Below are 56,062 nucleotides of genomic sequence, written 5' to 3'. Positions count from 1 at the left end.
ACGAGGTGCTGTTCGCCTTCGCCGAGGCACGCGAACAGCCCGGGCTGCGGGCGTCGGCGCCGATGCGGCTGGCGGCGCTCACCGCCGCGCGCACGGTGTCGCTGGACCTGGACGGCTTCCGGCTGCCCGCGGAGGCGGTGGCCCTGCGCACACCGTACGACCGGTGGGCCGCCGGCGACCGGGTCAGGACCCTGACCACCAGCCCGGCGGTCTTCGGCGTGGCGGAGGCGGCGCTGTCCCTCCTGGACGACGCGACGGCCGCCCCGCTCCGCTCCCGCCTGACCGGCCTGCGCGAACGCGCCTACGCCCTGGCCGACGCTCCGGTCCCGCAGGCACGGGGCGGGGGGCCGGGCGCCGAGGGGGCCGGGCGCGGGCCGGCGCCACGAGGGGAGCTGGCCGGGGAAGACGCGGACGACTGGACCGGGGAACGGCTGGCCGTACGCGCGCAGGCGTACGAGGTGCTGCGCGCGGCCACCACCGCGGCGGTGGTGGCCGGCGGCGGCCGTGCGATGGCCCTGACGAGCCGCGCCCAGCGTCTGGCCCGGGAAGGACTGTTCCTGCTGGTGCAGGGCCAGACGGCGGAATCGCGCGCGGCACATCTGCGGACGCTGGGCGGTGCCCCCGCCGCCGGGGCGCAGGACCGATAGGAGCAGCGGCCGCCGCCCGGCGGCCTGTGCCCCGGTACTCTCCCCCGTCCCCGTCCCCCGGGCCGGCCGCCGTCGCTCGCTCAGCCCGCGAACGGCACCCGCGCCGAGGCGGCGGCCCTGGCCTCGGGGTGTGTCCACAGCCCTTGGGCGGCGAGCCGGGGCAGGACGCCCTCGCCGAACCAGTACGCCTCCTCCAGGTGCGGATAGCCGGACAGGACGAACTCGTCGATGCCGAGGGCGTGGTACTCCTTGACGCGCTCGGCGACCTCCTCGTGGCTGCCGACCAGCGCCGTGCCCGCGCCACCGCGCACCAGGCCGATGCCGGCCCATAGGTTGGGATGGATCTCCAGGCGGTCACGGCCGCCGCCGTGCAGGGCGAGCATCCGCTGCTGGCCCTCCGACTCGCTGCGCGCCAGGCCCGACTGGACGGCCCGTACGGTCTCCGGGTCGAAGCCCTGGAGCAGCCGGTCCGCCTCCGCCCACGCCTGCGCCGAGGTGTCCCGGGTGATGACGTGCAGCCGGATCCCGAAGCGGAGGCTACGGCCGTGCTCCGCGGCGAGCCTCCGGATCCAGTCGATCTTCCCGGCGACCTGCGCGGGCGGCTCGCCCCAGGTGAGGTACACGTCGGCGTGGCGGGCCGCGACCTCTCCGGCGGCGGGCGAGGAGCCTCCGAAGTACACCTCGGGGACCGGGTCGGGCAGCCGGGCGAGCCTCGCCTCCTCCACCCGCAGGTGCTCCCCGCGCAGGTCGACCGTCCCGCCCTCCCACAGCCCTCGGACGATCTGAAGGAACTCACCGGTACGGCGGTAGCGGGCGTCCTTGTCCAGGAAGTCGCCGTAAGCGCGCTGTTCGTGGCTCTCGCCGCCGGTGACGACGTTGAGCAGCAGCCGTCCGCCGCTCTGCCGCTGGAAGGTGGACGCCATCTGGGCGGCGAGGGTGGGCGAGACGAAACCGGGCCGGAAGGCGACCAGGAACTTCAGCCGCTCGGTGTGCCGGCTGACCATCGCGGTGGTCAGCCACGCGTCCTCGCACCAGGCGCCGGTCGGCGTCAGCGCACCGGCGAAGCCCAGGTCCTCGGCGGCCCGGGCGATCTGGCTCAGGTAGGCGACCGTCGGCGGCCGGTCGCGCCCGGACTCCGTGGCCGGGGTGCCGTGGCCGCCGCCCACGACATGGCGGCTGTCCCCGTTGGTGGGCAGGAACCAGTGGAAGGTGAGGGACACGCGGGGGTCTCCGATCAGGGCGGGCCGTGCCGGGGCGGCCGGGTGGAGCGGTGCGGCGCGGCGCGCCTCGCCGGGGGTGCGGGATGTGGGGTGGGTGCGGGCACCCGGCGGCCTGGACCGTCAGCTCGCCGCCGCCAGCAGCGGGGTGCGGTCCAGGGCCGCGGCGAACTGGTCCACCACGTGTCCCAGGGCCTCGGCGGTCGTGGGCGGGAGCGTCACCGAGCCGTCCTCCCGCACGGTGATGTCCTTGTCGAGGGTGAACCAGCCCTGGACTATGTGCGAGGCACCCATGGAGTTCAGCACCGGACGCAGGGCGTAGTCGATGGCGAGAACATGGGCTGTGGAGCCGCCGGTGGCGAGCGGCAGCACGGTCTTGCCGGTGAGCGCGTACTGCGGGAGCAGGTCCAGGAGCGCCTTGAGGACGCCGGAGTACGACGCCTTGTAGACGGGGGTGCCGACCACCACGCCGTCGGCGCGGGAGAACAGTTCGGTGGCCTCGACGATGGCGGGGTGCCGGAAGTCCGCGCCGAGCAGGGCCTCGGCCGGGACGGTGCGGACGTCGAGCGGGATCACCTCGTGGCCCTGGGCGGTGAGCCGCTGGTCCAGGTGGCGCAGCAGACGGCCGGTGCGCGAGGAGGCGGAAGGGCTGCCGGAGACGGACAGGACGGTGGCCATGGGTGCCTCGTTTCTGGGGTGCTCCGGGCACGCGCGCACGGGAACGGGCGCCCGGTGAAGTCGGATGGAGCGGCTTCCGGCTCGGCGGTCATGGCGGGGAACCGGCAGGCGGATGACGCGGGCGTTCCGGGCGTGCGGAGTGCGGGGAACTCCACGAGCGCGCACACTCCGCGCACCCGCGAACTCCGCGAACCGAAGAACCCCGGAACCACGGGATCCGTGCCACGGAATCGCCCGGCGGGATTCCCGGATTTCCGGGCAGGCCGGATTCCGGCCCGGGCAGGGCGGAAAGAGCAGAGGGGTCAGGCACGCGGTGAGGCCCGACGGGACCGGCGGGAAAGCTCGGGTCAGACCGTGGGGCGACAGGAGGCACTGGAGACGCGCGCGAGGTCGACATGGCGTCGCCGCGTGAGGTCCAGTCGCATCGTCATGCCGTGATCGTCGCAGCACCCGGCGACGGCCGTCAAGGAATTCCCGGCCGGTCTCGTATGGCGGAACCGGACAAGGCAAGGGGGGCCGGCAGGAAACCGGGGGGCTCCCGCGCGACCGGACGGCTCAGACCCGGCCGTCGTCCTCCCGCGCCTCGACCACGACGAGGAACGCGTCCGACTGCAAGTCCATGACCACGGTCGCCGGTTCGCCCTCGGCACGTCGGGCGGCGGCGTACTCCTCAGCGGGCCACGACCCACGGGGAGACCCTGCGGGGAATCGCTCCAGCACCTTGGCACTCATGGCGGCGGACACCTCCTGCGTCGCTGACCGAACGGAATGTACAGCTTGTACCGGTCCGGCTGCCCCGGATCGGTGAGGACATGTCACCGCGTCCGGCGCTTCCGGCACCGCTCGCGAGGTGCGGTCGGCCGGTGGCGGCCGACCGGCCGTCGCGCGGACCGCCAGGAGGTCCGGCAGGGGGCCCGGAGGTTCGGCCGAGGGGAGGACACGCATCCGCCCGCCGGGCCCGGCGGGAAGTGATTGCCGGGAGACCACCGACGCGGAGGACCTGCACGGGATGAACCACGACGACTCGACGGACCGGTCCCGCTGCCTGGTGACGGGAGCCACGGGCTACATCGGCGGGCGGCTCGTGCCCGAACTGCTGGCCGCCGGGCACCGGGTGCGCTGTCTGGCCCGCTCCCCCGGGAAGCTGCGCGACCACCCGTGGTCGGGTGAGGCCGAGGTGGTGCGGGGGGACGTCACGGACGCGGACTCGGTCGCCCGGGCCATGCGGGACGTCGACGTGGCGTACTACCTGGTGCACTCGCTGAACAGCGGCAAGGGCTTCGAGGACACCGACCGCCGCGCGGCCCGCGTCTTCGGGGAACGGGCGAAGGCGGCCGGTGTGCGGCGCATCGTCTACCTCGGCGGTCTCACGCCGTCCGGGGTGCCCGCGGACCGGCTCTCCCCGCACCTGAGGTCCCGGGCGGAAGTGGGCCGCATCCTGCTGCGCTCCGGTGTGCCGACGGCGGTGCTGCGTGCCGCCGTGATCATCGGCTCGGGCTCGGCCTCCTTCGAGATGCTGCGCTACCTCACCGAACGGCTGCCGGTGATGGTCACGCCCAGCTGGGTGCGCACCCGCATCCAGCCCATCGCCGTACGGGACGTGCTGCGGCTGCTGGTCGGCAGCGCGGGCCTGCCGGAGGACGTGAACCGGGCCTTCGACATCGGCGGGCCGGACATCCTCACCTACCGGGACATGATGGTCCGCTACGCGCGTGTCGCGCGGCTTCCGCGGCGGCTGATCGTGTCCGTGCCGGTCCTCACCCCGGGCCTGTCGAGCCACTGGGTGGGACTCGTCACGCCCGTCCCGGCGTCCATCGCGCGTCCGCTGACGGAGTCGCTGCGCCACGAGGTGGTCTGCCGCGAACACGACATCACCCGGTACCTGCCCGACCCGCCGGGGCATCCGCTCGGCTTCGACCAGGCCGTACGGCTGGCCCTGCGCCGGGTGCGCGAGGCGCGCGTGACCACCCGCTGGTCCTCCGCCGCCGTACCCGGCGCGCCCAGCGATCCGCTGCCCACCGACCCCGACTGGGCCGGCGGCACCCTGTACACGGACCGGCGCGAGGCGGTGGTGGACGCCCCGGCGCACGCACTGTGGCGGGTGATCGAGGGCGTGGGCGGAAAGAACGGCTGGTACTCCTTCCCGTTGGCGTGGAGCCTGCGGGGATGGCTGGACCGGCTGGTCGGCGGGGTGGGCCTGCGCCGGGGCCGACGGGACGCGGAGCGCCTGCGGGCGGGCGACTCGCTGGACTTCTGGCGAGTGGAGGAGATCGAGCGCGGTCACCTGCTGCGGCTGCGGGCGGAGATGCGCCTCCCCGGGCTGGCCTGGCTGGAGATGTGCGCGGAACCGGCAGGCAGCGGTCGCAGCCGGTACCGGCAGCGGGCCCTATTCCACCCGCGCGGGCTGCTGGGCCACGCGTACTGGTGGAGCGTCTCGCCGTTCCACGCGGTGGTCTTCGGCGGGATGGCCCGCAACATCGCGCGGGCGGCGGCCCGGCAGAGCCCGGACGTCACCCGTTGAGGCCGCGTCCGCCGGCCCCGCCGGACCGGAAGTGTCCCCGGTCGTCCCCTCCTTCCCGGCCTTCCTCGTCCCCGCCCCTTCCTCCCCGCTCCTCCTCTGTCCTCCTCGTTCCGGAGCCGCGCCATGGATGTCTCGGTCGTCCTGTTCACCGCCGACCTGCGCCTGTACGACCACCCGCCGCTCCGGGCCGCGCTGGAGGGCCCCCGTCAGGTCGTCCCGCTGTTCGTCCGCGACCGGGGCGTGGCCGACGCGGGCTTCGCGGCGCCCAATCGGCTGGCGTTCCTCGCCGACTGCCTGCGGGACCTGGACACCGGGCTGCGCGAGCGCGGCGGGCGGCTGGTGGTGCGCTCCGGCGACGTCGTCGAGGAGGTCTGCCGGGTGGCCGCGGAGGCGGACGCCGACGAGGTGCACATGGCGGCCGACGCGAGTGCCTACGCCCGGTCGCGGGAGCGGCGGCTGCGGCGCGCCCTGGAGGCCGAAGGGCGGCGGCTGCACGTCCACGAGGCCGTGACCACGGTGGTGCCGCCCGGCGAGGTGACCCCCGCCTCCTCGGACCACTTCGCGGTGTTCACGCCGTACTTCCGGCAGTGGTCGCGACGGCGGCCGCGGGACGTCCTGGGTGCGCCCCGCTCGGTCCCCGTGCCGCCCGGCATCGGTTCCGAGGAACTGCCGTCCCGGGCCTCGCCGCCGGGGATCTCACCGAAGCTGGCGGAGGGCGGCGAGGCGGCCGGCCGCAGGCGGCTCGCCGCCTGGCTCCGCTCCGGCATGGCGGCCTACGCCGACCGCCACGACGACCTGGCCGGGGACGCGACCTCCCGGCTCTCCCCGCACCTGCACTTCGGCACGCTGTCCCCGGTCGAGCTGGTGCACCGGGCGCGCCGCGCGGACGGTCCGGGAGCGGAGGCCTTCGTACGGCAGCTCGCCTGGCGGGACTTCCACCGCCAGGTGCTGGCGGCCCGGCCCGGCGCGGCGGCGGCCGACTACCGTACCCGGCACGACCGCTGGCGCTCCGAGCGGACGGCCCGGGACGACATCGAGGCGTGGCGGGAGGGCCGTACCGGCTGGCCGGTGATCGACGCGGCGATGCGCCAGCTGCGCCACGAGGGCTGGATGCACAACCGGGCCCGGCTGCTGACGGCGAGCTTCCTGGCGAAGACGCTGTACGTCGACTGGCGCGTCGGGGCCCGGCACTTCCTGGAGTGGCTGGTCGACGGTGACCTGGCCAACAACCAGCTGAACTGGCAGTGGATCGCGGGCACCGGCACGGACACCCGCCCCAACCGGGTCCTCAACCCGCTGATCCAGGCCAAGCGGTACGACCCCGACGGGGCGTACGTCCGGCGGTGGGTGCCCGAGCTGAGGGAGGTGGCGGGCGCGGCGGCGCACGAGCCGTGGAAGCTGGCAGGCCGGGACCGCGGGCTCGCCGCCGCGTATCCCGAGCCGATCGTCGACCTCGCCGACGGGCTGGCCCGGTTCCGGCGGGCGCGGAGCCGCGGTTGAGCGGTCCGACCGGCCGGCCGGCGGGTGCCCTGCCCGTCCTCGTTCCCTCCCCCTGGGCAGGATCGAGCGGCACATCCGCCCCAGGCTCTACACATAAGGAAGAAATAAGGGCAAACTGGAGCATGCGGAGCTTGTCGCCTGCCGCACCAGACGCGGCCTGGCCTGCAAAGTCAAAGGAGACGACTCATGGCCAACTTGCACAGGGGTGACATATCGAGCCATCCCGATGTCTCCGAAATGCGGGACCGCTACGCCCGCATGCTCGGCGGTCGTGATGTGGCGCTCGTGGACGGACCGGTCTTCCTGCTCGGCCTGTACTGCGCCGCCTCCCCGTGGATCCTGCACTACACGGCCAGCCAGCCCGCCCTCATGACCCACAACCTGATCATGGGCATCGCGATAGGCTTGCTGGCACTGGGATTCACCCGGGCCCCCGAGCGCATGTACGGCCTCAGCTGGGCCATGTGCGCCCTGGGCATCTGGATGATCATCGCTCCGTGGATCGTGGGCAGGGCCCCGGACACGGGCGTCGTCATCAACAACATCGTCATCGGAGCCCTGGCCCTCGTCCTCGGACTTGTGTGCGCCGGTACGGCGGCGAAGAGCGCCCCCAGGCCGTAGAAGGCCGGAAGAGCCCTGGAAGAGCCGTCAAGAGCCTTTGAAGAGGAGACCGAGGAAAGGAAAGAAGAACGCGGGCCGGTCCGCCCCGGGCGGACCGGCTCCGCGTTGCCGGGTCCGCGCGGCGGACCGGCCGCGGGCGTCAGCGGGACGGCACCAGCCACGGCTCCTGCGGCAGGGTCCGGCCGGTCTCCAGCAGCGACTTCAGGTTGGACAGCACGGCCGGCCAGCCCGACGCGACGTCCGCGCGCTCGCCCTCGTCCGCCAGGTCCTCGTGGGTGACGGTCAGCCGGACGATGTCCTCGTGCGGACGGATCTCGAAGGTGACCCGGGAGTGCCGGTCCTCCTGCCCCTCCTGGCCGGGGGCGGCCCACGTGGTCACCAGCCGGGCCGGCGGCTCGCTCTCCACGACCCGGCCGACCACGTCGGCGATGCCGGAGCCGTCGGTGCGCACGTGCTCCCAGCGGGAGCCGGGCCGCCAGTCGGAGACGTTGCGGTGCCCCCAGTAGGCGGCCGTCAGGTCGGCGTCGGTGAGGGCCTCCCAGACCTTCTCGGGTGTGCTCGCGATGTAGGTGACGTACACGAAACGGGGCTTGTCGGTCATGGCTTCCTCGGCTCGTCGCTTCACGGCGCCGAGCGCGGCGAGGCGCGGGCGCTCGAACTTGTCGATCCACCGCTCCTGGATCTCCTGGAGCGGCACAGGGTTGAGGTAGTGCAGCTTCTCCCGCCCCCGCCGCACCGTGCTGATCAGGTTGGCGGACTCCAGGACGGCCAGGTGCTGGGTCACCGACTGGCGCGTCATGGCGATGCGCTCGCACAGCTCGCCCAGGGTCTGGCCGTTGTTCTCGTGGAGCCGGTCGAGCAGGCGCCGGCGGGTGTCGTCGGCCAGCGCCTTGAAGACCTTGTCCATCCGGGTGTCGTCCTCCGATCGCACACCCGACAATAGGCAGGCAATTACCTGCATGTCAACGAAGCCCCGGCGGTCCGGCGCGGTCAGCCTGCGACGGTGAGCGAGATCCACACGTCCGGGGGCAGGTCAGGCCGCCCCGGCACGGGCCGTGGCTCGCGGGTCCAGGCGCCGCCGGCCAGGTCCTCGGCGACGCGCGGCCAGAAGCCCGCCGCGGCCGGGTTGTCCTGCTGGAAGGCGATCTCCCACGGCCCCGGATGCCGGGTGAGCACCTCGCGCGCGGCCCGCAGCCCGATGCCCCGGCGCCGGGCGCCGCGCACCACGAAGAAGCTGTTCAGCACGCGGACCGGAGCGTCGAGCCCGCGGACGAAGGCGAACCCGGCGGGGCGTTCCTCGCAGGTCAGCAGATACGGCGCCCAGCCCGGCTCCGTGAAGGCGTACGTCACGCGTTCGCTGCGGAAGGCGCCGTCGGCGGCGGGCAGGAGGCCCGTGAACTCGGACAGATCGTGGCGGAACATCAGCCACAGCCGCTCCACGGCGGGCCGGTCCTCGGGGGTCGCGGGGCGGACGGTGACGTCCGCGGTCATGATGTCGGTCATGAACCGAAGCCTCCCCGGCGGACAGCGGTCCGGCCGGGGAGGTGCGCGTGTGTGCTGACTCTAGCTCACGCCAAGGGCGTTGCCGCGACCGCCCCCGCGGGTTCCGTACCGGTCTCCTCGCTGATCTCCTTCGGGCCGAACGGCCACACCTTCTCCGTCCGCGCCCAGATCAGGAAGGCCACACCGCCGAGGACCAGCCAGGCCAGGGACCACTCGAGGGGATGACGGCCCGGGGAGTTCTCGTCGGCGTAGCCGTAGATCACGCACCAGCCGACGAAGGCGACGACGCTCGGCAGCGGGTACAGCCACATCCGGTACGGGCGGGGCAGGTCCGGGCGGCGTCGGCGCAGGACCGTCAGCGCGACGATCTGGGCCAGTGCCTGCACGATGACCATCACCGTGGTGAGCAGCTGGATCAGGGTCGCGAGGTCGGTGTGGCGGCCGATGAGGAAGCCGACGGCGGTGATCACACCCATGGTGGCGAGGCCGAGCATCGGGAAGCGGTGCCGCGGGTGCAGCTTCGCGTACGGGCGGAAGAAGACCCGGTCCCGAGCGGCGTCGTAGGGCACCCGGGAGCCGCCGAGCAGGCCGGCGAAGACGGACGCGAACGCGGTGACCAGGATCAGCACCGTCACCGTGTCGGCCGCGCCCTTGCCCCAGGTCTCCTCCAGCACGGCGGAGGCCACCGAAGAGGAGGCGATGTCGTCCGGGTCGGTCATCCGGTGCCAGTCCACGACACCGAGCGTGCCGATCTGGAGCAGCAGGTAGATCGCCATGATGCCGAGGATCGAGAGGAGGATGGAGCGCGGCAGCGTACGTCCGGGCTCCTTGATCTCGGCGCCCATGTAGGCGGTGGTGTTGTAGCCGAGGTAGTCGTAGATGCCGATGGTCAGGCCCGCCGCGAAGCCGAGCCAGAAGTGGTTGCTCATCACGTTGAAGGCCCCCGCCGGGTAGGTGAAGGCCATGTGCGGGCTGAAGTGGGTGGCGGCGGCGACGATCACCAGCAGCACCGAGGCGATCATCACCGTCCACATCACGGCGGTGATCCGGGCGATGTGCTCGATGCCGCGCCAGAGCAGGACCACCACCAGGGCGATGACGCCGAGGCCGATCAGGTCACCGGCGGTCTGCCCGAGGCCGGGGGCGAGATAGCCCAGGTACTGGACGAAGCCGACCACGCCCGTGGACATGATCAGCGGGATGAAGAGCATCGCCGTCCACACGAACAGGAACGGCATCAGACGGCCGGTGCGGTACTGGAAGGCCTGGCGCAGATAGAGGTAACTGCCGCCGGAGCCGGGCAGGGAGGCGCCCAGCTCGGCCCAGACCAGGCCGTCGCACAGCGCCAGGACCGCGCCGGCGACGAACCCGATGACCGCCTGCGGGCCGCCGAACGCGGCGACCATCAGCGGGATCGTCACGAACGGGCCGATGCCGCACATCTGGCTCATGTTGATCGCCGTGGCCTGGAACAGGCCGACACGGCGGACGAAACCACCCGGGGGTGGCGGGCTACCGGACATGGGGGACTCCTGACGCGACGGGCGCGCGGCGCCCGGCGGAGGGTGACTGGCGGATAAAGTTAAGGAGCCTTACTAGAGGCGTCAAGTGTGCGACAGGAATGCACGAGAATGGTGCGATGCCCGCCAGCGACCTCGTAGAGCAGCCGGAACAACCCTGGAGCCGCCGGCGTCTGCGCAGTACCAACGAACGGCTGCTGCTGGACCGGCTGCGCGCGCTCGGCGCCGCCTCGCGCGCCCAACTGGCCCGCGAGACCGGCCTGTCCAAGCCGACGGTCTCCAGCGCGCTGGCCTCGCTGGCGGCGGCCGGCCTGGTGCACGAGGTCGGCACGCGGGCCCCGGAGCGCGGGCGCACCGCCGTGCTCTACGCCCCCGATCCGGCCGCCGGGTACGCGCTCGGTGTGGACATCGGCCGGGGCTGGCTGCGCGTGGCGGTGGTCGACCTGGACGGCACGGTCGTGGCGCGGGCCGACATACGCAACCGGGCGCGCGCCTCGGCCGCCCTCACCGACCTGGTCGTGCGCACCGCCCGCCAGGTGATCGCCAACTCGGGCGTGGACCCGGCGGAAGTGGTGCACGGGGTGGTGGGCACGCCGGGGGTGTACGACGAGAAGCAGCGGCGGGTGCGCTACGCGATGCACCTGCCGGGCTGGGGACGGGCCGGGCTGGTGGACGGCATGCGCACGGAGCTGGGCGTACCGCTGGAGGTGCACAACGACGCCAATCTGGCGGCGCTCGGCGAGTACACCTACGGCGTCGGCGCGGGCAGCCGGCTCTTCGCGTACATCCTGATCGGCACCGGGCTGGGGATGGGGGTGGTCAGCGAGGGACGGCTGTTCACGGGCGCGCGCGGGCTGGCCGGGGAGATCGGCTTCCTGCCGTGGCACGGCCGGCACAAGCAGGAGCGGCTGGAGGACGCGGTGTCGGGGGTGGCGGTGGTGGAGTCCGCCCGGGAGTTCGGGATGCGCGGGCAGCTCACGGCGAAGGCCGTGTTCGACGCGGCCCGGCAGGGGCATCCGGGCGCGGTGCGGGCGGTGGAGCTGGAGGGCGAGCGGATAGCGCACACCGTGGCTGCGGCCGCCGCCGTGCTGGACCCGGACCTCGTGGTGCTCGGCGGCGGTGTCGGGCACAGCGTCGACCTGCTGCTGCGGCCCGTGCGGGAGCGGCTGCGCGCGCTGACCCCGCTGCGGCCCCGGATCGCGCCGAGCCGGCTCGGTGAGGACGCCGTGCTGCTGGGCGCGGTGGCGACGGCCCTGGACACGGCCCGCGACCTGGTGTTCGAACGCCGTACGGCCGGAACCTGACCCGTTCAACGGCCACCACGGCGGGGGTCGTTGACACGGTCCGTGGCGCGCCCTAGCGTGGCCCGAGTTAGTAAAGTTTCCTAACTTTACGAGGCTGGAGACCGCCGTGTTCCCTCGCCCCGCCCGCCGGCTCCCCATGACCGCCGCGCTCATCGCCCTGGTCGGCTCCCTGACCACCGGCGCCTGGGCCGGCTCCCCGGACGCGGCGGAGCCCCACCGGCCCGCCCCGATCACCCCTGTGCCCTCCGCCGCCGGCACCAGCACCCCGCTGTCCGGCTACGCCGTCCAGTCCACGGCGAAGGTGGCCGACTCGGCGGCGGACGTGTCCTCCCCCGGTTATCCGGCGCGGGACTGGTATCCGGCGGGACCGCGCTCCACGGTACTGGCCGCACTGCTGGCGAACGGCGTCTACGCAGACCCGTTCCACTCCACCGACCAGCAGAAGATCCCCCGGGCCGACTTCGAGGTGCCCTGGTGGTACCGCGCCGACTTCACCGTCCGGGACACCCGGCAGCGCACCTCCCTCGACTTCAGCGGGGTCGTCTCGGCGGCGGACGTCTACGTGAACGGCCGGCAGGTGGCGAAGGCCGCCGACGTGACCGGCGCCTACACCCACCACGAGCTCGACATCACCCCGCTGGTCAGGTCCGGCACCAACACGGTCGCCTTCCGCATCCGGCCCAACGACCCGCTCAAGGACCTGACCATGGGCTGGATCGACTGGATCCAGCCGCCGCCCGACCAGAACATGGGAATCGTCCGGGACGTCCTGATCCGCAGGGGCGGCCCGGTCGCCCTGCGCGACGCGCACGTGGTCACGAAGCTGGCGGTGCCGAAGCTCGACACGGCGGACCTGACCGTCAAGGCGCAGGCCCGCAACGACACGGACGCGCCGGTCACGGCGGAGGTCGGCGGCAGCGTCGACGGGACCGCGTTCCGCACGACGGTGTCGCTCGCCGCGCACGAGACGAAGACCGTCACCTTCTCCCCCGCCGACACCCCCGGCCTGCACCTGACGAACCCCAAGGTGTGGTGGCCGGCGGGCATGGGCGGGCAGCCGCTGTACGACCTCGACCTCACCGCCACCGTCGCCGGCACCACGTCGGACACCGCGCACGAGACCTTCGGCATCCGGGACGTGAAGGCCCCGCTGGACTCCCACGGCGCCCGGCAGTACCGGATCAACGGCCGCAGGCTGCTGATCAAGGGCGGCGGCTGGTCCCCGGACGAGTTCCTGCGCTGGGACCCCGCCTATGTCGAGGACCGCCTGAAGTACGCCCTGGACCTGGGCCTGAACACCCTCCGTCTGGAAGGCCACCTGGAACCGGACGAGTTCTTCGGCCTGGCCGACCGCTACGGCCTGCTCACCCTGCCGGGCTGGGAGTGCTGCGACAAATGGGAGGGCCAGGTCAACGGCAGCGAGAAGGGCGACCCGTGGACCGACGCCGACTACCCGGTCGCCCGGGCGTCCATGGCCGCCGAGGCCGCGCGGCTGCGTGACCACCCGAGCGTCGTCTCCTTCCTGATCGGCAGCGACTTCGCCCCCGACGCGAAGATCGAGAAGACCTACCTGGACGCCCTGGAGTCCGCCGACTGGCCCACCCCCGTGGTCTCCTCGGCCTCCGACCGGTCCTCCCCCCGGCTGGGCGGCTCGGGCATGAAGATGACCGGCCCCTACGACTGGGTGCCGCCCGGTTACTGGTACGCCAAGCGGGAGGGCGGGGCGACCGGCTTCAACTCCGAGACCAGCGCGGGCCCCAGCATCCCCACCCTCGACACCCTGCGCCGCATGATGACGCCCGCCGAACTCGACACCCTGTGGAAGGACCCGGACGCCAGGCAGTACCACCGCTCGCCGTCCCCCGTCTTCGGCACGCTGAAGATCTACGACGACGCCCTCGCCGGCCGCTACGGCGCCCCGACCGGTCTCACCGACTACGTCCGCAAGGCCCAGCTGGCCCAGTACGAGAACGTCCGCGCCCAGTTCGAGGCGTACGGACGCAACGCGACCGACCAGGACCGGCCCGCCACCGGGGTGATCCACTGGATGTTCAACAGCGGCTGGACGTCCCTGCACTGGCAGCTGACCGACCGCTACCTCGACCAGAACGGCTCCTACTACGGCGCGAAGAAGGCGAACGAGCCGCTGCACATCCAGTACTCCTACGACGACCGCTCGGTCGTGGTGGTGAACAACCGGCCCGGCGCCGCCGAGGGCCTCACCGCGCGGGCCACGCTGTTCGATCCCGACGGCACGCAGAGGTACGACAGGACCGTCACCAGTGTCGCGGTGGACGGCGGCGGGGCGCACGGCACACCGCTGACCCTGCCGTCCTCGGTGAGCGGGCTGGCGCGGACGTACCTGCTCCGGCTGGTGCTGACGGACGCGGACGGCACGGAGGTGAGCCGGAACGTGTACTGGCTCTCCACCCGGCCCGACACCCTCAACTGGAACGGCACCACCTGGTACCACACGCCGACCACGAGCTACGCCGACCTGAAAGGGCTCGCCTCGATGGCGCGGGTGCCGGTGACGGCGACGGCGACCACGCGGGCCTCGGACGGCACGGCGACCACGACGGTGACCCTGCGCCACGGCGGAAGCGGTACGACCCCGGCGCTGCTGACGGACGTGCACCTCGTGGACGAGCACGGCAAGCCCGTGCTGCCGGTGCGCTGGTCCGACAACGAGGTGAGCCTGTGGCCGGGCGAGTCGGTGACGCTGACCGCCACCTACCGGACGGCCGGCCTGCGCGGCTCGGCACCGGCCGTGCGGATCTCCGGGTGGAACACGCCGGAGCGGACGGTGCCGGCGGCCTGACGCCACAGGGGGGTGGACCTTCGCGGCCCACCCCCCTGTCCCGGTTCAGCTCACGGTGAGCGCGGTGTCGTCGAGGACGAACGACGTCTGGAGGGTGGAGCCCTCGGTGCCGGTGAACTTGATCGTCACGGTCTGGCCGGCGTAGCTCGCGAGGTTGAAGACGCGCTGGGTGTAGCCGCTCCCCGCGTTGAGGTTCGAGTAGGTCGCGAGGGTGGACAGCACCGTTCCGCCGCTGCCCAGGACCTGCGCCTTGAGGGTGTCGTAGGCCGTGGAGGTGGTCGTCTCGGCGGTGTCGACGTGGAGGTAGAAGCTCAGGGTGGCACTCGCGCAGCCGGCGGGGATGGTCACCGACTGCGCGAGGGTGTCGGTGCGGGCCGAGCCGTAGCCGTCCAGCCAGGCCTTGTAGGAGCCGGTGCGCGCGGCCTCGCCGGTGTCGTTGGTGATCACACCGCTGGAGGCGGTCCAGGAGGTGGCGCCGGACTCGAAGCCGGGGTTGGCCAGGAGCTGGGCGGACGTGCAGGTGCCGCCACCGCCTCCGCCTCCGCTGCCGGTGCCGCTCGCGCCGGACAGCCACTCGGTGGCGTTGAGGGCGAGGGCCGCGTCGGTGGCGGAGGAGTCGTTCCAGCCGTCGTAGAGGGTGTTGCCGGACTGGCCGGTGCCGTCGTCGATCGGGGAGCTGTCGCCCCAGAACGCCACCCGGCCGCTGCCGAAGGTGCTGGTGGCGAAGAAGACGCCGGTGTTGCCGGAGTAACCGGTGCGGTGGAGCAGGCCCTTGACCGACGGGTTGTCGGCGGGCTTGAGGGTGGCAGTCGTACCGCTGGCGATCAGGCTCTTGGTGACGGTGCCGAAGGAGCCGTGCAGCACCGGGTCGGTGCTGTCGCTGATCGCGGCCGGGTGGTCGGAGCTGATGCTCAGCGAGTCGACGGAGAAACCGAACGGGTCGGTGGAGTCGACGCTGTTGTTCGTCATCAGGTCGTTGAGGATCTCGACCGCGTCGTAGCCGTCGTTGTTGCGGTCGGCGCCCGTGTGGTCGGAGATCATGAACAGGCCGCCGCCGTTCTTCACGAAGTTCATGATCGCCGTCTTCTCGGCGCTCGTGAACGGCGTGTTGGGTTCCGGCAGGACCAGCGTGTCGAAGTTCGACAGGTCGGTCGCGGACGTGCCGCCGTAGGCGAGGCTGGAGCCCGACGGCAGCGTCTTCAGGCTGTAGCCGCCGGTCTTCTGCAGCGCCACGCCCCACGACGACAGGGCGCCGGTCCAGTCCGTCTCCGCGGACGGGGTGGAGTCCTGGCCGAGCGGGTCGGGCTGGCTGGTGGAGATGATCCAGTCGGCGTTGCCGGCCGTCTCGGCATGGGCGTTGTCGAACAGGACGCGGTGCGTGGTCGCCGCGTGGGCGGGGGTGCCGGTCTGGAGGGCGGCTGCGGAGACCAGCAGGCCGAGGCCGGCCAGGGCGGTGGTGAATCTGCGGCGGGATCTCCCGGATCCGGGCATCCGTCGAACCTCCGTGAAGGGGCGGGGAAGAGGGCGGTGGGGGCGCCAAGTCTGCGCGCGTAGAGCCCGCTTGAGGTTTCTACACGCGTCGAACGGTTGAAAGGTACATGGCATGAAGCGGTGGTGAACAGAGGCTTCCGGAGGCAACCGGGGCGGAGTGGCTGCGTTCACAGCGGGCACATGCCACGTCAACGGGGGCCGTCAACAAGACCGTCAAGGAGGGTCGGCCATGGAGATCTCGGGCATCATCAGCGCCGTCGTCATCGGCCTCGTCATCGGTGTGCTGGGGCGGCTGGTCGTCCCCGGGCGGCAGCACATCGGGATCCTGTGGACCATCGTCGTCGGCATCGTGGCCGCACTGCTGGGCTCGGCGATCGCCGCCGGGCTGGGGGTCGCCGACACGAAGGGGCCCGACTGGATCGAGTGGCTCATCCAGATAGCCCTGGCGGCCGTCGGAGTGGCAGCGCTGGACCGGAGCCAGGCCCGGCGCTGAGTCAGCTCTCGTGGAGGTAGGGCGTCGTCGTGCTCAGCGCGTGGAAGCCGAGCCGGCCCAGGATCGGGCGGCTCATGGACGAGGCGTCGACGTGGACGTAGCGGTAGCCCCGGGCGGCGGCGACGCGGACGCGGTGGGCGATCAGGGCGCGGTAGATGCCCCTGCCCCGCCAGGCCGATACCGTGCCGCCGCCCCACAGCCCGGCGAACCGGGTGCCGGGCACCAGCTCCATGCGGGCGGCGGCGACCGGCTCGCCGCCGGCGAGGGCGGCCACGGCGACGACCGTGCCGGGGTCGGTGGCCAGGCGGGTGAGCAACCGGTGCCGCAGCCCGCCGCCGTCGGTCCCGAAGACCCTCTCGTGCACGTCCACGACGAGGTCGACGCCGGCCGGATCGGTGGCCTCGACGAAACGGACGCCTGCCGGTGGCGCGGTGTCCAGCGGCAGCTCGGTCACCTCGGCCACCATCAGTGTCTCCGCGGGCTCGGGCCGGAATCCGGCGGCGAGCAGCCGGTCGCCGAGATCGGCCGGCTCGTCGTGGGCGTAGAGCTTCCACTCGAAGTCCAGTCCCAGACCGCCGAAGTAGGCGATCTGGTCGCGGACGGCCCGGTCCGCGTCCGCCGCGTCCAGGCCGGACCAGAGCACACCGTTCCAGCCGTGCGCGTCCGCGACCTGGCGCACCACCCCGCCGGCCCGCTCGATCCGGGCCCCGGGTCCGTCGGGCCGGGCACCCTCGCGCAGGTCCCGGTCGTACACAGCGAGCACTGAGGCGTGATCCATGGCCTCACTCCAGCACGGCGGCCGGGCGGAGACAAAGCATTTACCGGGCGGCCCGCAGGAAACCGACAGGACGTCAGCGGCCGTCAGGCCGTACCGCCGCCAGGTACGCGGTGAGGCGGTCGCGGTTGCGGGCCAGGCAGTCGATGCGGGACTGGATGCGGTCGATGTGCTCCCGCAGCAGGGCGGCCGTCTCCGCCGGCACGTCCTCGGGAGCCGGCACGAGATGCTCCGGGCCGCACAGGTACGGCAGGATCGCGCGGATCATCTCGGTGGTCAGGCCGGAGTCCAGCAGGCCGCGGATCTGCCCCACCCGCGCGACCGCGGACTCCGGATAGCTGCGGTAGCCGTTGCCGGTGCGTTCCGGATGGAGCAGGTGCTGCTCCTCGTAGTACCGCAGCAGCCGGGCGGGGACGCCCGTACGGCGGGACAGCTCACCGATCCGCATGCCGGCCTCCCCGAGCCACGCTTGACCTTCACACTGATGTGAGGCTTCGACCATGGTGGCATGACCCTGTCCTCCCAGGTCAAGGGCGGCCGCCTGCCGTGGTCGGGGCTGCTCGCCCTGTCCTGCGCCGCGTTCACCGCCGTACTGACCGAACTCCTCCCGGCGGGCCTGCTGCCCGCGATGGCGCCCCCGCTGGGGGTGGCCGAGTCCCGGATCGGTTTCCTCGTCACCGCCTACGCCGCGGCCTCGTTCGTGGCCGCCGTCCCGCTGACCGCGGCCCTGCGCGGGCTCCCCCGGCGGCCGGTGCTGTGCGGCACGCTGCTGGCGTTCGCCGCGGCCGACGCGCTGGTCGCGGTGTCGTCGTCGTATCCGCTCACCGTCGCGGCCCGGCTGCTGGCCGGGGCGGCGGGCGGCACGCTGTGGGCGATGCTCGCCGGGTACGCGGCCCGGATGGCGCCGGCCGAGCGGCGCGGCCGGGCCGTCGCGGTGGTGCTCGCCGGGATCACGCTGGCCCTGGCGCTGGGCGTGCCCGCCGGCACCGCGCTCGCCGAGGCGGTGGGCTGGCGGGCCGCGTTCGGCACGCTCGCCGTGGCCGCCGTGCTGCTCGTGGGCTGGGTACGGCTGCGGGTGCCCGGCTTCCCGGGCGAACCCCCGCACGCGCGCCTGCCCCTGGCCCGGGTCGCCGTACGCCCCGGGATCCGCCCGGTGCTGTCCGTCACGCTGTTCCTGCTGCTGGGGCACCAGATGATGTACACGTACATCGCCCCGTTCGCCGCGCACGCGGGGTACGGCCGGACGGACGTGCTGCTCGCGGTGTTCGGCTCCGCCACGGTGGCCGGCGTCTGGCTCACCGGCCTGCTGGTCGACCGGAAGCCGCGCCTCACCCTGCTCACGGCGCTCGCCCTGGTCGCGGCCGTGCTGCTGGTACTGGGCCTGGGCGCCCGGGTGCCCTGGCTGCCGGTCGGCGCGATGGCGCTGTGGGGTGTGGCCTTCGGCGGGGCGCCCACGCTGATCCAGACGGCGCTCGTCGGCGTGTCGGGGCCGGCCGACGCCGATGTGGCGACCTCCTTGCAGACCACCGTGTACAACGCGGGCATCGCCGCCGGGTCGCTCAGCGGCGGTCTGGCGCTGGACGCCGCGGGCGCCGGGGCCCTGCCGTGGACCGCGCTGCCGCCGGTGCTGCTGGCGCTCGTGACGGTCGCGGCCGGGCGCCGGTACGCCTTCCCGGCGCGGCGGCCGGCCGTCGCCGCCGGGACGAACGCGCCGGCCGGGGTGGCCGTGACCTGCCCCGCCGGAGATCATGCCGTGAGGAGGTGGGCCGATGGTACGGGACAGTGAGCTGCGGTACCTGCGCCGCTGTGTGGAGCTGGCCGAGGAGGCGCTGGACGCCGGTGACGAGCCCTTCGGTTCGGTGCTCGTGGCCGGGGACGGGACCGTGCTGGCGGAGGACCGCAACCGGGTGGCGGGCGGGGACCGCACCCGGCATCCCGAGTTCGAGCTGGCCCGCTGGTCGGCCGCGCACCTGACGCCCGCGGAGCGCGCGGCGGCGACCGTCTACACCTCCGGCGAGCACTGCCCGATGTGCGCGGCGGCGCACGCCTGGGTGGGACTCGGCCGGATCGTGTACGTCGTCTCCTCCGTCCAGCTCTCCGGTCTGCTGGCCGAGTTGGGCGTGCCCGCGTCGCCGGTGCGCACGCTGCCCGTGCGGGACATCGCGCCCGACGTGGCCGTGGAGGGGCCGGTACCGGAACTGGTGGACGAGGTACGGCAGTTGCACCGCCGCTTCCACGCCGGGAACCCGGGACGCGCCTGACGGTCAGCCGAGTTCGAGGGTGGTGACGCCGAACACCCGCTCCCGGGCGTACGCGCGCACCGGTCCCGTGTACATACGGGCGGTCTCGAACGACGGGCGCAGGCCCGCCTCTTCGGCGAGGGCGACGGCGGCCGCGTTCGGCTCGGGGACGTCGATCGCCACCTCGCTGCCGGCCACCTCGGCGGTGAGGGCGGCGAACAGGGCCCGGGCGTCGTCGGCGGTGTCCGCGAAGAGGGGGCCGACGCGCAGGGTGTCGTGGCCGGGGCGGAGCACGCCGTAGCCGGTCGGGCGACCGCCCTGCGTACGGACGACGGCACGGTGGCCGGGCGTGCGCAGCCACTCGGCGAGGAAGCGGGGGCGGTCGGCGGGGTGGCAGGCGCTGTCGTAGGCGGTGAGCGCGGCCAGGTCGGCGGGTCCGGCCGGGCGGACGCCGGCGGGTGTGCCGCCGCCGGGGGCGGTGCCGGTGAAGCGGATGGTGCGGTGGGCGGGACGGAAGCCGGACTGGCGGTAGTTGGCCTGCTGGGCGACGACTCCGTCCAGGCCGACGGTCCGGTTCCCGGCGTGGGCGAGCGCGGTCTTCCACGTGGTGAGCCCGTGCCCCTGGCCGCGCAGGTCGGGGCGGACCAGGTAGCAACCGAGGAACGCGTAGTCGGGGCCGTGGTTGACGACGGAGATGGCCGACACCGGCTCCCCGTCGATCCGGCCGAGGAAGAACCCCTCGGGGTCCTGCGCGAAGAACGCGGGCCCGTCGGACAGTCCGGGGTTCCATCCCTCCGCGGCCGCCCACCCGCTGATCACCGGCCAGTCGCCGAGGGTGGCCCGCGTGACGACGAGGTCGTGGGGGGTCGCAGGGGTCATCGATGCGCTCCGTCTTCCGTCGGGTGGGGCTGTCCGCACGGCACGGGCGTCCGCCGGCCGTCTGCGGCATCCTTCCGGATCAAGGCAGGCCGCGCCATGGGGAGATCGGCCGATGCGGCCGGACTCCGTCCCACGCTCGGGTACGGAGGGGCGGGCCACCTCGCGGCAGGGGGCCGGGGCGCGGGGACCGCCCGGACCGGGGGGCACGACACCTCCGGCCGACCGGGCTGCGGGCGTGCGGCACCGCTGCTCCGTTCGACCGAGGAGCCGTGGATGCCGCCCCTCCCCTGCTCGGCCGCATGAGCCCCGCACCCCGTGTCCGCCGCGGCGCTCACCGCCTCCCGCGGAAGTTCGGCGCCCCGCAACCTTGGTCCGGCCGCCCCGCGGCTGACGGCACGGCCCCACCGGGCCGGGGTCCGGTGGGGCCGTGCGGGGGTGGGTCAGTGGGGGCGGCCCGGACGGAAGCGGCGGTACAGGATCGCGCCGGTGAGCAGGAGCGCGGCACTGCCCGCGACGGCCGGGGCCGTCACGTCGGCTCCCGTGTGCGCCAGCGTGGAGGTCGCCGGGTGCGGGGCGGGGTGCGACCGGACGGGGGCCGGCGGCTTCGGGGCCCGGTGCCTCGGGGCCGGTGGCCGCGTCGGTTCCTCGCCGGGGCCGTTGACCGACTGGTTGCCGTGGGCCGGGTTGCCGACGCCGACGCCGTCGACGCTGTTCCCGCTGACGTTGATGGGCAGGTCGACGGGAAGCTGGACGCCGTTGCCCGAGAGCACGCCGGGCGAGTCCTCGGCGCCGCCGTGGGCGGAGGCCCCACCGGACGCGGCCGACCCCGCGTCCTTCGCCGTGCCGTCGCTCTTGCCGCCGCCGGTGTTGGCGCACGCGTTGCCCGCGGCCGGATTGAGCAGCCCCACGACGTCCACCGTGTTGCCGCAGACGTTCACCGGCACGAGCACCGGCAGCTGGATGCCGTTGCCGGAGACCAGCCCGGGCGAGCCGGCCGCCGAGCCCTGGGCGTCGGACCCGCCCGCCGCGAAAGCGGTGGACACCGGCAGCGCCACGGCCATCGCGCCGGACGCGGCGGCGACGGCGATCACACCGTTTCGGGTAGCCCGTCTCATAGGTTCCCTGCCTTCCAGACTTCATCGCGAGCACTCACCCGCACCACCTAGAACGGAGCCGAACCAATCGGAGTTATGGCTAATCGGTCTTTCACCCCATCGAGCGGCACGGTTATCGAACTGCATGTAAAGCCGCCGAAAGATCACCAACGGGGCATGGAGGCGCGGAGAGTACACCGGCCGCAGCCGTCCCGCCCGCCCGGAGGCGGGCCGTCCGGGGCCCGCTTAACCTGTTCCGAGGGCGCCGTCCCCGGTCCGCGGCGGGCGCCCCGGGAGGCGAACGATGCTGGCCAAGCTGTCCACACGGCCCGCCGTCCGGCGCTGCGCGGGTGTCTCGGTCCTCGTCCTGGCGCTGCTCGGAGCCGGGCTGCCCGCGGCTGCCGCCGACCAGCCGCAGCCCGACCTGTCCCGGTTCTACCGGCAGAAGCTCACCTGGACCGCCTGTCCGGGCACGGACACCCCGGAAGACCTCCAGTGCGCGAAGGTCACCGTCCCCCTCGACTACGCGCGACCACGCGCCGGCACGCTCGACGTGGCGCTGGCCCGCTACCGCGCCAGTGGGACGTCCCGGGGCTCGCTGCTGCTGAACTTCGGTGGACCGGGCGGCGCCGGCATTCCCGCGCTGGCCGCCGAGGGCAAGCAGTTCATGGACCTGACCAACGGCTACGACCTGGTCACCTTCGACCCGCGCGGGGTCGGCCGGTCCTCCCCCGTCAGCTGCGGCGACGACGGCCTGGCCTCGGCCGGGACGGAGAAGGAGACCGACGTCAGCCGTCCCCAGGCGCTGTTCAAGCAGTTGCGGCAGACCGCCGACCAGTGTGCCCGGTCCTCCGGCCCGGTGCTGGCGCACATCGGCACCGTGAACGCCTCCCGCGACCTGGACGTCATCCGCCAGGCGCTCGGCGACGGCCGGCTCAACTACCTCGGCTTCTCCTACGGCAGCCGGCTCGGCGCGGTGTACGCGGCGCAGTTCCCCGGCAAGGTAGGCCGGGTCGTCCTGGACGGCGTGGACACGCTGACCGAGTCGCCGGCCGAGCAGGGAGTGGCGGGAGCCGCGGGACAGCAGACGGCGCTGGACGACTTCCTGGACTGGTGTGCGACGGACCGCGGCTGTCCGTTCGGGCAGGACCGGCGCAGGGCCGGGGACCAGGTGGTCCGGCTGGTGCGCTCGCTCGACGAGAACCCGGTGCCCACGGACTTCGGCGGCTCGTTCTCCGGCCAGGACCTGGTGGGCGCCATCGGACAGGGCCTGTACAGCAGGGAGCTGTGGCCCTCGCTGGAGCGGGCGCTGGCCTCGCTGATCGAGGACGGCGACACCCGGCGCGTCCTGGCCTTCGCCACGGGCGGCATCGGCCTGCCCCGCGAGCGGCACCGGGCGGACGGCGGGCTGGCCGACACCGAGGACGTCCCGGCGGACAACCTGCCGGCGGCGCTGATGGCGATCAACTGCGCGGACGATCCCGACCGGCCCACCGCGGCACGGCTCACCAAGGACCTGAAGGACCTGCGGGCCGCCTACGACCAGGCGTCACCGGTCTTCGGCCGCTACCGGCTCACCCAGCTGCTGCTGTGCTACGGCCGGCCCAAGGGCACCGACTTCATCCGCGACCGGGTGAAGGACGTGCACACGGCGAAGATGCTGCTCGTCGGCACGCGCGGCGATCCGGCGACGCCGTACCAGTGGACCGTGGAGACGGCGCAGCGGCTCGGGCCGTCCGCCGTGGTGCTGGACAACAAGGGTGAGGGCCACACCGGGTACTCGTCCTCCACGTGTGTGCACCGCAAGGTCAACGACTTCCTGCTGTACGGCTCGCTGCCCGCGAACGGCAGCTCGTGCCCGGCCGACGCGATCCGCCGGAGTGTCACCCCGGACAGCGGCGGCTGAGGGCCGCACGCCACCGGATGTGGCGCATCCGGGTGAATGCCGCGCACCGGGGCAACCTCCCGGCCGCGCCGGCCGTCCCCTTCGACAAGGGGGGTCCAGGCCGCCGTACCCCGTCCCATCCCGTACCTGACCGCGACAGGAGCCCGTCATGCGCATGCGTGCCGTCATCGCCGTACCCGCCGCCTCGGCCGCCGTGGCGGCCCTGCTGCTGACCGCCCCGCAGAGCCAGGCCGCCACCGGCCAGGACCTGCCCGCGCGCTGCGCGGAGCAGGCGCTGACAATCCGGGCGAAGGCCGTGAGCGGTCACCCGACCGTGCTGCGCACCAGCGTCACCAACCGCGGCCCGCGCGCGTGTGTCGTCGACCGGGTGCCCACGGTGAGCTTCGGGGACCTGGACGGCATCGCGTTGCCGGTGCCGGAGGGCGGCGCGGGCGGCTACCGGCTGGCGGCGGGCGGCACCGCGTACGCCGACGTGCGGACCATCGCCGACCCGGCGGACCCGCAGGCCCGCCGGGTGGTGGGGGTCGGGGTGGCGGCGGCGGCCGAGCACTGGGGCCGCTCGTTCACCGCGGGGCGGCTGGGCACCGGGCGCCGGGTGCTGGTCTGGGAGCCGGTGACCACGTGGTGGCAGCGGTCGGCGGCGGCCGCCGACCGTGCCATCGGGCTCGGCTGACCGCTCAGTGCCTCTCGTTTGGATCATGCCGGGCTCGCGGGGCCTGGCACCGCTTCCTGATCCGGCCTGATCCAAACGGAAGACCCTAGTCGAGCACCAGCTCGGGCGAGTAGAGGTCCAGCCACGCCGCTAGGTCCAGGGTGCGTTCCAGGCCCCGCCGGGCCGCCTGGGTGCTGACCGGCGCCTCGCGTTCGGCGGCCTGCCGGACCCGTTCGCGGTCGACGAGGTCGAAGACGCGGTGGGAGGGCCGGGCGAGCAGCTCCTTGGTCTGCTCCTGGAGGGCGCGGGCGTAGCGGGGGTCCTGCGTGGACGGGTACGGGCTCTTGACCCGCTCGTACACCGAACGCGGCAGGACGTCCGCCGCCGCCTCCCGCAGCAGGCTCTTCTCCCGGCCGTCGAAGGACTTCAGGGCCCAGGGCGTGTTGTAGACGTACTCGACCAGCCGGTGGTCGCAGAACGGCACCCGGACCTCCAGTCCCACGGCCATGCTCATACGGTCCTTGCGGTCGAGCAGCATGCGCACGAAGCGGGTCAGGTGCAGGTGGCTGATCTGCCGCATCCGGTACTCGAAGTCGCTCTCGCCGTCCAGCCGGTCGATGCCGGCGACGGCGGTGCGGTAGCCGTCGGCGACATAGCTCTCCAGGTCCAGGGACTTGACGAGGTCGGCGCGGACCACGCCGGCGTCCTCGCCGAAGTGGCGGCTCATGGTCGTCAGCCACGGGAAGGCGTCGGCGCGGCGCGCCTCCTCGTCGAAGAACTGGAGGTAGCCGCCGAAGACCTCGTCGGCGGACTCGCCGGACAAGGCCACCGTGGACTTCTCCCGGATGGCGCGGAAGAGCAGCAGCAGGGAGCTGTCCATGTCGCCGAGGCCGGACGGCAGGTCGCGGGCCCGGATGACCTGGGCGCGGACGGCGGGGTCGGCGAGGGCCTCGGCGTCGAGCACGATGTCCTGGTGGTCGGTGCCGGCGAGCCGGGCCACGTCGTGCACGAAGGGCGTGTCGGGGGTGCCGCGCAGTTCGTCGGCGACGAAGTTGTCCGTCTGGCCGACGAAGTCGACGGCGAAGCTGCGCACCTTCTCGCCCTGCGCGGCGAGCTGCCGGGCGGCCAGGGCGGTCATGGCGCTGGAGTCGAGCCCGCCGGAGAGCAGGGTGCAGCGCGGCACGTCGGCGACCAGCTGGCGGCGCACGATGTCGTCGAGGAGCGAGCGCACGGTGGCGATGGTGGTGTCGCGGTCGTCGGTGTGCGGTCGGGTCTCCAGGCGCCAGTACACACGGGTGGACAGGCCGGAGCGGTCGACGGTGACGACCGTGCCGGGCTCCACCTCGCGCATGCCGTCCCAGAAGGCGTGGCCCGGCGTCTTCACCATGACGAACAGCTCGCGCAGGCCGTCCAGCGTGACACGGGGCCGGACCAGCGGGTTGGCGAGGATGGCCTTGGGTTCCGAGCCGAAGAGGACACCGTCGGCGGTGGGCTGGTAGTAGAACGGCTTGATGCCCATGCGGTCGCGGATCATGACCAGCTTGTCGACGCGGCCGTCCCACACGGCGAACGCGTACATGCCGTTGAGCCGTTCGGCGACGGCGTCACCCCACTCCAGGTAGCCGTGCAGCACGACCTCGGTGTCGGAGTCGGTGGTGAACCGGTGACCGCGGTCCGTCAGTTCCCGGCGCAGCTCGGTGAAGTTGTACGCCTCGCCGGAGTAGACGAGGGCGACGGTGCCCTCGGGGGTCGGCAGCGACATCGGCTGACGGCCGCCGGGGAGGTCGATGATGGCGAGCCGGCGGTGTCCGAGGGCGGCGGGGCCCTCGGTCCAGGTGCCACGGTCGTCCGGGCCCCGGCAGGCCATCGTCTCGGTCATCGCATGCAATGTGGTGCCCTCGGCCGTCAGGTCACGGTCGAAGGAGACCCACCCGGTGATGCCGCACATGCGCTACCTCCTGCCTCCGGCTGCCCGTCGGCCCCGCGTTCACCTGCGCTTCCGCGCTCGCGGAGAACCCTCCGGCCAAACCAGTTGTATCGAGCACCTATATGACGAGCGTCCGTCAGCCGGTCGGCCGAGTCAACGCGGCCGTAACACGGCGCACGCGTCCGCCCCATGGTTTCGGCCGCGTTTTGCCTCAGCGAAATCCGCGGGCAGGCCCGCCACCGGGCATGGGGCGACACGAACCGGCCACAGGCAAAAACTTCCTCAAGCGGCCCGGGCGGCACGCCCTCGCCGCGCCTTCGCGGTCAGAAACGGATCCAGCACCCGGGTGGGGCCGGCCGGGCTCCGCGGTGATCGGCCACGGAGCCCGCGTCACCGCCGCCCAGCAGGGCTCCCGGCGGTGGTCGACAGGCGTGTCGAGGCCCGGATTACCCCGAATGCCGTAATGGTGAATCCGCCCTATCGTCGTGTCATGGAGCACGCACTGAGTCCCGTGACCCTTGCCGAACTGCGGCGCCCGCGCCCCTATCCGGCAGTCTCCGTACTGACGCCGACGCACCGTCGCGAACGCGGGAGCGGCCAGGACCCGGTCCGGCTGCGCAACGCGCTGACCGAGGCGCGCAGGCGCCTGGAGTCCGACCCCGCCGTCACCCGCGAGCGGCGCGCCGACGTCGTGGCACAGCTCGACCGAGCCCTCGCGGAGGTCGACCTGACGCATGCCGAGGACGGGCTGGTGATCTTCGCGGCGCCGGGTGAGCACCAGGTCTGGTCCCTGGCCCGGACCGTCCCCGAGCGGGTGGTGCTGTCCGACACCTTCCTCACCCGCAACCTGGTCGCCGCACACACCGCCGAGCGGCCCTACTGGGTGCTGTCCGTCTCCGCGGACCGCGTCACCCTGTGGAGCGGCGGCCCGGACCGGGTCGTGGAGGAACACTGGGGCGGCTTCCCGCTGGAGCGCAGACGGGAGAACTTCGACGCGGAGCGCCAGATGCGGATCGGCGATCTGCCGAGCACCTTCCGCGACGAGGACACCCGCCGGTTCCTGCGCGAGGCGGAGACCGCCATGAGCGCGGTGCTGCGCGAACAGCCCCGGCCGCTCTACGTCATGGGCGAGCAGGCGGCGCTGTCGCTGCTGGACGAGGTCGGCAGCGTCGCCAAGTGCGCCGTCCACGTCCCGCGCGGCGGCCTCGGGCACGCCGGCCCCGACGCGGTCTGGCAGGCGCTGCGCCCGGTCCTGGAGGAGGAGTCCCGCAAGGACACCACGGCCGTGGTGGAGGAGCTGGTCTCGGCGCGCGGTCACCGCAGGTACGCGGCCGGGTTGGACGAGTTGTGGCAGAGCGCCCGGGAGGGCCGGGTCCGGCTGCTGGCGGTGGAGGAGGACTTCCGGGCCACCGTCCGCGATCTCGGCGAACATCTGGTGCCGGCCGAGCCCGGCGACCTGGACGCCCGCGACGACATCGTGGACGAGATCGTCGAGCAGTGCCTGGAGACGGGCGCCGAGGTGCGCTTCGTGCCCGACGGCGCGCTCGGCGACGCCCATGGCATCGCGGGAGTGCTGCGGTACTGACCCCAGGGGCCCGCCCGTGCGTCGGCGTACGCTACGGCGTGATCGTCGGCGTAAGGGAGCGCACGCATGGGTGACCTGCTGGGTGTGGCGGTACTGGGTGCCGGGCACATGGGGGCCGATCACATACGACGGCTCGACCAGGTGGTCAGCGGAGCCAGGGTCGCGGCGGTGGCCGACCCCGATGCCGAGCGGGCCGCGTCAGCGGTGGCCGGGCTCGACGGGGTCAGCGTGCACACGGACCCGGTCGCCGCGCTCGACGCGCCCGGTGTCGCGGCCGTCCTGATCGCCTCCCCCGGCCCCGCGCACGAGGAGGCGCTGCTCGCCGCCTTCGCACGGCGGCTGCCGGTGCTGTGCGAGAAGCCCATGGTGCCGGACTCCGCCGGTGCCCTGCGGATCGTGGAGGCCGAGGCGGCACTCGGCCACCGGCTGGCACAGATCGGCTTCATGCGCCGCTTCGACGCCGAGTACCGGCGACTGAAGGCCCTGCTGGACGGCGGCGCCCTGGGCCGGCCGCTGATGCTGCACTGCACGCACCGCAACGTCTCCTCCCCCGCCGGCTTCACCAGCGCCATGCTGATCAACAGTTCCGTCTCGCACGAGATCGACGCGGCCCGCTGGCTGCTCGGGCAGGAGCTGACGGCGGTCACCGTGCTGCGGCCCACGCCGGCCTCGGGCGCGCCCGAGGGCCTGCTCGACCCGCAGTTCGTGCTGTTCGAGACCGAGCGGGGCGCCCTGGTGGACGTGGAGGTCTTCGTGAACAGCGGCTTCGGTTACCAGGTGCGCTGCGAGGCCGTGTGCGAGGCGGGCAGCGCCCGGATCGGCGACGAGCACACCATGGTGGTCACCACCCGGGGCGGCGCCCGGGAAGAGGTGGCGCAGGACTATCTCGTCCGCTTCGCCGACGCCTACGACCGTGAGGTGCAGGCGTGGGTCGACGCCACCCGGCGCGGGGAGGTCACCGGGCCGGACGTGTGGGACGGCTACGCGGCGTCCGCCGTCGCCGAGGCGGGGGTCCGCGCGCTGGAGACGGGAGGCCGGGTGGCCGTCGACCTGGCCCCGCGACCGGACCTGTACGCCACCGCGGGCCGCTGACGCCGGGACGCGGGCGGCCGGGGCCGGCCGGCCGGCGGCCGAACCGCCGCCGCTCGGTGAATCGCCGCCTCACACCCCGCCGAACAGCGCGCTCAGCCCCCGCTCCACCACGCCCGCCACGTCCTCCTGCCCGCCCGCCACAACCTCGTACGTGCGCACCAGGAACCGCCGCAGCGACGCCGCCGGGAACAGCAACAGCGCCATGCCGTGCGGCGAGTGGAACTCCACGACCGTACGGGCCCCGCCGTACGGCCATATCTGCACGTCCCCGTGGCCGGCCGGGGCCCGCAGCCCCTGGTCGAGCAGGGTGCGCGCGAAGGTCCAGGTGACCTCCTCGCCGTTCAGCGCGGCCTCGGCCGGGAAGTCCACGAACACGGCGAGGGGGTCGTCGGCGGTGTACCGCAGCGTGGCGGACACCGGGACCTCCTGGTCCTGGGCGGTGACGAGCCGGGCCTCGGCGAGCTGTTCGACGGTGATGTCCATGCTCTTTAGGAGTCGGCGCGGCCCTGTCACATGCCGCCAATTCCGGTCAGACTTCGGCAGGTACCGGCCGCTCCGCATCGCGATGGAACACACAAGCGTCGAACATGTGCTTGAACCCTCGGGCCGGAGGACATCGACTGGCTCAACTCGCGTATCGGTGCTACGACTTGCCCCCTCCACCGCGTACGCCGTTCGTCCCCCTGAAACCCTCCGGGAAGACTCTGGCATATGCCGGAAGCACCACCGTATCGTGTGTTGCCGAATCCCTTACAGGGCGTCGCGGGCTGTGCGACAGTCGTAGCGGTCCCTCGTCGTCCCCGTCGTACCGTCCCGCATCGGAGTCCGTCATGCCGTCCCCAGTCTCCGCGGACCGCCCAGCCGCCCAGCCGCCCGGGCGCGGCTCGGTCGAAGCGCTGATCACGCAGGCGCGGCGGCTCAAAGGCGACGTGGACGCCGTACGGCGGGACACCCGGAGCGACGGTACGGACCCCGAGGAGCGCTGGCAGCGCGCCCTGTGCGACCTCGCACTGCACCAACTCGACGATCTGGACGCCCACTTGGCCCAGCTGCGGGACGGTCCGCAGCCCGCTCCGGCGGAGCCCGCGGCACCGCCCGCGCCGGCCGCCGCCCCGAGCGGCTCGCTGCTCAGCCGCGTCGGCAGCGCCGAGTGGGATCTGCTGACGGACGAGGCCACCTGGTCCGGCGAGCTGTACCAGATCCTCGGCCTGGACCCGGCCCGTCCGGCCCTCACCCTGGACGAGCTGCCCAGCCTGGTCCTGGACGAGGACCGGCCGAAACTCACTGCCATGGTCACGGACTGCCTGGTCGACGCCAAGCCGATCGACGGCGAGTTCCGTGTCGTACGGCCCGACGCCTCCGTGCGGACCGTGCACATGATGGGCGAGCCGGTGCTCGGCGCCGACGGCGGGACGACCTCCATGTGGGCCGTGCTGCGCGACGTCAGCGAACTGCGCCGCAGCCAGCTGACGGTGCGCGAGACCCGTGACTCGCTGCACCGCCACCGCCGGCGGGAGCAGACCGAACACCGGATCGCGGCAGAGCTGCAGGAAGCCGTGCTGCCGCCATGGCGCGGCTCCCTGCGGCTCCCGCGCCAGGGGCCGGGCGCGCTGGACCTGGCGGCCCACCGCCTCCCGGCCGCGACCCCCACACTGCTCGGCGGCGACTGGTACGACGCCCTGGAACTGACCGATGGCCAGACGCTGCTCAGCGTGGGTGACCTCACCGGACAGGGCGTGGCCGTCGCCTCCGGCATGGCCACGCTGCTCGGTGCCGTACGCGGGATGGCGATGACCGGCACCGACCCCGGTCACCTGCTCACCCTGCTCAACCAGTTACTCGACACCACCGTGCAGCCCGCCCTCGGCAGCGCCGTCTGCTGCCGCTACCGGCCCGAGACCCGCACACTGCTCTGGGCGCAGGCAGGACACCCCGCCCCGCTGCTGTACCGCGACGGGACGGGGCGTGTGCTGAACACACCGGACGGCGTCCTGCTCGGCGCCTCCTCGGGCGCCGTCTACGGCCAGTCCGTCCTCACCCTGCGACCGGGCGACCTGCTCCTCCTGCACACCGACGGGCTGCTGTCGGGCCACGACAGGACGGCGGCCGCGGACCGGCTGCTCGGCCTCGCCCCGCGGTTCGGCGCGGCACGCACCGCGCAGGACTGTGTGCGCACGGTCGTCGAGGAGTTCGGTGGCGCCGGGCGCGAGGACGACGCGTGCGTGCTCGTCGCCAAGGTCACGACCTGACGGTCACCCCATGTGACCGGCCTCCGGGGCCGGTCGGCGCACAGGCCCCTATGCCCGTGCGCTGTTGCCCTCCCCCTTGCTCCTCGGCTTGGGCAGCGCGAGCCGGATCTCCTCCCGCAGCTCGTGGATCCTCGGGTAGCCGGCGTACTCCGCGGTCAGCCGGTACATCTGCCGCAGCCGGTCCCAGGTGCGCCGGGAGGAGTTCGAGCCCATCGACATCAGGGCCAGCCGGGCGTAGCGGTCGGCCTGTTCGGGGTCGTCCGCGATGAAGCAGGCCGACGCCATGGACAGATGGTCGAAGATCTTCGACCGCTCCCGCCCGTCGACGCGCAGGGCGAGGGCCTTCTCCGCGTAGTGCTGGGCGTGGGCGGCCGCGCCCGGGTCGAACTCCGCCAGCGTGCGGTACGCGAGCGCCTGCATGCCGTACAGATCCTCGTCCTTGAAGGTCTGCATCCAGTCCGGCGGTTCCACGTCCTGCCGGTCGGAGACGAAGAGGTCCTCCGCCCGCCCGAGCGTGCGGCGCATCGCCTGGCCCTTGCCCATCGACGCCTGCGCCCAGGCCTCGATGGTGTGGAACATCGCCTTCGTCCGTGGCTGCAGACGGTCGCCGGCGCCCGACTGGGCGAGCTTCATCAGGTCCAGCGCGTCGTCGGGCCGGCCGAGATGCACCATCTGCCGGGCCGCCCGGGACAGCGCCTCACCCGCGCGCGGCCGGTCACCGCCCTCTCTGGCGGCGTGGGCGGCGATGACGAAGTACTTCTGCGCCGTGGGCTCCAGGCCGACGTCGTGCGACATCCAGCCCGCGAGGACGGCGAGGTTGGCCGCGACGCCCCACAGGCGCCGCTGGAGGTGGGGTGGATGGTGGTAGGCGAGCATGCCGCCCACCTCGTTGAGCTGGCCCACGACCGCCTTGCGCTGCAGCCCGCCGCCACGGGCCGCGTCCCAGGCGCGGAAGACCTCGACCGAGCGCTCCAGCTCCTCGATCTCCTGGGACCCGATCGGAGCGGCCTCGTAGCGGTCGAACCCGGCGGGGTCGGCGTTCAAGGGGTCGTCGAGGACAGGGGCGTCGGCCTTCAGGGCCGGGTCGGTGTGCAGCCAGTCGCGCATGGCGCTGCTGAGTGTGGATCCCGCGGCGAGCGCGGCACCCGCGCCCACCAAGCCGCGTCGGTTGAGCATGAGGTCCATTCCCGTGAATTCGGTGAGGACCGCGGCGGTCCGTTCGGGCGCCCACGGCACACCGTCGGGATGTTCCTCGATCCCGTCGCTCTGCCGTTTCCCCGTACGCCCGTGCCGCACCAGACCTAGGTCCTCGATGGTCACGACACGGCCGAGACGCTCGGTGAACAGGGCCGCCAGCACCCGCGGCACCGGATCGCGCGGGATCTCTCCCATGTCGATCCACCGCCGCACCCGGGAGGTGTCGGTCGCCAGCTGGGGGTGGCCCATGGCCGCCGCCTGCCGGTTGACCAGCCTCGCGAGTTCGCCCTTCGACCAGCCGGCCAGGCCGAACAGGTCCGCAAGGCGGGTGTTGGGTTGTCCGCTCACGTCAAGCCCCCAGGTTCTCGGCTGAGTTGACAGTAGCCCGGTGCAAGTTGCCGGGCGACTATTCGCCACGGTTCGCCAGGGTCCGCCAGATGGTGTGCCACCGGCGATCGGGTGTCAGGTAGGAACGCGCCACCCCGACCCGGTCGCCACCCGCATATGACGGCCGTATACGGCGGAGCACGGCGGGCGACGACGGGCACACTCCCCAGGGTGTACCCGGACGGCCGGGCCGGGTGGGCGCACGCTCCCGGAACCACGCTCACGGGGCACGCGACCTGAGCGTGAGTTCGGGACGCGGACGTACAGGCAGGCACCGCAGGCACACGAAGGGATCTGTTTCTCCCATGTACGCAGCATCGTCCTCCGTGTCCGCCCCGCCCCGGCCGCTGCGCCCCCGCCCGGCGGGCGGCGGGCCCTACCTCGACCCGGCACCGCGCCCGGGCGGTCCCGTGCCGGTCGCGGGCCGGGCCCGGCGGGTCCCGGGCCAGCCCGGCACCCAACCGCTCAGCGGGAGGCTGGACCTGTCCGGCCCCCAGGGCGCGCAGCTGCGCACCGCGCTCGCCTCGGTGCACCGGATCTGCCCGGAGTTCGCCCCGGTGCAGGTCCTGCGGCGCAGCGGACGGTCCGTCCTGCTCGTCGGGACGACAGGGCGCAGCACGGCCGTCGCGAAGTGTCTCCTGGACCACTCGCCCGCCTGGGCGGAGCGGAGCCGCCAGGAAATAGCCGCATACCGCTCGTTCGTCCGGCACCGGCCGCCGGTCCGGGTGCCGAGGCTGATCGCGGCGGACCCGGACAACTGCACGCTGGTGATCGAGCGGATGCCGGGCCGGACGGCGTCGTTCCAGCGGCATCCGGTGGAGGCCCCGCCGCGCGCGGACGTCCGGGCCGCGCTCGGCGCGATCTGCCGGCTGAACGCCTGGCGGCCCCCGGCGGGCACCTTCGACATGCCGCTGGACTACGCGGCCCGGATCTCCCGGTTCCACGAACTGGGCCTGCTCACCGACCGGGACCTCGGCGACCTGCAGAAGCTGCTGCACGGCATCGCCCATGAGGTGGGCCGGCACGGCATGCTCCAGTTCTGCCACGGCGACGCCCTGCTGTCGAACATCCTGTTGTCACCGGCCGGTCCAGTGCTGGTGGACTGGGAGCACGCGGGCTGGTACCTGCCGGGGTACGACCTGGCGACGCTGTGGCTGGTCCTCGGGGACGCGCCGGTGGCCCGGCGGCAGATCAGCCAGATCGCCCAGTCGGCGGGCCCGGCCTCCCGGGACGCCTTCCTGGTGAACCTGATGCTCCTGCTGACCCGGGAGATCCGTACGTACGAGACGGCCGTCCAGCGGTCCATGCAGGACGCGGCCCCGGCGGCACCGGTCGCGGCCCACCCCGGTGCCATGCCGTCCGGCGAGGAACAGCGGCTGCTGCTCAGGCGGTTGCACGACGACTGCCAGATGGCCCGCAAGGCCGTCCGCGCGGCGGTCGGCACCCGCTGACCGGACGACGGCTCCGCGGTGCGCCCTGAGCGGCGGCGCACCGCGGACCTTCGTGCGCAGGCCCGGACTCCGGGATCCACTGGTGTACGCCAGTGACGCCCCGCAGGCCCGGGCACCGCCGCCGCGAAACTCGCCGGAAACCCTCCGTGACATGGGAAATCACCTTCCGCCGGGCATCATTGACGGATCGTCGGCAAGCCGGTACCACTGACCCAGCTCGGCGCCGTACGCCCCGCCACGCCCCGCCCGTCACAGGAGGCCGCATTGCGAGGACCCGCCACCGACCCCACGTCCACCCCCGGCCCCAGACGTCTGCGGCGGACCGCCGTCCCGCTGGCCTCCGCGGCCCTGTTGCTGCCCCTGCTCGGCGCCGCCCCGGCCCCCGCCGACACGGATCCCGGCACGCACCGGTTGCAGCACGCGTTCGCGACCGCGGCGGCCGACTACCACGTGCCGCAGAGCGTGCTGCTGGCCGTCTCCTACCTCCAGTCCCGCTGGGACGCGCACGGTGGCGCGCCGAGCGTGACCGGCGGCTACGGCCCGATGCACCTCACCGACGCGAGGACCGCGCTCGCCACCGCGGAGCACTTCGCCGGGGGAACGGAGGACGCCCGGGGCGACAGCGCTCGTGCCGCGCTGCACCCCGTCGCCGACGTGCCGGCCGAGTCGGCGGTCCCGGCCCGGCTGAGGACGCTGCCGAGGGCGGCCGAGCTGAGCGGCATCCCCGCCGAGGAGCTGCGCACCGACCCGGCGGCGAACGTGGCGGGCGGCGCCGCCCTGCTCGCCGCCACGCAGAAGGAGCTGGGCGAGCCGCTCAGCGCCGACCCGGCCGACTGGTACGGCGCGGTCGCCCGGTTCTCCGGCGCCGACGACACCGCGACCGCCGCCGCGTACGCCGACGACGTGTACGACGTGCTGCGCACCGGCGAGGAGCGCGTCACGGACGACGGCCAGCAGGTGTCCCTGGCCGCCCAGCCACGGCTGACCGCCGACAGCGGCAGGCTGGGACGGACGGGCCTGCGCACGCTGTCCACGGACGGCACCGAGTGCCCCCGGTCGGTGTCCTGTGTGTCGGTCCCGGCGCCGTACGAGGAGTTCGGGGACAACGACTACGGCAATCACGACCTGGGCGACCGCCCGGCGTCGCAGAGCGTCAAGTACATCGTCATCCATGACACCGAGGGCGCCTGGGACGGGGTCATGAACCTCATCAAGGACCCCACCTATGTGTCCTGGAACTACACGATCCGCTCCACCGACGGTCTGATCGCCCAGCACGTCCAGGGCAAGGACGTGGCCTGGCACGCCGGGAACTGGTACGTCAACGCCAAGTCGATCGGCATCGAGCACGAGGGGTTCCTCGTCTCGCCGGACGCCTGGTACACCGAGGCGATGTACCGGTCCTCAGCGCGGCTGGTGCGGTACCTGGCCCGGACGTACGGCGTCCCGCTGGACCGGCAGCACATCCTGGGCCACGACAACGTGCCCGGTCCGACCGCGTCCACCGTCCCGGGGATGCACACGGACCCCGGCCCGTACTGGGACTGGCAGCACTACTTCCAGCTGCTCGGCCACCCGTTCCGGCCCACGGCCGGCCAGCACGCCGGTGTGGTGACGATCCTGCCCGACTACACCTCGAACCGGCCCGTGTACACCGGCTGCACCACCAAGGGCGAGCCGTGCACGGCGCACGGATCCAGCGAGGTGCGGCTGTACACCGACCATGACGTGACCGCCCCGCTGGTCAGGGACATCGGTCTGAAGACGGACCCGACGGACGGGGTGAACGACCTGTCCTCACGGGTCTCCACCGGCCAGCAGTACGCGGTGGCGGACCGCTGGGGCGACTGGACGGCGATCTGGTACCTGGGGCAGAAGGCCTGGTTCCTGAATCCCCTCAAGGACCCGACGGCCGTACCGGCGAGGGGCCTCCTGGTGAGGCCGAAGGACGGTCTGACCAGCATCCCGGTGTACGGCCGCGCCTACCCGGAGAAGGAGGCCTACCCGGCGGGCGTCCCCGCCCAGTCGGTGGTGCCGCTGCCCTACACGATCCCGGCCGGGCAGAAGTACGTGGTCGGTGACGAGGTACCGGGCGAGTACTACTACGCGGTGACCTTCACGCCCGACTCGCACCGGGTCGTGGTGGGCCAGGACCTGTACTACGAGATCCAGTACGGCCACCGGATCGGGTTCGTCCGGGCGGCGGACGTGACGCTCGAGAGGCCGGCGCACGAGTGAGGGCCGGGGTGCCTCACCCCGGCCCTCGCCCCGCGCGCGTCCCTGCTCTCAGCCCTGCTGGAAAAGCTCCGCCGGGAGCGGCTTCAGCAGGGCGTACAGGTCGTCGGTGATCGGGCGGTCCCAGGCGGCGATGGTGACGAGGACGCCGTCGCTGCGGTCGAACTGGACGCAGGAGATCCGGCTCTCGGAGAGCTTCAGCCGCCGCACGATGAGGAGGTTGTCGCCCTGGAGCACCGGGGTGTCCTCCACGCCGACGACGGTGACCTCCTCGTCGTTCTCCAGCGCCAGCAGCAGCTGCCCCACCTCGAAGGGGATCTCCCCCTCGGCGACCTCACGGGCCGGGGAGCCCTCGGGGAGATTGCCGATGATCATGGCGGGGCCGCGTCCGCCGAACAGGTCGTAACGCAGGAAGACGCCCTGGCAGGTCCCGTCGGGGGCGGGCAGCAGACCCGCGCCGAGGTTGCCCGGCCAGTCGCCCGGGTCCATGGCCAGCACGTCGAAGTCGGGTCCGGCAGGGGTCGCGCTGCGGCGGCGGAGGAACGACATGCGGCCATGGTACGTGCCCGGGCTCCGGTGGGTGACCTGTGGGCGCCCGGCAGAGCGGCTGGCGTGCTCCGGACGAAAGGCCCCAGGGTCTTTCGTCTGGATCGGGCCGGATCAGGGAGCGGGGTCTGGTGCCGTGCGTCGCAAGGCGGAGCCATGGCAACCGACGACAACGCGGCGAGGCGCGGTGCCAGACCCCCGCGAGCCCGGCATGATCCAGACGAGAGGCCCTAAGCCTGGCGCAGGGGGCAGCTGGTGAGCAGGGTGGCCGGGTCCGCGTCGGCCGGGCGGGCGACGGTGCGGTCGGCGGGCGGGCGGCCGGCTCCGGCGAGCCAGCGTTCCAGGGCCGTGAAGGCGGAGCGGTGGCAGGGCACCATCGGGCGGAGCCGGTCGGGGAAGACGTCGGCGAGCGAGTCGGTGTGCGTGCCGTCCTCGATGCGGTAGTAGCGCAGCAGGGAGCCGCGGCCCGCCTCGTGCACCATGCGCGCGTAGACGTCCGAGTCCTGGCTGATCGGCAGCAGTACGTCGAGGGTGCCCTGGAGGGTGATCAAGGGCTTGCCGATGCGTCCGGTCAGAGCGATGCGGTCGACCGCCCGGTGGACGGCGGCGGGCCGCTGCGGGTAGGAGTAGTCGGCGTCGCAGGCCGGGGTGCCGGAGGCGCAGTACGGGGTGCCGGCCTCGGTGTCACCGTCGTAGCCGGGGTCGAGTTCCTCGCGGTAGATCCGCTGGGTGAGGTCCCAGTAGACCTGGTGGTGGTACGGCCACAGGAACTCGGAGCCGGCCGGGAAGCCGGCCCGGTGCAGCGCCGCCTCGGCCTCGGCCGCGCCGGGGCCGCCCGCGGCGTACGCCGGGTAGTGGCGCAGCGCGGCCGGCAGGAAGGTGAACAGGTTGGGGCCGTCGGTGCGCCAGAGGGTGCCCTCCCAGTCGACTCCGCCGTCGTACAGCTCGGGGTGGTGCTCCAGTTGCCAGCGCACCAGGTAGCCGCCGTTGGACATGCCGGTGGCGAGGGTGCGGGCCGGGGGCCGCTGGTAGCGCTCGGTGACGACGGTGCGGGCGGCGCGGGTGAGCTGGGTGAGGCGGGTGTTCCATTCGGCGATGGCGTCGCCGGGACGGCGGCCGTCGCGGTAGAAGGCCGTGCCGGTGTTGCCCTTGTCGGTGGCGGCGTAGGCGTAGCCGCGGGCGAGTACCCAGTCGGCGATGGCCCGGTCGTTCGCGTACTGCTCGCGGTTGCCGGGGGTGCCGGCGACCACCAGGCCGCCGTTCCAGTGGTCGGGCAGCCGGATGACGAACTGGGAGTCGTGGTGCCAGCCGTGGTTGGTGTTGGTGGTGGAGGTGTCCGGGAAGTAGCCGTCGATCTGGATGCCGGGGACGCCGCTGGGCGTGGGCAGGTCCTTGGGGGTGAGGCCCGCGTAGTCGGCCGGGTCGGTGTGGCCGGTGGCCACGGTCCCGGCGGTGGTCAGCTCGTCGAGGCAGTCGGCCTGCTGGCGGGCGGCCCCGGGGACGTGCAGGCGGGCCTGCCCCGCGCAGTGGGCGTCCATGGGCTCGGGTCCGACGGGTGCCGCGGTGGCGGGGGTGACCAGGAGGGAGCAGGCGGCGGCGAAGGAGAGCGCCGTCCACGCGGTGCGCCGCACGGTCCGGGCGCGCCGTCCTGGTCGGCCGCGTGGTGGTGTGGGCTGGGGAAGCATGTGGTTCCTCCGGCGGATTGGGGACGCGCTGGAGGCTAGGGGTGGTGTGGGGGTTCCGGACATGTGTGGGGCCGCCATGATGACGGCGCGTTCGGCGGCGTCGGCCACCATGGCGGCCCTTCTCGGTCGCTGACTGGCTGTCAGGGGCAGCCGGTGTCGGCGAGGGTGAAGTATCCCTGGGGTGCTTCCTTCAGGGTGTGGGTGACGAACGTGTTGTACAGGCCCATGTTCTGCTGGGATCCCTTGGCGTAGGTGTAGCCGCCGCTGGTGGTGGCCCGTCCCGCCTGTACGTGGGCGTAGTTGCTCGCCGTCCAGCAGGCGGTGGTGCCGCCGCCCGGGTCCGGGTCCCCGCCGCCCGGGTCGCTGGTGTCGAGGCCGAAGAACCGGGCGATCCAGCGGCTGGAGCAGATCGAGTCGAGGAAGTACGGCGCCGTGGTGCTCCCGCACTGTTCGCCGCCGGTGCCCGGGTCGACCGGGGTGCCGTGCCCGATGCCCGGGACCCGGTCGACCTCGACGGCGACCGTGCCGTCGGCGGCCAGATACTGGTCCTGCCGGGTGGCGTCCGGCCCGATCGTGGTCGTGCGCGTGGGCGTCTGGGACAGGCCGTGCAGGGCAGTCCACTGGTCGCGCAGCTCGGTGGCGTTGCGCGGAGCGACGGTGGTGTCCTGGTCGCCGTACCAGATGGCCGCGCGCGGCCACGGCCCGCCGTACGAGGGGTAGGCGTCGCGCACCCGCTGCGCCCACGCGGCCGGATTGAGGTCGACGCCGGGGTTCATGCAGGTGTAGGGGCTGTTGTCCCTGGTGCAGTCGTAGGGCAGGCCGGCGACGACCGCGCCCGCCGAGAACACGTCCGGGTAGGCGGCGAGCATGACCGCGGTCATCGCGCCGCCCGCGGACAGGCCGGTGACATAGACGCGCTGCGGGTCGGCGCCGTAGGTGGTGACGGCTTGGCTCACCATCTGCCGGACGGACAGGGCCTCGCCCTGCCCGCGCCGGTTGTCGCCGGCCTGGAACCAGTTGAAGCACTTGCTCGCGTTGTTGGCGGTGCCGGTCTCGGCGAGCACCAGCAGGAAGCCGTCGCGGTCGGCGATCTGGGGCAGCCCGGAGTTGTCGGCGTAGACCTGGGCGCTCTGCGTGCAGCCGTGCAGGGCGACGACCACCGGCGGGTGGGCCGGCAGGGTGGCGGGCCGGTAGACGTACATGGTGAGGGCGCCCGGGTTGGAGCCGAAGTCGCTCACCCGGGTGAGCGTGACGGCGGCGTGGGCCCGGGGCGCGGGACCGGCGAGCGCGGTGCCGAGGACCACGGCGAGGACGGCGAGCAGACGGGGCAGGAGACGAGGCAGCGGGCGGGCCCGTGACGGTGCTCCGGGTGCCCTGCTGAACGGGGGCAGTGGCATGGCGGCTCCTTCGGTGGACACACGGGTTCCGGCCGCTCCCACGCGCGGCGGACCAGCCGGGAGTGCCGGAACCATAGGTTCGGGTGTGTCCGGGCACCATGGCGCGGCGCACCACAGCGGTGGGACCGCCGGTCGGCACCGGACGGATTGCGCGGTGCGGGGCGGTCTGCTAACCCGACGCCACCTGGATCACACGGCCCGCATCCCTGAGCCGGCCGGCCTCACTCCTGGGGTGGCGCCGGTGGCACGACCGCGATCGGGCTCGCCGCGTGCAGCAGTACGGCCTGGGTGACCGAGCCCATCATGCGGGCGGGGGCGAGCAGCCGCCGCCGGTGCCGGCCGACGACGACCAGATCGGCGCCCTTGGAGGCGGCGACGAGGTGGCCGGCCGCGTCGCCCGGCAGCGCCTCGGCGTCGGCGCGTACTCCTGGGTGCCGCTCGCGGTGCGGGCCGAGGAAGCCCTCGGCGAGGGTGCGGGTCTCGTGCGCCACGGCGTCCTGGTCGACCGGGGGCGGCACCGGCTGGCCGGGCGCCGACCAGATCTGCACCGGCCACGGGTAGGCGGCGATCACCTGGAGCCGGGCGCCGCGCAGGGCGGCCTCGGCGAACGCGAGGCCGAGGACGGACTCGTCGGGGCTGTCGACGTGCAGACCGACGACGACCCGCGGCCCGGGTCCGGCCGGCCCTCCCCCGTGCACCTCCCGGTCGGGCCGGGGCACGACGACCACCGGGCACTCGGCGTCCCGGGCGGCGGCGAGGCCGTTGGAGCCGAGGAGCAGGCTGGCGAAGCCGCCGCGGCCCCGGGATCCGAGCACCAGCAGCTGGGCGTCGGTGCCGAGTTCGGGCAGGACAGCAGCTGGTACGCCCTCCACGGCGAGGTACTCGACGGCCGGTGGCGCGGCCTGGTCCGCGAGCCGGCCGCGCGCCTCGTCGAGCACGGGATCGCCCTCCGCCCCGGGCGGCCCGGCGACCAGCACGTCGGCCTGGCCCCAGGCGGCGTACTGCCGTACGTGCACCACGCGCAGTGGTGCCGCGCGGCGCCGGGCGGCGTCCAGCGCCCAGTCCAGGGCGCGCAGACTGTCCGCGGAACCGTCGACCGCGGCGATGACCGGCGTAGCGTCCATCCTCGCCCCACCTCCGGAACACGACCTTCCCTTTGCTGGGGCCAGCCTGGCTCAGGTCCGGTCCGGGCAGGGCTCTGCCGGTCGCGTGTCCGGAAATCCGGCCGGAACTCCCCCGGTTCAGGTGAGGTCGAACTCGCCCTCACGGGCGCCGGAGACGAACGCGCCCCATTCGGCGGGGGTGAAGATCAGGGAGGGGCTCTCCGGCCGGCCGCTGTTGCGCATCGCGATGAAGCCTTCGACGAAGGCGATCTGGACGTCGCCCAGACCGCGGCTGCTGGACTGCCACTCGGCCTTGCTCAGGTCCAGCTCCGGCTTGTCCCAGCCCGCGAGCGGCGGCTGCTGGATGGTGCTCTCGGCCACGTCCCTGCTCCTCCCGGTTCGTCGTCCGCGGGTCAGCCTAGCGACCGGTCGCCACGGCGGACAGGGCACGTGGGGAGAACCCTGCGGCGGGCCGGCCGGCCGCCGCGGCGGGGTCGTCAGGAGCCGGGGGGCGCGGCGCCCGCGAGCCACATCGGGAAGGACCGGAAGCCGCCGCCGTGCGCGCGCCCGAGCGTCCCGTGAGGCGCCGTCCACCTGGTGTTCCCGGGCCCGTCCGGGCACCTGGAGGGCGGCCTCGGCGAAGCGGATCACGCCGGGGGCGCCGACGGGCCGATCCCGCTCACCGGTCCAGGAAGGCGAGCGTCCGGCTGACGAACCCCTGCGGGTCGTCCAGCCACGGATAGTGCCCGGCGCCGGGCTGGACGGCACACTCGGCGTGCGGGAAGGCGTCGGCGGTGCGGCGGGCGACGCCGGGGCTCGGCCAGCCGTCGAGTGCGCCCGCGTACACGAGGACCGGCGCCGTCAGGGCCTTGAGGGCCTCCCGGGTCGCGTCGGGGGTGAGGGCGCCTTCGGCGAAGTAGCGCTCGCCGGCCTCCTCGTTGACCTGTCGCAGCTCGGCGTCCGCGTGGGCCCGGGCGGTGTCGTCCCAGCGGCCGTGGAAGAACGGCAGGAACACGTCGTCGAAGTCCGCCTCGCCCGTGAGCCAGGCGCGGTAGGCGGGGAACGCCCGTCCGAACCACGGCTCGCCCTCGCGCAGCCGGGCCGCGGCCAGCCGGTCCTCGGGCACGGCCCGCAGGCCGAGGGCGGACGGGTTGGGGGTGACCAGCACCAGCCGTCGTATCCGCTGCGGGCGGCGGGCCGCGTAGAGCATGGCCAGGACGGCACCCGCCGAGTGGGCGAGCAGATCCATGTGCTCCAGACCCATGTGCTCCCGCCATGCCTCCAGGTCCTCGACCATCCGGTCGCAGCGGTACGTCGCCGGGTCCGCGGGCACCTCCGAGTCACCGGTGCCCCGCAGGTCGAGCAGGGCCAGCCGGCGGTGCGCGGTCAGCCCGCCCAGCTCCCCGAGGTACTCGGAGGCCCGCATGGGGCCGCCGGGCACCACGGCGAGCGGCTCCCCCTGTCCGCGCAGGTGGTAGGCGAGCCGGGTGCCGTCGGACGCGGTGAGGATCGGCATGCCGCCGATCATGGTGGGGCCCACCGACGGACCGCAACGCATTTCGGTCTCCTCGCGGAAATGTTTTCACCGCCCTCTTGCCCCGGGGTTCGTGACCTGCATTTACTGACCCGGAACACATCGACCGAATGATCGGTCGGCGGATGGCGCTGCTGGTGAGGGAGACGTCGCGATGGCGGATGTGACGGACCTGCTCGACGCGGGCGAACGGCTGGGACCCGGGGAACTGCGGGCGCTGCAACTGGAGCGGCTGCGCGCGTCGCTGCGGCACGCGTACGAGAACGTGCCGTTCTACCGTGAGTCCTTCGACAAGGCCGGCGTCCGCCCGGAGGACTGCCGCACCCTCGCCGACCTCGCGCACTTCCCCTTCACGACCAAGGCGGACCTCCGGGAGAACTACCCGTACGGCATGTTCGCCGTGCCCCGGGAGAAGATCCGCCGGCTGCACGCCTCCAGTGGCACCACGGGACGCCCCACGGTGGTCGGCTACACGGACAACGACCTTGCCATGTGGGCCGACATGGTGGCGCGGTCGATCAGGGCGGCCGGCGGCCGGCCCGGCGATGTCGTCCATGTGGCCTACGGATATGGGCTGTTCACCGGGGGGCTCGGCGCGCACTATGGCGCGGAGCGCCTGGGCTGTACGGTCGTCCCCGCGTCCGGCGGCATGACGGCCCGGCAGGTCCAGCTGATCCAGGACCTGGAGCCGTCCGTCATCATGGTGACCCCGTCCTACATGCTCACCCTGCTGGACGAGTTCGAACGGCAGGGCGTGGACCCGCGCTCCACCTCGCTGCGGGTGGGCGTCTTCGGGGCCGAGCCCTGGACCGAGCGGATGCGGCGGGAGATCGAGGAGCGGTTCGCGATCGACGCCGTCGACATCTACGGGCTGTCCGAGGTGATCGGCCCCGGTGTCGCCCAGGAGTGCGCGGAGACCAAGGACGGCCTCCATGTGTGGGAGGACCACTTCTACCCGGAAGTCGTGGACCCGATCACGGGTGAGGTGCTGCCGGAGGGCGAGCGGGGCGAGCTGGTGTTCACCTCGCTGACCAAGGAGGCCATGCCGATCGTCCGGTACCGGACGCGGGACCTGACCCGGTTGCTGCCCGGCACGGCGCGGGCGTTCCGGCGGATGGAGAAGATCACGGGGCGCAGCGACGACATGGTGATCCTGCGCGGGGTCAATCTGTTCCCGACCCAGATCGAGGAGATCGTGCTGCGTACGCCCGGTGTGGCGCCGCACTTCCAGTTGCGTCTCACGCGTGAGGGCCGCATGGACGCGCTGACCGTGCGGGCCGAGGCGCGCCCCGGCGCGTCGCCGGAGGTGCGGGACGCGGCGGCCCGGGCCATCGTCGCGGCGGTCAAGGACGGCATCGGGGTGTCGGTCGGCGTGGAGATCGTGGAGCCGGAGTCACTGGAACGCTCGGTGGGCAAGATCCGCCGGATCGTGGACCTGCGGACGCGCGACGCCGGGTAGGCACCGGGCACCGGGCACCGGGCACCGGGCACCGGGCACCGGGAGGAGGCTCCGCCCCGGCCGTCGGTCCGGCGCCCGGCAGCGCCGCGCGCTCGTATCGACGTACTCCGAAACGTCGGCCGCCGCCTATACTCCGGAGCCATGACGGACACCGCCCTCATCCCGGACCCGGACCTGGTCAACGCACTGCGGGCGCTGTCCAACCCGATGCGCCTCCAGATGCTGGGATGGCTGCGCGAGCCCGAGCGGCACTTCCCGATGGAGGCGGCCATCGCGGACCCCGCCGAGGTGGGGGTGTGCGTGAGCCACATACAGGCGAAGGCGGGGCTGGCCCAGTCGACCGTGTCGGCGTACATGGCGGAACTCCAGCGAGCGGGCCTGGTCCGGGCGACCCGGGTCGGCAAGTGGACCCACTACAAGCGCGACGAGCGGCGGATCGCGGACCTCGTCGCCCAGCTCGGACGGACTCTCTGACCACCGGCTTCCCGCTCGCCCCCTCCTGCCCCCGGTGCCGCGCACTCTTGCGCTTCATATCGAGAATCTGCGATATTCCGAATCGACGAAACTTTGTCCGTGAGGGAGCACAGCCATGGACCTCGGCACGTTCGGGATCTACACCTTCGACTTCGAGCACCAGCCGGCCGCGCGGATCCGGGAGTCCGTCCGGGAACTGGAGGACCTGGGCTGGCGGGCGCTGTGGATTCCCGAGGCGCTCGGGCGGGACGCGTTCACCCACGCCGGCCTGCTGCTCTCCGCCACCCGGCGGCTGACCGTCGTCAACGGCATCGCCCGGATCTGGTCCCGGGAGGCCCGCTGGACGCACGGCTCCGCCCTGCTGCTGGCGGACGCCTACCCGGGCCGGCACGTCCTCGGTCTGGGCTTCGGCGGTGAGCCCCGGCCGGGGGTCAGGCCACTGGCCGCCATGTCCGCGTACCTGGACGAGCTGGACACCATCGAGACGCCGAACCCCCGCCCGGCGGCCCCGATCCGGCGCCTGCTGGCCGCCTACGGGCCGAAGATGCTCCGACTGGCCCGCGACCGCGCCGCCGGCGCCCACACCTACCACGTGAACACGGCCCACACCGCACAGGCCCGGGAGATCCTCGGCCCGGACGCGTTCCTGGCCGTCGAGCACGCCGTGCTGTTCGAGACCGATCCGGACCGGGCCCGCGGCCTCGCGCGCGAGCATCTGCACGGTTACCTCCGGACGCCGTACAACCTCGCCAAGTTCCGCCGGCTGGGCTACACCGACGACGACCTCTCCGGCGGCGGCAGCGACCGCTTCGTGGACGACCTGGTGTTCTGGGGTGACCCGGACACCGTCGTACGGAAACTGCGCGGCCACGTCGAGGCGGGCGCCGACCACGTGGCCGTACAGGTGATCGGCGTGCGGCCGGGCGAGTCGGCGCTGCCGCACTGGCGGTCGCTGGCGGACGCGCTGCTGCCGGGCGGCGACTCGGCCGGCCGGTGAGCGACCGGCCCGGTCCTGGTGCACACGGGCCGGGCACCGTGCGCCCGGACCCGAACGCCGCACGCCCGGTCGGCCGGCACCGGGCCCCGTGAGCCCGGCATGACCCCGACGAGAGGCCCTAACCGCCGAAGCGGTCGCGCAGCTCGCGCCTGAGGATCTTGCCGCTAGCGTTGCGCGGCAACTCGTCGGTGAACAGCACGCGTTTGGGCGCCTTGAACGGCGCGAGCCTCTCCCTCACGTGCGCGATCAGCTCCTCCTCGGTCACCTCGCCGCGCGGGACGACGACCGCGGTGACGGCCTCGATCCACCGTTCGTCGGGCAGGCCGACCACGGCGGCCTCGGCGACCGCCTCGTGGGTGTACAGGGCGTCCTCGACCTGGCGTGAAGCCACCAGGACGCCACCGGAGTTGATGACGTCCTTCACCCGGTCCACGATGGTGAAGTACCCGTCGGCGTCCCGCACGGCGAGGTCCCCGGAGTGGAACCAGCCGTCGCGGAAGGCCTCGGCGGTCTCCTCCGGCTTGTCCCAGTAGCCCTCGCACAGCTGCGGTGACCGGTAGACGATCTCGCCGGGCGTGCCGGCGGGGACGTCCTTGCCGTCCTCGTCGACCACGCGGGCGTCGACGAACAGGACGGGCCGGCCGCAGGAGTCCATCCGGCCCTGGTGTTCGTCGGGTGCGAGGACGGTGGCCAGCGGGCCGATCTCGCTCTGGCCGAAGCAGTTGTAGAAGCCGAGCTCCGGCAGCCGCTCGCGCAGGCGCTCCAGGACCGGCACCGGCATGACCGACGCGCCGTAGTAGGCCTTGCGCAGTCCGGACAGGTCCCGGGTCGCGAAGTCCGGGCGTCCCGCCAGGGCGATCCAGACCGTCGGCGGGGCGAACAGGCTGTCCACGCGCCCCGCTTCGACCAGGTCGAACAGCCGGTCCCCGTCGGGCGCGTCGAGGATCAGATTGGTCGCGCCCACCGCGAGGTAGGGCAGCAGGAAGACGTGCAGCTGCGCGGAGTGGTAGAGCGGCAGGGAGTGCGCGGGCCGGTCGCCGGCGCTGAGGTCGAGGGCGGTGATCGCGCTCAGGTACTCGTGGACCAGGGCGCGGTGCGTCATCATCGCGCCCTTGGGCAGGGCGGTGGTCCCGGACGTGTAGAGGAGCTGCACCAGATCCTCGGTGCGCGGCTCCGGGCCGTCGTACGGGGGTGTGGTCGCCAGGCGCGCCAGGAGTGAGTCGCCGGTGTCGCGCAAGGGCAGCGTGCGGACGTCGCCGGGGAGCCGGCCGGCGATAGCGGGGTCGGTCAGCACCAGGGAGCTGCCGGACTGGCGGACGAGGTACGCGAGGTCGTCGCCGGTGAGGTTGTGGTTGACCGGCACGTGCACGAGACCGGCGCGGGCACAGGCCAGGAAGCCGATCAGGTAGGCGTCCGAGTTGTGGCCGTAGGAGCCGACCCGGTCGCCGGGGGCGAGGCCCTGGGCGAGCAGGACGCCCGCCGCGCGGGAGACGGCCTCGTCCAGTTCCTCGTACGTCCAGGCCCGGTCGGCGTACTCGACCGCGACCCGTGCCGGGGTGCGCCGGGCGCTGCGCCGCAGCACCCCGTCGACCGTGCTGCCCTGTCCCTGCGTCATGCCTCATGATCCTGGGTCCGGCACCGGGGCGGGTCAAGCACCCGGACGGCACGGACGCGAACCGGTCCGACGACCAACCGGGCCTTGCCGTCGCGACGTTGGGAGGCACGGCGTGCGGACCGGAGGCGGCGCAACGGACCGCGCCGAGCACGCCGAGACCTGGAAGCACACGCGCCCCGTTGACACATCCCCTCCCTGACAGGAAAGTTTCACGGTGCAAGGCAGGCGCCGAAAGATTCTTTCACGCGGGAGGCCGCAGCATGACGGACGACGTGGCAGGCGCACGAGCCGGCGGGCCGACCCGCCGCCGGCTCGTCGCGGGCACCCTGGCGGCCGGCGGCGCACTCGCCCTCGGCGCCCTCCCGGCGGGCCCGGCCGCCGCCGCACCCGCCTCCGGCCGTCACCGCACCCTGCGCCACGGCTCACCCGAACGCGCCGGGCTGCTCCCCGCACACCTGCGGCAACTCGTCACGGACGCCGAGGCGTTCCTCGCGCCCTCCCCCAGACACCCCTGGTACGCGGGTGCCGTGCTGCTCGCCGGGCGCGGCGGCACCGTGGCGCTGCACGAGCCGATCGGCATGGCCGTGCGCTACGCCCGGTACGACGAGAAGACCGACACCGGCGTCGAACTGCCGCCGGACCAGCAGCTCCCGATGACCCGGGACACCGTGTTCGACCTGGCCTCCGTCTCCAAGCTGTTCACCTCCCTCCTCGCCGTGCAGCAGATCGAACGGGGCGCGCTGGCCCTGGAGGGGACGGTCGCCTCCTACCTCCCGGAGTTCGGGCGCGCCGGGAAGCAGACGGTGACGATCCGTCAGCTCCTCACCCACACCTCGGGCTTCCGCGCCTGGCTCCCGCTGTACGACGCGCCGACGTACGAGGACAAGCTCCGGCTCATCTGGGACGAGGCACCGCTCAGCCCGCCGGGCACCGCCTACCTCTACTCGGACCTGAACCTCATCTCGCTCCAGCTCGTCCTGGAGAAGATCACCGGCCGCACGCTGGACGTGCTGCTGCGTGAGGAGATCACCGGGCCGCTCGGCCTCGACAGCACCCGCTACAACCCGCCCGCGTCCTGGAAGCCGCGGATCGCGGCCACCGAGGACGCGCGCCGGCCCTGGTCCGGGCTGGACCGCGGGATGGTGTGGGGCGAGGTCCACGACGAGAACGCCTACAGCCTGGGCGGCGTGGCCGGTCACGCGGGCGTGTTCGCGAACGCGTGGGACCTCGCGGTCCTCGGCCGTACGCTGCTCGACGGCGGTCGCCACGGCCGGGCCCGTATCCTGCGGCCGGAGTCGGTGGAGCTGATGTTCACCGACTTCAACACGGCCTTCCCCGGCGACGAGCACGGCCTCGGCTTCGAGCTGTACCAGCACTGGTACATGGGGGCGATGGCCACCCCGCGCACGGCCGGGCACACCGGCTTCACCGGCACCTCGCTCGTGCTCGACCCCACGACCGACTCCTTCCTGGTCGTCCTCGGCAACTCCGTGCACCCGGTGCGCAGCTGGCGGTCCGGCTCAGCTCCCCGCGTCGCCGCCGGGAACCACCTCGCCCGCGCGGTGCCGGTCCGTCCGACGAGGAGCCGTACCGCCTGGTTCTCGGGCATGGCGAACGCCACGAACGCCACGCTCACCCTGCCGGCGCTGGACACCTCCGCCGGCGCGGCCCGGCTGCGCTGCGCCCTGTGGTGGGACACCGAACCCCGTTCCGACCTGGTGGCCCTGGAGTCCACCACGGACGGCGGCGCCACCTGGCACCCGGTCCCGTTCACCACCACCCGCCGCGACGAGGACGCCGAGGACCACCCGGCGGGCACGGTCTCCGGCTGGTCGGGCCGTGTCTGGCACCGGCTGGCCGCGGACCTGCCGGCGGACCCGCGGCTGGTCCTGCGCTGGCGGTACACCACCGACGCGCTGTACGTCGGCCGGGGAGCGTACGTCGACGGACTGCGCGTCGACGCGGGCGGGACGGTGCTGTTCGACGGGGCACGCCCGGCGGACGCGGCTCGGATCGCGGCGGTGGGCTGGCAGGGCTCGGCCGACTGAGCCGGGCCGGTGGTCAGTGCCGCTCCAGCACCGCCATCGCCGCGTTGTGCCCCGGCACGCCGCTGACCCCGCCCCCGCGCACCGCGCCCGCCCCGCACAGCAGGACGTTGGGGTGCCGGGTCTCCACACCCCATCCGCCGCCGTCCTGCTCGGCGTAGGGCCAGGACAGGGCCCGGTGGAAGATGTTGCCCCCGGGCAGCCGCAGGTCCCGTTCGAGGTCGAGCGGGGTCTTCGCCTCGATGCAGGGGCGGCCGTCGGCGTCGGTGGCCAGGCAGTCCGCGAGGGGCTCGGCGAGATGGGCGTCGAGCTGGGCGAGGGTGGACGTCAGCAGTTCCTCGCGTACGGCGTCGTTGTCCCGGTCGAAGAGGCGGGCCGGGGCGTGCAGGCCGAAGAGGGTGAGGGTGTGGTAGCCGCGCTCGGCGAGGCCGGCGCCGAGGATGGTGGGGTCGGTCAGGGAGTGGCAGTAGATCTCCGAGGGCGGGGCGGCGGGCAGCTCGCCGGCGGCGGCCTGGGCGTGGGCGGTGGCCAGTTGCCGGTAGCCCTCGGCGATGTGGAAGGTGCCGGCGAACGCCTCGCGCGGATCGGCGTCGGGGTCGCGCAGCCGGGGCAGCCGGGTGAGCAGCATGTTGACCTTGAGCTGGGCGCCCTCGACGGGTTCGGGCGCCGGATCGCCGGTGAGGACGGCGAGTTCGTGCGGGGAGGCGTTCACCAGGACGTGCCGGGCGGCGGCGGTGCCCTCGCCGGCGGGGGTGCGGTAGACGACCTCGGCGGTCGTGCCGTCCGTGTCGATCCGCAGCGCCTCGTGCCCGGTGGCGATGCGCGCGCCCGCCGCGCGCGCCGCGGCGGCCAGCGCGTCGGTCAGCGCGCCCATGCCGCCGACGGGCACGTCCCAGGCGCCGGTTCCGCCGCCGATGACGTGGTAGAGGAAGCAGCGGTTCTGCACGAGGGTGGGGTCGTGGGCGTCGGCGAAGGTGCCGATGAGCGCGTCGGTGAGGACGACGCCCCGGACGAGGTCGTCGGTGAAGGTCCGCTCGATGACCGCGCCGACTGGCTCCTCGAACAGGGCACGCCAGGCGGCCTCGTCGTCGATGCGGCGGCGCAGTTCGTCGCGGGTGGGCAGCGGTTCGGTGAGCGTGGGGAAGACGCGCTGGGCGACGTGGCCGGTCATGCCGTAGAAACGCTCCCAGGCCTCGTACTCGCGGTCGCCGCCGGTGAGCCGGGCGAACGCCTCCCGGGTGCGCTGCTCACCGCCGCCGACGAGGAGGCCGGTGGGCCGGCCCGCGCGCTCCGCCGGGGTGTACGACGAGACGGTGCGGGAGCGGACGCGGAAGTCCAGCCCGAGGTCACGCACGATCTTCTCCGGCAGCAGGCTGACCAGGTAGGAGTAGCGCGACAGGCGGGCGTCGACCCCGGCGAACGGGCGGGTGGAGACGGCGGCGCCGCCGGTGTGGTCCAGACGTTCCAGCACCAGCACGGAGCGGCCGGCCCGGGCCAGGTAGGCGGCGGCGACCAAGCCGTTGTGGCCTGCGCCGACGATGACGGCGTCGTACGCGCGGGTTCCCTCGTTCGCGGACATGGTTCTTCGTAGCACGCGGTGATCCACGACGGCCAGAGGCGGGCCGGGGCCGGATCAGGCCCGCACGTTGTGCGGTGCCGGACGTGCCTGTGGGCCGAGCCGCGCCATGGCCCGCAGGATGTGCTTCGGCGGGAGCTGCCAGCGCAGCCGCGCGGGGATCCGGCGGAGCACGGCCCCGGTGACGCGCAGCCGGCGGGTGACGACGGCGGGCGCGGGGGCGGGCCTGCCGTACAGCTCGTGGGCGTACGGCGGCAGGGCCGCGTACGCCAGCAGGGCCACCCGCCGCCACAGCAGCTCGCGCGCCGGGACGAGGAGGGGATGGGCCGGCGGCCGGAGCAGGAAGTCGTCCACCTCGTGTGCCTCGGGTCCGGCGGCCAGCTCCGGCCGGACCGCCTCGAAGTACGCGGCCAGCTCCGCCCGGCTCGCCGGCACGGTGTGCGGGTCGAGTCCCACCAGGCGGGCGCTGACGCGGTGCTCGGCTATGTACCGGTCGGCCTGGGCGTCGGTGAGCGGGAAGCCGGAGCGGCGCAGGACGTGCAGGTAGGAGTCGATCTCCGCGCAGTGCACCCACAGCAGCAGTTCCGGCTCGTCGACGCCGTACCTCTCCCCGGTGTCCGGATCGGTCGCGCCGAGCATGCTGTGGATCTTGCGCACCCGCGCCCCGGCCCGCTCGGCGGCCTCACTCGTGCCGTAGGTGGTGGTCCCGACGAAGTGCGCGGTCCGCATCAGCCGCCCCCAGGCGTCCTGGCGGAAGTCGGAGTTCTGCATGACCCCGCGGACCGCGCGCGGATGCAAGGCCTGGAGGTAGAGCGCGCGGACCCCGGCGACCCACATCATGGGATCGCCGTGCATCTGCCAGGTCACGGAGGCGGGGGTGAACAGTCCGGGGTCGCCGGTGCCCGCATGTGTGCCCACGGACACTGGACGTCACCCCCTGCCGGCTGTCGACGCGTGTGTGCCGGGCCCGGTCACACCTGACTTCCCCGGCGCAGCCTATTGGCCCAGGCCCTGCGGCGGAACCGGAGCGCCGCCCGTAGCCGGTCCGGGAGATGGTCTCGCGCCGGACGCGACCGCCGCTGCTCGGGCGAGGACGGCCGGGGCGGTCATCCGAGCGTTTCCAGGAAGTCCGCGCAGGCGTCGGCGCAGGCCCGGCAGGCCGCCGCGGCCGACTCCGCACCGGGGTGCTCGTCGAACGCGCGGGCGCACTCCAGGCAGACCGAGCGGCACCAGTCCACCCGGACCCGGATCGCCTCCTCGTCCTGCCGGTTCTCCTCGCACAGCACGCGGCAGGTGGCGTCGCACGCCTCGGCGCACATGATGCCCAGCCGGCGCGCCCGCTCCTGGTGCTCACTCCCGTCCGGGTCGACCAGGCTCGCGCGCACGGCACAGGCCCGGGCGCACTCCGTGCACGCCTGGGCACAGGTGAAACGGTCCTCCAGGAACCGGTACAGCTGCTGCGAAGTCGGCGATGTCACACCGTGCGAGTAGCCGGGGCGGACGGCCACAAACCACTGTCCCGGGGCCCGGCGGACGGGCACCACCCGGACGTCCGGCATAACCAAAAACGTTCGGGTTCGTCCTGTTCTGACCGGGTATTCCTGTCCTATGAACACCGCATCGACGCAGCTGGCCGCCGCGAGCGGCCTGATGAGCCTGTTCCTGTTCATCGTGGCCGTGGGCGTGCTCGCGCTGCTCGCCGGCGGCTTCTGGATGACCTCGCGCGTCAGGTACCGCGAGTCCCCGCGCCCCCGCCCCGAGGAGCAGCCCAAGCTGCCGCCGGAGGGGCCGGTGCACGAGGTCCGGGAGAACCGGGAGTCCGCGGAGATACCCCGCATCCCCAAGGGCGACCGCCCGCTCACCCCGTACGAGCTGACCAACATGGACACCCGGACGAGCGCGTCGAAGGAACGTCCGCGCTGGAGCAAGGGCTCCAGCGGCTCGTTCGGCGGCGGCGGACTCGGCGCCCACTGATTCCGGCCCCGCTGGACCCTAGGAGTCCCGGGCGTCCAGGCGTCCGACGCGGGCCACGTTCTGCCGGTCCTCGGGGTCCTGGCTGGGCTCGGCCGCGAACCAGGCGTCGAGGATCTCCCTCAGCACCGGTTCCGAGGTGAGCCGCAGGCTCAGCGCCAGGACGTTGGCGTCGTTCCAGCGCCGCGCTCCGTCGGCCGTACCGGCGTCCACGCACAGCGCCGCGCGCACACCCGGCACCTTGTTGGCCGCGATGGACGCGCCGGTACCGGTCCAGCAGCACACCACCGCCTGGTCGGCCGCGCCCTCGGCCACCTCCCGGGCGGCGGCCTCCGAACACACCGCCCACCGGGCGTCGGCCCCGGGCCGCAGCGCACCGTGCTCCCGGACCTCGTGGCCACGGCGGCGCAGCTCCGCGACCAGCAGTCGGGCCACGGGTTCGTCCATGTCGGAGGAGACGGAGATCCGCATACCCCGGAGCGTAGCGCGCGGGGGCCCGGACCCGGCCGCCGGCGGACCGTCAGCCGGCTCGCGGCGCCGGGCGGGTCAGCGCCCGGTGGAGGTGTTCGAGGGCGTCCAGCAGCACCGAGCGGTGGTACCAGCTCAGCCAGGCCGCCGTGTCCGAGGCGAGCAGGGCGAACGCCTCGGCCTGCGCGGCGGTCATCCGGTGGCCGGCGTCCGGCCAGTGCAGGGTGATCACGCCGGTGCACGAGCCGGCGGAGGAGAGCACCGGCACGCTGTGCACGGCCTGGGTGCCGGTGACCAGCAGCGCGCGCCGGCAGTCGTCGGACAACTGCGTGTCCGTCGCGACGTCGGGCACGCTCACCTGGCGGCCCCGCACCCGGGCCGCCGCGTCGGCCGTGCCGTCGCCCCGGCCGCGCACCAGCTGGTCCAGGAACGTCTCCGCGCAGCCGTGGTGGGTCTCCAGCATCAGGGCGTTCACGGCCGGGTCCACGAACTGCACGTACCCGGCGGGCGCCGTCCCGATGGCCAGCGCCTCGTGCAGGACGGCGTCGATCATCTGCCGGCGGTAGCGCGGGTCCCGGCCGCCGCGGGCCAGCATCCGCAGCTGCGGCACCGGCAGCGAGCGGCGGCCCGGGAACCACACGTCGCCGTCCGGGGGCCGGGCCACCACCACGGCCGAGACGAGGACCCGCAGCGGCACGTTGAAGCGCTGCGAGGCCTCGCGCAGCACCCGGAAGGCGCTGCCGGAGTCCGGCAGGCCGTAGCGGACCATGAGCGTGCCCTGCGCCATGCCGATCACCGGCGCGGTGCGCACCCGGGCGCGCAGCGCGCGGACCTCCTTGTGCAGGTCCTCGTACGAGGGCCGCAGCGGGTCCGCCATCTGGGACCGCCAGGCGGGCAGCTCCTCCACCCGGGAGGCGGCGCGGGCGAGCTCGCGCAGCGCCTCGTCCAGCGTGGCGTACAGCTGGACACCGTCCAGGCGGGCCAGGTGCACCGCCTCGCGGACCCCGGGCCGGGCGCGGACGATGATCAGGTCGGGGCGTCCGGTGCGTGACCGGGTCGTCTCGCTGAGCGTGCGCAGCACGGCGGCGCCGCCGAGCTGGACGTGCGCCATGTCGAGCACGGGGCGCAGTCCGGCGCGGTCCGCCTGTTCCAGGTGCCCGCGCAACTCCTCCGACCAGGCCTGGGCTCCCTCGGCGTCGAGGCTGCCCGACATGCGCAGCAGGAGGGCTCCCTCGGCGGGCAGCCCCTCGACGACGGAGGACTCGATCACGAGGGGAGCCGGTGCCGCGGGCCGGCCGGAAGAAGGTTTCATCGCATCACCCAGACAGGACGTCCCGAAGGACTCGATCGGTCTCTTCCCGGCCTACGCACCCCCCCCGCACGGTAGGCCCCGGGCCGCCGGCCGCGCCATCCACCGCGCCGTACGGCTCGGCGGCGGGCCGGGCCGTCACCACCCGGGGTCGCCGGGCTCCGGGCGGGCCGGTTCGTACGCCGGCCCGCCCGCCCGGTCCCGGGCCGGTTCGCGGGAGGTCAGGGCGTCCAGCGCCGACGCCAGGGTGGCGTGCACCCGGATGCCGGGCAGGCCGGCCGAGGTCAGGGCCTCCCGGACGTGCGGTCTGGGCTGTACGACGGACAGGGCGCGGCCGGTGTGCGCCAGGGCCCCGGTGGCCCGGTCCAGGGAGCGCACCGCGTCGGCACAGGCGAGGTACGCCTCGCTCAGGTCCAGCAGGGGGTGTTCACCGGCCTGGCCGGAGTGGGCGACGTGCTCGGCGAGGGCTTCGGAGAACAGCCGGGCGTTGGAGGCGTCGACCGTGCCCCGGGTCTTCAGGACGCTGATGCCGCCGAGCCCCGGACGGTGCTCGTGCACGGTCTGCAGGAGCAGCGGGGCGGGGCCGCCGGGGCGGACGCGGGCGGGTGACGGCTGACCGTCTTCCCTGGGTGATCGGGTTTCCACGGGGATCGGGCTTCCTGGAGGGGGAGGAAGGATCAGCCGGCCGCGTCTTGACCGGGACATCACTGTGCCCGCGCGGTGCGGGGGATGCAACGACGTCCCCGCGCGTGTCGTACCGCCGCGGTGTCAGCCGACGTACCGCCGGGCGGGTGAGTCCCTGCGCGCCCGTTCCAGCGCGGCGAGGCGGCGTTCCAGGTCGGGCGGTACGGGGTCGCGCTGGCGCAGCACCCACGGCAGTCCGGCGGTGGCGTGGGCGAACGCGCGTGCGGAGGCGGCGTCCCGGGGCACGGTCCGGATGAGGTGCCCGGTACGGCGCAGCGCCGGCAGCAGCGGGCGGCGCAGCCAGGTGAACCACAGTGTGTTGCGCAGTCCGAGGACCCGCCGGGCCGTGCTGTCGCGCAGCCGGGAGGCGTGGTGGTGGACGGTGAGTTCCTCGGCGTAGGCGAGCCACCAGCCCTGGCGCAGCAGGTCGCAGGCGAGCAGTTCCTCCTCGCCGCCGAGCCACAGGCCCGGGTGGAACCCGCCGCCGGCCCGGAACGCCTCGGTGCGCAGCACGGTGGCGGCGGCGAGGAAGGAGCCGAGGGCGGGTCCGGGCAGCCAGCCGGGTCCGGACAGCGGGGACTCGCGCAGCTCGCGCACGACCGGGTCCTCGGTGCCTTCCGGTTCCACGATGATCCGTGCGGTGACGCCCGCGAGCCGGGGCCCGGCGTCCAGCAGGTCGGCGGCCCGGCGCAGACTGCCGGGGTCCCACCAGGTGTCGTCGTCGCAGAAGGCGACGTAGGGCGTGCGGACCCGCTGCACGGCCAGATTGCGGCCGATGGCACCCAGGTTGCGGCCGGGACACAGCAGGGTCATCTCCGGGAACTCCCGGGCCACCGCCTCGGCGGTGCCGTCGCAGGAGGCGTTGTCGGTGACGATCACCGGCGGCCGCTCGGGCAGCCGGCGCAGCAGGGCGAGGGTGCGCAGCAGTTCGTCACGGCGGTTGTGGGTGATCAGGACGACGGTCGTGCGGTCGTCCGGGGCGGTCCGGGCGGGGGCCTCGGCAGCGGTGCCGGTCATCGTCTGACGCCTCCCCGAGGGTGGTGGCGGCGGATCGGGGGCGCCGTCGTCCGGCGCCTTCCCGTGGGGGCGGGAGCGGGTCGGGGGGGCCGCCCCCCCCCCCCCCCCCCCCGGGGGGGGGGCGGGGGGGGGGGGGCCCCCCCTCCCGCGCGGGGGCGGGGGGGCCCGCGTCCGGTCCCAGCCCCCCGGGGCCCGGG

50 protein-coding genes (1 of these 50 cut by a window edge) are annotated in these 56,062 nt (G+C 73.6%); 21 read left to right on the top strand and 29 right to left on the bottom strand.

The features are described 5' to 3' along the window. Positions 1–647: the 3' portion of an acyl-CoA dehydrogenase family protein gene (locus tag AB0946_RS38665; RefSeq protein ID WP_366765416.1), read on the top strand. Its footprint begins 493 nt before the window's first position; only the last 647 of its 1,140 coding nucleotides appear in the window; the start codon falls outside the window, past its left edge; its stop codon occupies positions 645–647. Positions 648–727: 80 nt separating this feature from the next. Here AB0946_RS38665 and AB0946_RS38660 read toward each other — a convergent pair whose 3' ends face one another. The 4 genes from AB0946_RS38660 to AB0946_RS38645 form a co-directional block, all read right to left on the bottom strand. Beyond that, positions 728–1,867, bottom strand: coding sequence for an LLM class flavin-dependent oxidoreductase (locus AB0946_RS38660; RefSeq protein ID WP_366765415.1), 1,140 nt, complete (start codon positions 1,865–1,867; stop codon positions 728–730). A gap of 120 nt (positions 1,868–1,987) precedes the next feature. Then, positions 1,988–2,542, bottom strand: coding sequence for an NADPH-dependent FMN reductase (gene ssuE, locus AB0946_RS38655; RefSeq protein ID WP_366765414.1), 555 nt, complete (start codon positions 2,540–2,542; stop codon positions 1,988–1,990). A gap of 347 nt (positions 2,543–2,889) precedes the next feature. Next, positions 2,890–2,967, bottom strand: a complete 78-nt coding sequence (locus tag AB0946_RS38650; RefSeq protein WP_366753051.1) for a putative leader peptide — start codon at positions 2,965–2,967, stop codon at positions 2,890–2,892. A 130-nt stretch (positions 2,968–3,097) separates the two neighbouring features. Beyond that, positions 3,098–3,274, bottom strand: coding sequence for a hypothetical protein (locus AB0946_RS38645; RefSeq protein WP_366765413.1), 177 nt, complete (start codon positions 3,272–3,274; stop codon positions 3,098–3,100). A gap of 277 nt (positions 3,275–3,551) precedes the next feature. Between AB0946_RS38645 and AB0946_RS38640 the strand changes: the two genes are divergently transcribed. From AB0946_RS38640 to AB0946_RS38630, 3 genes are all read left to right on the top strand, one after another. Next, the gene (locus AB0946_RS38640) at positions 3,552–5,063 is read left to right on the top strand and encodes an SDR family oxidoreductase (protein WP_366765412.1); all 1,512 of its coding nucleotides are present in this window, start codon (positions 3,552–3,554) and stop codon (positions 5,061–5,063) included. Between the two features lie 123 nt (positions 5,064–5,186). Next, complete coding sequence (locus AB0946_RS38635; RefSeq protein ID WP_366765411.1) at positions 5,187–6,563, top strand: deoxyribodipyrimidine photo-lyase; 1,377 nt, start codon at positions 5,187–5,189, stop codon at positions 6,561–6,563. 186 nt (positions 6,564–6,749) lie between these two features. Beyond that, on the top strand, positions 6,750–7,184 hold the full coding sequence (locus AB0946_RS38630) for an SPW repeat protein (RefSeq protein ID WP_366765410.1): 435 nt from the start codon (positions 6,750–6,752) through the stop codon (positions 7,182–7,184). A gap of 139 nt (positions 7,185–7,323) precedes the next feature. On the opposite strand, the gene AB0946_RS38625 is transcribed toward AB0946_RS38630, so the two are convergent. The 3 genes from AB0946_RS38625 to AB0946_RS38615 form a co-directional block, all read right to left on the bottom strand. Continuing rightward, entirely contained in the window at positions 7,324–8,091 is a 768-nt protein-coding gene (locus AB0946_RS38625) for a metalloregulator ArsR/SmtB family transcription factor (RefSeq protein WP_366765409.1), read from the bottom strand. Positions 8,092–8,174: 83 nt separating this feature from the next. Further along, on the bottom strand, positions 8,175–8,687 hold the full coding sequence (locus AB0946_RS38620; RefSeq protein WP_366765408.1) for a GNAT family N-acetyltransferase: 513 nt from the start codon (positions 8,685–8,687) through the stop codon (positions 8,175–8,177). A 65-nt stretch (positions 8,688–8,752) separates the two neighbouring features. After that, complete coding sequence (locus AB0946_RS38615; RefSeq protein WP_366765407.1) at positions 8,753–10,210, bottom strand: APC family permease; 1,458 nt, start codon at positions 10,208–10,210, stop codon at positions 8,753–8,755. 116 nt (positions 10,211–10,326) lie between these two features. On the opposite strand from AB0946_RS38615, the gene AB0946_RS38610 reads away from it, so the two are divergent. Together AB0946_RS38610 and AB0946_RS38605 are read left to right on the top strand one after the other, a co-directional pair. Then, positions 10,327–11,511 (top strand): ROK family protein, encoded by a 1,185-nt coding sequence (locus AB0946_RS38610; protein ID WP_366765406.1) that lies wholly within the window; start codon positions 10,327–10,329, stop codon positions 11,509–11,511. 106 nt (positions 11,512–11,617) lie between these two features. Continuing rightward, on the top strand, positions 11,618–14,332 hold the full coding sequence (locus tag AB0946_RS38605; RefSeq protein ID WP_366765405.1) for a sugar-binding domain-containing protein: 2,715 nt from the start codon (positions 11,618–11,620) through the stop codon (positions 14,330–14,332). A gap of 45 nt (positions 14,333–14,377) precedes the next feature. Here AB0946_RS38605 and AB0946_RS38600 read toward each other — a convergent pair whose 3' ends face one another. Then, complete coding sequence (locus AB0946_RS38600) at positions 14,378–15,823, bottom strand: hydrolase (RefSeq protein ID WP_366765404.1); 1,446 nt, start codon at positions 15,821–15,823, stop codon at positions 14,378–14,380. A gap of 229 nt (positions 15,824–16,052) precedes the next feature. Between AB0946_RS38600 and AB0946_RS38595 the strand changes: the two genes are divergently transcribed. After that, the gene (locus tag AB0946_RS38595; RefSeq protein ID WP_366765403.1) at positions 16,053–16,316 is read left to right on the top strand and encodes a GlsB/YeaQ/YmgE family stress response membrane protein; all 264 of its coding nucleotides are present in this window, start codon (positions 16,053–16,055) and stop codon (positions 16,314–16,316) included. Between the two features lies 1 nt (position 16,317). Here the strand turns inward: AB0946_RS38595 and AB0946_RS38590 are convergent, their stop codons facing one another. Together AB0946_RS38590 and AB0946_RS38585 are read right to left on the bottom strand one after the other, a co-directional pair. Continuing rightward, entirely contained in the window at positions 16,318–17,094 is a 777-nt protein-coding gene (locus AB0946_RS38590; RefSeq protein ID WP_366765402.1) for a GNAT family N-acetyltransferase, read from the bottom strand. A gap of 73 nt (positions 17,095–17,167) precedes the next feature. Further along, on the bottom strand, positions 17,168–17,539 hold the full coding sequence (locus tag AB0946_RS38585) for a MerR family transcriptional regulator (protein ID WP_366765401.1): 372 nt from the start codon (positions 17,537–17,539) through the stop codon (positions 17,168–17,170). Positions 17,540–17,599: 60 nt separating this feature from the next. Between AB0946_RS38585 and AB0946_RS38580 the strand changes: the two genes are divergently transcribed. Beyond that, the gene (locus AB0946_RS38580; protein ID WP_366765400.1) at positions 17,600–18,877 is read left to right on the top strand and encodes an MFS transporter; all 1,278 of its coding nucleotides are present in this window, start codon (positions 17,600–17,602) and stop codon (positions 18,875–18,877) included. Further along, positions 18,861–19,352, top strand: a complete 492-nt coding sequence (locus tag AB0946_RS38575) for a nucleoside deaminase (protein ID WP_366765398.1) — start codon at positions 18,861–18,863, stop codon at positions 19,350–19,352. Before AB0946_RS38580 ends, AB0946_RS38575 begins: the two co-directional genes overlap by 17 nt. 3 nt (positions 19,353–19,355) lie before the next feature. Here the strand turns inward: AB0946_RS38575 and AB0946_RS38570 are convergent, their stop codons facing one another. After that, a complete protein-coding gene (locus AB0946_RS38570) occupies positions 19,356–20,210 on the bottom strand; it encodes a GNAT family N-acetyltransferase (RefSeq protein ID WP_366765397.1) in 855 nt (284 codons plus the stop codon). 440 nt (positions 20,211–20,650) lie between these two features. Then, on the bottom strand, positions 20,651–21,325 hold the full coding sequence (locus AB0946_RS38565) for a chaplin (protein ID WP_366765396.1): 675 nt from the start codon (positions 21,323–21,325) through the stop codon (positions 20,651–20,653). Between the two features lie 283 nt (positions 21,326–21,608). On the opposite strand from AB0946_RS38565, the gene AB0946_RS38560 reads away from it, so the two are divergent. Both AB0946_RS38560 and AB0946_RS38555 read left to right on the top strand, forming a co-directional pair. Then, positions 21,609–23,210, top strand: a complete 1,602-nt coding sequence (locus AB0946_RS38560; RefSeq protein WP_366765395.1) for an alpha/beta hydrolase — start codon at positions 21,609–21,611, stop codon at positions 23,208–23,210. Positions 23,211–23,358: 148 nt separating this feature from the next. Next, positions 23,359–23,883 carry a DUF4232 domain-containing protein gene (locus AB0946_RS38555; protein WP_366765394.1) on the top strand — a complete coding sequence of 175 codons (525 nt, stop codon included), beginning with the start codon at positions 23,359–23,361 and terminating at the stop codon, positions 23,881–23,883. Between the two features lie 85 nt (positions 23,884–23,968). On the opposite strand, the gene asnB is transcribed toward AB0946_RS38555, so the two are convergent. Beyond that, positions 23,969–25,810 (bottom strand): asparagine synthase (glutamine-hydrolyzing), encoded by a 1,842-nt coding sequence (gene asnB / locus AB0946_RS38550; RefSeq protein ID WP_366765393.1) that lies wholly within the window; start codon positions 25,808–25,810, stop codon positions 23,969–23,971. A 469-nt stretch (positions 25,811–26,279) separates the two neighbouring features. Here asnB and AB0946_RS38545 point away from each other — a divergent pair, with 469 nt between their 5' ends. Beyond that, entirely contained in the window at positions 26,280–27,374 is a 1,095-nt protein-coding gene (locus AB0946_RS38545) for a chemotaxis protein (RefSeq protein ID WP_366765392.1), read from the top strand. A 66-nt stretch (positions 27,375–27,440) separates the two neighbouring features. Further along, the gene (locus tag AB0946_RS38540; RefSeq protein ID WP_366765391.1) at positions 27,441–28,466 is read left to right on the top strand and encodes a Gfo/Idh/MocA family oxidoreductase; all 1,026 of its coding nucleotides are present in this window, start codon (positions 27,441–27,443) and stop codon (positions 28,464–28,466) included. A 69-nt stretch (positions 28,467–28,535) separates the two neighbouring features. Here AB0946_RS38540 and AB0946_RS38535 read toward each other — a convergent pair whose 3' ends face one another. Then, positions 28,536–28,949, bottom strand: coding sequence for an SsgA family sporulation/cell division regulator (locus AB0946_RS38535; RefSeq protein ID WP_366765390.1), 414 nt, complete (start codon positions 28,947–28,949; stop codon positions 28,536–28,538). Between the two features lie 347 nt (positions 28,950–29,296). On the opposite strand from AB0946_RS38535, the gene AB0946_RS38530 reads away from it, so the two are divergent. Beyond that, a complete protein-coding gene (locus AB0946_RS38530) occupies positions 29,297–30,715 on the top strand; it encodes a SpoIIE family protein phosphatase (RefSeq protein ID WP_366765389.1) in 1,419 nt (472 codons plus the stop codon). Positions 30,716–30,763: 48 nt separating this feature from the next. Here AB0946_RS38530 and AB0946_RS38525 read toward each other — a convergent pair whose 3' ends face one another. Then, complete coding sequence (locus AB0946_RS38525) at positions 30,764–32,260, bottom strand: hypothetical protein (RefSeq protein ID WP_366765388.1); 1,497 nt, start codon at positions 32,258–32,260, stop codon at positions 30,764–30,766. A gap of 344 nt (positions 32,261–32,604) precedes the next feature. Here AB0946_RS38525 and AB0946_RS38520 point away from each other — a divergent pair, with 344 nt between their 5' ends. Together AB0946_RS38520 and AB0946_RS38515 are read left to right on the top strand one after the other, a co-directional pair. Continuing rightward, positions 32,605–33,750: an aminoglycoside phosphotransferase family protein gene (locus tag AB0946_RS38520; protein WP_366765387.1), complete on the top strand. Its 1,146-nt coding sequence runs from the start codon at positions 32,605–32,607 to the stop codon at positions 33,748–33,750. A gap of 264 nt (positions 33,751–34,014) precedes the next feature. Next, a complete protein-coding gene (locus tag AB0946_RS38515; protein ID WP_366765386.1) occupies positions 34,015–35,988 on the top strand; it encodes an N-acetylmuramoyl-L-alanine amidase in 1,974 nt (657 codons plus the stop codon). Between the two features lie 48 nt (positions 35,989–36,036). Here the strand turns inward: AB0946_RS38515 and AB0946_RS38510 are convergent, their stop codons facing one another. The 6 genes from AB0946_RS38510 to AB0946_RS38485 form a co-directional block, all read right to left on the bottom strand. After that, complete coding sequence (locus AB0946_RS38510) at positions 36,037–36,534, bottom strand: hypothetical protein (RefSeq protein ID WP_030339601.1); 498 nt, start codon at positions 36,532–36,534, stop codon at positions 36,037–36,039. 227 nt (positions 36,535–36,761) lie between these two features. Further along, positions 36,762–38,216 (bottom strand): 3-hydroxybutyrate oligomer hydrolase family protein, encoded by a 1,455-nt coding sequence (locus AB0946_RS38505; RefSeq protein ID WP_366765384.1) that lies wholly within the window; start codon positions 38,214–38,216, stop codon positions 36,762–36,764. 140 nt (positions 38,217–38,356) lie between these two features. Then, the gene (locus tag AB0946_RS38500) at positions 38,357–39,613 is read right to left on the bottom strand and encodes a PHB depolymerase family esterase (protein ID WP_366765383.1); all 1,257 of its coding nucleotides are present in this window, start codon (positions 39,611–39,613) and stop codon (positions 38,357–38,359) included. Positions 39,614–39,834: 221 nt separating this feature from the next. Next, positions 39,835–40,737 (bottom strand): universal stress protein, encoded by a 903-nt coding sequence (locus AB0946_RS38495; RefSeq protein ID WP_366765382.1) that lies wholly within the window; start codon positions 40,735–40,737, stop codon positions 39,835–39,837. 117 nt (positions 40,738–40,854) lie between these two features. Then, the gene (locus AB0946_RS38490; protein ID WP_014670828.1) at positions 40,855–41,097 is read right to left on the bottom strand and encodes a DUF397 domain-containing protein; all 243 of its coding nucleotides are present in this window, start codon (positions 41,095–41,097) and stop codon (positions 40,855–40,857) included. A 298-nt stretch (positions 41,098–41,395) separates the two neighbouring features. Further along, on the bottom strand, positions 41,396–42,232 hold the full coding sequence (locus AB0946_RS38485) for an alpha/beta hydrolase (protein WP_366765422.1): 837 nt from the start codon (positions 42,230–42,232) through the stop codon (positions 41,396–41,398). Between the two features lie 172 nt (positions 42,233–42,404). On the opposite strand from AB0946_RS38485, the gene paaK reads away from it, so the two are divergent. The 3 genes from paaK to AB0946_RS38470 all read left to right on the top strand — a co-directional run bounded on the left by paaK (position 42,405) and on the right by AB0946_RS38470 (position 45,180). Continuing rightward, positions 42,405–43,709, top strand: coding sequence for a phenylacetate--CoA ligase PaaK (gene paaK / locus AB0946_RS38480; protein WP_366765381.1), 1,305 nt, complete (start codon positions 42,405–42,407; stop codon positions 43,707–43,709). 141 nt (positions 43,710–43,850) lie between these two features. Further along, positions 43,851–44,183, top strand: coding sequence for a metalloregulator ArsR/SmtB family transcription factor (locus tag AB0946_RS38475; RefSeq protein ID WP_366765380.1), 333 nt, complete (start codon positions 43,851–43,853; stop codon positions 44,181–44,183). A 115-nt stretch (positions 44,184–44,298) separates the two neighbouring features. Then, complete coding sequence (locus tag AB0946_RS38470) at positions 44,299–45,180, top strand: TIGR03620 family F420-dependent LLM class oxidoreductase (protein WP_366765379.1); 882 nt, start codon at positions 44,299–44,301, stop codon at positions 45,178–45,180. A 118-nt stretch (positions 45,181–45,298) separates the two neighbouring features. Here the strand turns inward: AB0946_RS38470 and AB0946_RS38465 are convergent, their stop codons facing one another. Continuing rightward, complete coding sequence (locus AB0946_RS38465; protein WP_366765378.1) at positions 45,299–46,795, bottom strand: acyl-CoA synthetase; 1,497 nt, start codon at positions 46,793–46,795, stop codon at positions 45,299–45,301. Positions 46,796–47,055: 260 nt separating this feature from the next. Between AB0946_RS38465 and AB0946_RS38460 the strand changes: the two genes are divergently transcribed. Beyond that, the gene (locus AB0946_RS38460; RefSeq protein ID WP_366765377.1) at positions 47,056–48,843 is read left to right on the top strand and encodes a serine hydrolase; all 1,788 of its coding nucleotides are present in this window, start codon (positions 47,056–47,058) and stop codon (positions 48,841–48,843) included. Between the two features lie 13 nt (positions 48,844–48,856). On the opposite strand, the gene AB0946_RS38455 is transcribed toward AB0946_RS38460, so the two are convergent. From AB0946_RS38455 to AB0946_RS38445, 3 genes are all read right to left on the bottom strand, one after another. After that, positions 48,857–50,419, bottom strand: coding sequence for an NAD(P)/FAD-dependent oxidoreductase (locus AB0946_RS38455; RefSeq protein ID WP_366765376.1), 1,563 nt, complete (start codon positions 50,417–50,419; stop codon positions 48,857–48,859). A gap of 54 nt (positions 50,420–50,473) precedes the next feature. Further along, positions 50,474–51,271 carry an oxygenase MpaB family protein gene (locus tag AB0946_RS38450; RefSeq protein WP_366765421.1) on the bottom strand — a complete coding sequence of 266 codons (798 nt, stop codon included), beginning with the start codon at positions 51,269–51,271 and terminating at the stop codon, positions 50,474–50,476. Positions 51,272–51,522: 251 nt separating this feature from the next. Continuing rightward, positions 51,523–51,894 carry a ferredoxin gene (locus AB0946_RS38445; RefSeq protein ID WP_171158918.1) on the bottom strand — a complete coding sequence of 124 codons (372 nt, stop codon included), beginning with the start codon at positions 51,892–51,894 and terminating at the stop codon, positions 51,523–51,525. Between the two features lie 130 nt (positions 51,895–52,024). On the opposite strand from AB0946_RS38445, the gene AB0946_RS38440 reads away from it, so the two are divergent. After that, positions 52,025–52,390, top strand: a complete 366-nt coding sequence (locus AB0946_RS38440) for a DUF6479 family protein (RefSeq protein WP_366765375.1) — start codon at positions 52,025–52,027, stop codon at positions 52,388–52,390. Positions 52,391–52,408: 18 nt separating this feature from the next. Here the strand turns inward: AB0946_RS38440 and AB0946_RS38435 are convergent, their stop codons facing one another. The 4 genes from AB0946_RS38435 to AB0946_RS38420 all read right to left on the bottom strand — a co-directional run bounded on the left by AB0946_RS38435 (position 52,409) and on the right by AB0946_RS38420 (position 55,865). Beyond that, positions 52,409–52,858, bottom strand: coding sequence for an RpiB/LacA/LacB family sugar-phosphate isomerase (locus AB0946_RS38435; protein ID WP_366765374.1), 450 nt, complete (start codon positions 52,856–52,858; stop codon positions 52,409–52,411). A 49-nt stretch (positions 52,859–52,907) separates the two neighbouring features. Continuing rightward, entirely contained in the window at positions 52,908–54,167 is a 1,260-nt protein-coding gene (locus tag AB0946_RS38430; protein WP_366765373.1) for an ANTAR domain-containing protein, read from the bottom strand. 135 nt (positions 54,168–54,302) lie between these two features. Continuing rightward, a complete protein-coding gene (locus AB0946_RS38425) occupies positions 54,303–54,809 on the bottom strand; it encodes an STAS domain-containing protein (RefSeq protein ID WP_366765372.1) in 507 nt (168 codons plus the stop codon). 123 nt (positions 54,810–54,932) lie between these two features. Next, on the bottom strand, positions 54,933–55,865 hold the full coding sequence (locus AB0946_RS38420; RefSeq protein WP_366765371.1) for a glycosyltransferase: 933 nt from the start codon (positions 55,863–55,865) through the stop codon (positions 54,933–54,935). Positions 55,866–56,062 lie beyond the last annotated feature (197 nt).

The organism is Streptomyces sp. NPDC046870 (assembly GCF_040704595.1).
GTDB lineage: Bacteria > Actinomycetota > Actinomycetes > Streptomycetales > Streptomycetaceae > Streptomyces > Streptomyces argyrophylli.
This window is presented reverse-complemented; position numbering and strand designations above follow the sequence as displayed.

Coding starts and splice junctions, on each gene's coding strand:
- ssuE (WP_366765414.1), bottom strand. CDS start 2,542: ATGGCCACCGTCCTGTCCGTCTCCGGCAGCCCTTCCGCCTCCTCGCGC.
- AB0946_RS38650 (WP_366753051.1), bottom strand. CDS start 2,967: ATGCGACTGGACCTCACGCGGCGACGCCATGTCGACCTCGCGCGCGTC.
- AB0946_RS38645 (WP_366765413.1), bottom strand. CDS start 3,274: ATGAGTGCCAAGGTGCTGGAGCGATTCCCCGCAGGGTCTCCCCGTGGG.
- AB0946_RS38640 (WP_366765412.1), top strand. CDS start 3,552: ATGAACCACGACGACTCGACGGACCGGTCCCGCTGCCTGGTGACGGGA.
- AB0946_RS38635 (WP_366765411.1), top strand. CDS start 5,187: ATGGATGTCTCGGTCGTCCTGTTCACCGCCGACCTGCGCCTGTACGAC.
- AB0946_RS38630 (WP_366765410.1), top strand. CDS start 6,750: ATGGCCAACTTGCACAGGGGTGACATATCGAGCCATCCCGATGTCTCC.
- AB0946_RS38625 (WP_366765409.1), bottom strand. CDS start 8,091: ATGGACAAGGTCTTCAAGGCGCTGGCCGACGACACCCGCCGGCGCCTG.
- AB0946_RS38620 (WP_366765408.1), bottom strand. CDS start 8,687: ATGACCGACATCATGACCGCGGACGTCACCGTCCGCCCCGCGACCCCC.
- AB0946_RS38615 (WP_366765407.1), bottom strand. CDS start 10,210: ATGTCCGGTAGCCCGCCACCCCCGGGTGGTTTCGTCCGCCGTGTCGGC.
- AB0946_RS38610 (WP_366765406.1), top strand. CDS start 10,327: ATGCCCGCCAGCGACCTCGTAGAGCAGCCGGAACAACCCTGGAGCCGC.
- AB0946_RS38600 (WP_366765404.1), bottom strand. CDS start 15,823: ATGCCCGGATCCGGGAGATCCCGCCGCAGATTCACCACCGCCCTGGCC.
- AB0946_RS38595 (WP_366765403.1), top strand. CDS start 16,053: ATGGAGATCTCGGGCATCATCAGCGCCGTCGTCATCGGCCTCGTCATC.
- AB0946_RS38590 (WP_366765402.1), bottom strand. CDS start 17,094: ATGGATCACGCCTCAGTGCTCGCTGTGTACGACCGGGACCTGCGCGAG.
- AB0946_RS38585 (WP_366765401.1), bottom strand. CDS start 17,539: ATGCGGATCGGTGAGCTGTCCCGCCGTACGGGCGTCCCCGCCCGGCTG.
- AB0946_RS38580 (WP_366765400.1), top strand. CDS start 17,600: ATGACCCTGTCCTCCCAGGTCAAGGGCGGCCGCCTGCCGTGGTCGGGG.
- AB0946_RS38575 (WP_366765398.1), top strand. CDS start 18,861: ATGGTACGGGACAGTGAGCTGCGGTACCTGCGCCGCTGTGTGGAGCTG.
- AB0946_RS38570 (WP_366765397.1), bottom strand. CDS start 20,210: ATGACCCCTGCGACCCCCCACGACCTCGTCGTCACGCGGGCCACCCTC.
- AB0946_RS38565 (WP_366765396.1), bottom strand. CDS start 21,325: ATGAGACGGGCTACCCGAAACGGTGTGATCGCCGTCGCCGCCGCGTCC.
- AB0946_RS38560 (WP_366765395.1), top strand. CDS start 21,609: ATGCTGGCCAAGCTGTCCACACGGCCCGCCGTCCGGCGCTGCGCGGGT.
- AB0946_RS38555 (WP_366765394.1), top strand. CDS start 23,359: ATGCGCATGCGTGCCGTCATCGCCGTACCCGCCGCCTCGGCCGCCGTG.
- asnB (WP_366765393.1), bottom strand. CDS start 25,810: ATGTGCGGCATCACCGGGTGGGTCTCCTTCGACCGTGACCTGACGGCC.
- AB0946_RS38545 (WP_366765392.1), top strand. CDS start 26,280: ATGGAGCACGCACTGAGTCCCGTGACCCTTGCCGAACTGCGGCGCCCG.
- AB0946_RS38540 (WP_366765391.1), top strand. CDS start 27,441: ATGGGTGACCTGCTGGGTGTGGCGGTACTGGGTGCCGGGCACATGGGG.
- AB0946_RS38535 (WP_366765390.1), bottom strand. CDS start 28,949: ATGGACATCACCGTCGAACAGCTCGCCGAGGCCCGGCTCGTCACCGCC.
- AB0946_RS38530 (WP_366765389.1), top strand. CDS start 29,297: ATGCCGTCCCCAGTCTCCGCGGACCGCCCAGCCGCCCAGCCGCCCGGG.
- AB0946_RS38520 (WP_366765387.1), top strand. CDS start 32,605: ATGTACGCAGCATCGTCCTCCGTGTCCGCCCCGCCCCGGCCGCTGCGC.
- AB0946_RS38510 (WP_030339601.1), bottom strand. CDS start 36,534: ATGTCGTTCCTCCGCCGCCGCAGCGCGACCCCTGCCGGACCCGACTTC.
- AB0946_RS38505 (WP_366765384.1), bottom strand. CDS start 38,216: ATGCTTCCCCAGCCCACACCACCACGCGGCCGACCAGGACGGCGCGCC.
- AB0946_RS38500 (WP_366765383.1), bottom strand. CDS start 39,613: ATGCCACTGCCCCCGTTCAGCAGGGCACCCGGAGCACCGTCACGGGCC.
- AB0946_RS38495 (WP_366765382.1), bottom strand. CDS start 40,737: ATGGACGCTACGCCGGTCATCGCCGCGGTCGACGGTTCCGCGGACAGT.
- AB0946_RS38485 (WP_366765422.1), bottom strand. CDS start 42,232: ATGCCGATCCTCACCGCGTCCGACGGCACCCGGCTCGCCTACCACCTG.
- paaK (WP_366765381.1), top strand. CDS start 42,405: ATGGCGGATGTGACGGACCTGCTCGACGCGGGCGAACGGCTGGGACCC.
- AB0946_RS38475 (WP_366765380.1), top strand. CDS start 43,851: ATGACGGACACCGCCCTCATCCCGGACCCGGACCTGGTCAACGCACTG.
- AB0946_RS38470 (WP_366765379.1), top strand. CDS start 44,299: ATGGACCTCGGCACGTTCGGGATCTACACCTTCGACTTCGAGCACCAG.
- AB0946_RS38465 (WP_366765378.1), bottom strand. CDS start 46,795: ATGACGCAGGGACAGGGCAGCACGGTCGACGGGGTGCTGCGGCGCAGC.
- AB0946_RS38460 (WP_366765377.1), top strand. CDS start 47,056: ATGACGGACGACGTGGCAGGCGCACGAGCCGGCGGGCCGACCCGCCGC.
- AB0946_RS38455 (WP_366765376.1), bottom strand. CDS start 50,419: ATGTCCGCGAACGAGGGAACCCGCGCGTACGACGCCGTCATCGTCGGC.
- AB0946_RS38450 (WP_366765421.1), bottom strand. CDS start 51,271: ATGCACGGCGATCCCATGATGTGGGTCGCCGGGGTCCGCGCGCTCTAC.
- AB0946_RS38440 (WP_366765375.1), top strand. CDS start 52,025: ATGAACACCGCATCGACGCAGCTGGCCGCCGCGAGCGGCCTGATGAGC.
- AB0946_RS38435 (WP_366765374.1), bottom strand. CDS start 52,858: ATGCGGATCTCCGTCTCCTCCGACATGGACGAACCCGTGGCCCGACTG.
- AB0946_RS38430 (WP_366765373.1), bottom strand. CDS start 54,167: ATGAAACCTTCTTCCGGCCGGCCCGCGGCACCGGCTCCCCTCGTGATC.
- AB0946_RS38420 (WP_366765371.1), bottom strand. CDS start 55,865: ATGACCGGCACCGCTGCCGAGGCCCCCGCCCGGACCGCCCCGGACGAC.